At 41.2% G+C, this 57364-nt stretch carries 63 protein-coding genes, 1 tRNA gene and 2 pseudogenes; 14 read left to right on the top strand and 52 right to left on the bottom strand.

Annotation, left to right across the window (positions count from 1 at the left end):
• Positions 1 to 10: 10 nt before the first annotated feature.
• Both K333_RS0103210 and K333_RS11805 read left to right on the top strand, forming a co-directional pair.
• The gene (locus K333_RS0103210) at positions 11 to 742 is read left to right on the top strand and encodes a hypothetical protein (protein WP_161624549.1); all 732 of its coding nucleotides are present in this window, start codon (positions 11 to 13) and stop codon (positions 740 to 742) included.
• Between the two features lie 17 nt (positions 743 to 759).
• On the top strand, positions 760 to 1425 hold the full coding sequence (locus K333_RS11805; RefSeq protein WP_024989259.1) for a hypothetical protein: 666 nt from the start codon (positions 760 to 762) through the stop codon (positions 1423 to 1425).
• Positions 1426 to 1450: 25 nt separating this feature from the next.
• On the opposite strand, the gene K333_RS13385 is transcribed toward K333_RS11805, so the two are convergent.
• Positions 1451 to 1789: a hypothetical protein gene (locus tag K333_RS13385; RefSeq protein WP_211223365.1), complete on the bottom strand. Its 339-nt coding sequence runs from the start codon at positions 1787 to 1789 to the stop codon at positions 1451 to 1453.
• 6 nt (positions 1790 to 1795) lie between these two features.
• A pseudogene (locus K333_RS13655) lies at positions 1796 to 2074 on the bottom strand (LEM-3-like GIY-YIG domain-containing protein); the annotation flags it as partial.
• 538 nt (positions 2075 to 2612) lie between these two features.
• Here K333_RS13655 and K333_RS0103195 point away from each other — a divergent pair.
• Together K333_RS0103195 and K333_RS0103190 are read left to right on the top strand one after the other, a co-directional pair.
• On the top strand, positions 2613 to 2801 hold the full coding sequence (locus tag K333_RS0103195; protein ID WP_024989257.1) for an LEM-3-like GIY-YIG domain-containing protein: 189 nt from the start codon (positions 2613 to 2615) through the stop codon (positions 2799 to 2801).
• A gap of 278 nt (positions 2802 to 3079) precedes the next feature.
• The gene (locus K333_RS0103190; RefSeq protein ID WP_024989256.1) at positions 3080 to 3667 is read left to right on the top strand and encodes a hypothetical protein; all 588 of its coding nucleotides are present in this window, start codon (positions 3080 to 3082) and stop codon (positions 3665 to 3667) included.
• A gap of 116 nt (positions 3668 to 3783) precedes the next feature.
• Here the strand turns inward: K333_RS0103190 and K333_RS13650 are convergent, their stop codons facing one another.
• From K333_RS13650 to K333_RS13060, 6 genes are all read right to left on the bottom strand, one after another.
• On the bottom strand, positions 3784 to 4023 hold the full coding sequence (locus tag K333_RS13650) for a hypothetical protein (RefSeq protein ID WP_027452323.1): 240 nt from the start codon (positions 4021 to 4023) through the stop codon (positions 3784 to 3786).
• 103 nt (positions 4024 to 4126) lie between these two features.
• Positions 4127 to 4948: a metallophosphoesterase gene (locus tag K333_RS0103180; protein ID WP_024989254.1), complete on the bottom strand. Its 822-nt coding sequence runs from the start codon at positions 4946 to 4948 to the stop codon at positions 4127 to 4129.
• Positions 4948 to 5712, bottom strand: a complete 765-nt coding sequence (locus tag K333_RS0103175; protein WP_024989253.1) for a hypothetical protein — start codon at positions 5710 to 5712, stop codon at positions 4948 to 4950. Before K333_RS0103175 ends, K333_RS0103180 begins: the two co-directional genes overlap by 1 nt.
• Positions 5706 to 6668 carry a winged helix-turn-helix domain-containing protein gene (locus K333_RS11790; RefSeq protein WP_024989252.1) on the bottom strand — a complete coding sequence of 321 codons (963 nt, stop codon included), beginning with the start codon at positions 6666 to 6668 and terminating at the stop codon, positions 5706 to 5708. Before K333_RS11790 ends, K333_RS0103175 begins: the two co-directional genes overlap by 7 nt.
• A gap of 311 nt (positions 6669 to 6979) precedes the next feature.
• Positions 6980 to 7132 carry a hypothetical protein gene (locus K333_RS13065; RefSeq protein ID WP_154652973.1) on the bottom strand — a complete coding sequence of 51 codons (153 nt, stop codon included), beginning with the start codon at positions 7130 to 7132 and terminating at the stop codon, positions 6980 to 6982.
• 78 nt (positions 7133 to 7210) lie between these two features.
• On the bottom strand, positions 7211 to 7351 hold the full coding sequence (locus K333_RS13060; RefSeq protein WP_154652972.1) for a hypothetical protein: 141 nt from the start codon (positions 7349 to 7351) through the stop codon (positions 7211 to 7213).
• A gap of 65 nt (positions 7352 to 7416) precedes the next feature.
• Between K333_RS13060 and K333_RS0103160 the strand changes: the two genes are divergently transcribed.
• On the top strand, positions 7417 to 7782 hold the full coding sequence (locus K333_RS0103160) for a single-stranded DNA-binding protein (RefSeq protein ID WP_024989251.1): 366 nt from the start codon (positions 7417 to 7419) through the stop codon (positions 7780 to 7782).
• A 127-nt stretch (positions 7783 to 7909) separates the two neighbouring features.
• On the opposite strand, the gene K333_RS0103155 is transcribed toward K333_RS0103160, so the two are convergent.
• From K333_RS0103155 to K333_RS0103035, 25 genes and pseudogenes are all read right to left on the bottom strand, one after another.
• A complete protein-coding gene (locus K333_RS0103155; protein ID WP_024989250.1) occupies positions 7910 to 8329 on the bottom strand; it encodes an FtsZ/tubulin family protein in 420 nt (139 codons plus the stop codon).
• Positions 8326 to 8988 carry a hypothetical protein gene (locus K333_RS0103150; protein WP_024989249.1) on the bottom strand — a complete coding sequence of 221 codons (663 nt, stop codon included), beginning with the start codon at positions 8986 to 8988 and terminating at the stop codon, positions 8326 to 8328. The genes K333_RS0103155 and K333_RS0103150 overlap by 4 nt, the downstream gene beginning before the upstream one ends.
• Positions 8989 to 9743: 755 nt before the next feature.
• Positions 9744 to 10049 carry a hypothetical protein gene (locus K333_RS0103135; RefSeq protein ID WP_024989246.1) on the bottom strand — a complete coding sequence of 102 codons (306 nt, stop codon included), beginning with the start codon at positions 10047 to 10049 and terminating at the stop codon, positions 9744 to 9746.
• A complete protein-coding gene (locus tag K333_RS0103130) occupies positions 10033 to 11031 on the bottom strand; it encodes a hypothetical protein (RefSeq protein ID WP_024989245.1) in 999 nt (332 codons plus the stop codon). The genes K333_RS0103135 and K333_RS0103130 overlap by 17 nt, the downstream gene beginning before the upstream one ends.
• 11 nt (positions 11032 to 11042) lie before the next feature.
• Positions 11043 to 11810: a hypothetical protein gene (locus K333_RS0103125; RefSeq protein ID WP_051525025.1), complete on the bottom strand. Its 768-nt coding sequence runs from the start codon at positions 11808 to 11810 to the stop codon at positions 11043 to 11045.
• Positions 11811 to 11910: 100 nt separating this feature from the next.
• Complete coding sequence (locus K333_RS13425; protein ID WP_306306313.1) at positions 11911 to 13047, bottom strand: DnaB-like helicase C-terminal domain-containing protein; 1137 nt, start codon at positions 13045 to 13047, stop codon at positions 11911 to 11913.
• A gap of 225 nt (positions 13048 to 13272) precedes the next feature.
• On the bottom strand, positions 13273 to 13812 hold the full coding sequence (locus tag K333_RS0103115) for a hypothetical protein (RefSeq protein WP_154652970.1): 540 nt from the start codon (positions 13810 to 13812) through the stop codon (positions 13273 to 13275).
• Positions 13813 to 13937: 125 nt separating this feature from the next.
• The gene (locus K333_RS0103110) at positions 13938 to 15077 is read right to left on the bottom strand and encodes a hypothetical protein (RefSeq protein WP_027452320.1); all 1140 of its coding nucleotides are present in this window, start codon (positions 15075 to 15077) and stop codon (positions 13938 to 13940) included.
• Between the two features lie 38 nt (positions 15078 to 15115).
• Complete coding sequence (locus K333_RS0103105) at positions 15116 to 16387, bottom strand: PD-(D/E)XK nuclease family protein (protein ID WP_024989241.1); 1272 nt, start codon at positions 16385 to 16387, stop codon at positions 15116 to 15118.
• Between the two features lie 23 nt (positions 16388 to 16410).
• Positions 16411 to 16641, bottom strand: coding sequence for a hypothetical protein (locus K333_RS0103100; RefSeq protein WP_024989240.1), 231 nt, complete (start codon positions 16639 to 16641; stop codon positions 16411 to 16413).
• Between the two features lie 24 nt (positions 16642 to 16665).
• Entirely contained in the window at positions 16666 to 17577 is a 912-nt protein-coding gene (locus K333_RS0103095) for a helix-turn-helix transcriptional regulator (protein WP_024989239.1), read from the bottom strand.
• Positions 17578 to 17722: 145 nt separating this feature from the next.
• On the bottom strand, positions 17723 to 17848 hold the full coding sequence (locus tag K333_RS13530) for a hypothetical protein (protein WP_262498675.1): 126 nt from the start codon (positions 17846 to 17848) through the stop codon (positions 17723 to 17725).
• Positions 17800 to 18297: a YdeI/OmpD-associated family protein gene (locus K333_RS11780; RefSeq protein ID WP_238314252.1), complete on the bottom strand. Its 498-nt coding sequence runs from the start codon at positions 18295 to 18297 to the stop codon at positions 17800 to 17802. Before K333_RS11780 ends, K333_RS13530 begins: the two co-directional genes overlap by 49 nt.
• A 1-nt stretch (position 18298) precedes the next feature.
• The gene (locus tag K333_RS0103085; protein WP_024989238.1) at positions 18299 to 18715 is read right to left on the bottom strand and encodes an iron chaperone; all 417 of its coding nucleotides are present in this window, start codon (positions 18713 to 18715) and stop codon (positions 18299 to 18301) included.
• 4 nt (positions 18716 to 18719) lie between these two features.
• The gene (locus tag K333_RS12855) at positions 18720 to 18803 is read right to left on the bottom strand and encodes a DUF2200 family protein (RefSeq protein WP_316928817.1); all 84 of its coding nucleotides are present in this window, start codon (positions 18801 to 18803) and stop codon (positions 18720 to 18722) included.
• An 11-nt stretch (positions 18804 to 18814) separates the two neighbouring features.
• Positions 18815 to 19315: a hypothetical protein gene (locus K333_RS0103080; protein ID WP_024989237.1), complete on the bottom strand. Its 501-nt coding sequence runs from the start codon at positions 19313 to 19315 to the stop codon at positions 18815 to 18817.
• An 11-nt stretch (positions 19316 to 19326) separates the two neighbouring features.
• Positions 19327 to 20498: pseudogene (locus K333_RS11775) on the bottom strand (site-specific integrase).
• A gap of 232 nt (positions 20499 to 20730) precedes the next feature.
• Positions 20731 to 22089: a tRNA uridine-5-carboxymethylaminomethyl(34) synthesis GTPase MnmE gene (mnmE, locus tag K333_RS0103070; RefSeq protein ID WP_036885894.1), complete on the bottom strand. Its 1359-nt coding sequence runs from the start codon at positions 22087 to 22089 to the stop codon at positions 20731 to 20733.
• 1 nt (position 22090) lies between these two features.
• Positions 22091 to 22963 carry a nucleoside phosphorylase gene (locus tag K333_RS0103065; protein ID WP_024989235.1) on the bottom strand — a complete coding sequence of 291 codons (873 nt, stop codon included), beginning with the start codon at positions 22961 to 22963 and terminating at the stop codon, positions 22091 to 22093.
• 107 nt (positions 22964 to 23070) lie between these two features.
• Positions 23071 to 23439, bottom strand: a complete 369-nt coding sequence (locus K333_RS0103060) for a DMT family protein (protein ID WP_024989234.1) — start codon at positions 23437 to 23439, stop codon at positions 23071 to 23073.
• A gap of 1 nt (position 23440) precedes the next feature.
• Positions 23441 to 25786, bottom strand: coding sequence for a bifunctional dihydroorotate dehydrogenase B NAD binding subunit/NADPH-dependent glutamate synthase (locus K333_RS0103055; protein ID WP_027452319.1), 2346 nt, complete (start codon positions 25784 to 25786; stop codon positions 23441 to 23443).
• A gap of 142 nt (positions 25787 to 25928) precedes the next feature.
• Positions 25929 to 27221 carry a serine--tRNA ligase gene (gene serS / locus K333_RS0103050; protein WP_027452318.1) on the bottom strand — a complete coding sequence of 431 codons (1293 nt, stop codon included), beginning with the start codon at positions 27219 to 27221 and terminating at the stop codon, positions 25929 to 25931.
• 218 nt (positions 27222 to 27439) lie between these two features.
• On the bottom strand, positions 27440 to 27730 hold the full coding sequence (gene rpmA / locus K333_RS0103045) for a 50S ribosomal protein L27 (protein ID WP_024989233.1): 291 nt from the start codon (positions 27728 to 27730) through the stop codon (positions 27440 to 27442).
• 14 nt (positions 27731 to 27744) lie between these two features.
• Complete coding sequence (gene rplU / locus K333_RS0103040; RefSeq protein WP_024989232.1) at positions 27745 to 28062, bottom strand: 50S ribosomal protein L21; 318 nt, start codon at positions 28060 to 28062, stop codon at positions 27745 to 27747.
• Between the two features lie 448 nt (positions 28063 to 28510).
• Positions 28511 to 29716, bottom strand: a complete 1206-nt coding sequence (locus K333_RS0103035; RefSeq protein ID WP_036885892.1) for a uracil-xanthine permease family protein — start codon at positions 29714 to 29716, stop codon at positions 28511 to 28513.
• Here K333_RS0103035 and K333_RS13645 point away from each other — a divergent pair.
• Positions 29655 to 30185: a DUF2752 domain-containing protein gene (locus tag K333_RS13645; RefSeq protein ID WP_081657189.1), complete on the top strand. Its 531-nt coding sequence runs from the start codon at positions 29655 to 29657 to the stop codon at positions 30183 to 30185. The genes K333_RS0103035 and K333_RS13645 overlap by 62 nt on opposite strands.
• Positions 30186 to 30209: 24 nt before the next feature.
• Complete coding sequence (locus K333_RS0103025) at positions 30210 to 31694, top strand: glycoside hydrolase family 10 protein (protein WP_024989230.1); 1485 nt, start codon at positions 30210 to 30212, stop codon at positions 31692 to 31694.
• 118 nt (positions 31695 to 31812) lie between these two features.
• Here K333_RS0103025 and K333_RS0103020 read toward each other — a convergent pair whose 3' ends face one another.
• The 6 genes from K333_RS0103020 to K333_RS0102995 form a co-directional block, all read right to left on the bottom strand.
• Positions 31813 to 32313 (bottom strand): hypothetical protein, encoded by a 501-nt coding sequence (locus K333_RS0103020; protein WP_024989229.1) that lies wholly within the window; start codon positions 32311 to 32313, stop codon positions 31813 to 31815.
• Positions 32314 to 32338: 25 nt separating this feature from the next.
• Complete coding sequence (locus K333_RS0103015) at positions 32339 to 33823, bottom strand: ATP-binding cassette domain-containing protein (protein WP_024989228.1); 1485 nt, start codon at positions 33821 to 33823, stop codon at positions 32339 to 32341.
• 10 nt (positions 33824 to 33833) lie between these two features.
• Positions 33834 to 34421, bottom strand: a complete 588-nt coding sequence (gene ruvC / locus K333_RS0103010) for a crossover junction endodeoxyribonuclease RuvC (RefSeq protein ID WP_081657188.1) — start codon at positions 34419 to 34421, stop codon at positions 33834 to 33836.
• Complete coding sequence (locus K333_RS0103005; RefSeq protein ID WP_024989226.1) at positions 34422 to 35066, bottom strand: MBL fold metallo-hydrolase; 645 nt, start codon at positions 35064 to 35066, stop codon at positions 34422 to 34424.
• Positions 35067 to 35107: 41 nt separating this feature from the next.
• A complete protein-coding gene (gene rsmG, locus K333_RS0103000) occupies positions 35108 to 35743 on the bottom strand; it encodes a 16S rRNA (guanine(527)-N(7))-methyltransferase RsmG (protein WP_024989225.1) in 636 nt (211 codons plus the stop codon).
• Between the two features lie 538 nt (positions 35744 to 36281).
• Entirely contained in the window at positions 36282 to 36746 is a 465-nt protein-coding gene (locus K333_RS0102995; RefSeq protein WP_024989224.1) for a hypothetical protein, read from the bottom strand.
• A 701-nt stretch (positions 36747 to 37447) separates the two neighbouring features.
• Here K333_RS0102995 and K333_RS0102990 point away from each other — a divergent pair.
• Positions 37448 to 40588: a DUF3427 domain-containing protein gene (locus K333_RS0102990; RefSeq protein WP_024989223.1), complete on the top strand. Its 3141-nt coding sequence runs from the start codon at positions 37448 to 37450 to the stop codon at positions 40586 to 40588.
• An 11-nt stretch (positions 40589 to 40599) separates the two neighbouring features.
• Positions 40600 to 40992, top strand: coding sequence for a (deoxy)nucleoside triphosphate pyrophosphohydrolase (locus K333_RS0102985; protein ID WP_024989222.1), 393 nt, complete (start codon positions 40600 to 40602; stop codon positions 40990 to 40992).
• A 5-nt stretch (positions 40993 to 40997) separates the two neighbouring features.
• Here the strand turns inward: K333_RS0102985 and K333_RS0102980 are convergent, their stop codons facing one another.
• The 7 genes from K333_RS0102980 to K333_RS0102950 all read right to left on the bottom strand — a co-directional run bounded on the left by K333_RS0102980 (position 40998) and on the right by K333_RS0102950 (position 44686).
• Positions 40998 to 41489: a 3'-5' exonuclease gene (locus K333_RS0102980; protein WP_024989221.1), complete on the bottom strand. Its 492-nt coding sequence runs from the start codon at positions 41487 to 41489 to the stop codon at positions 40998 to 41000.
• Position 41490: 1 nt separating this feature from the next.
• Positions 41491 to 41865 (bottom strand): MmcQ/YjbR family DNA-binding protein, encoded by a 375-nt coding sequence (locus K333_RS0102975; protein ID WP_027452314.1) that lies wholly within the window; start codon positions 41863 to 41865, stop codon positions 41491 to 41493.
• Between the two features lie 9 nt (positions 41866 to 41874).
• A complete protein-coding gene (locus K333_RS0102970) occupies positions 41875 to 42096 on the bottom strand; it encodes a hypothetical protein (protein ID WP_024989220.1) in 222 nt (73 codons plus the stop codon).
• Between the two features lie 60 nt (positions 42097 to 42156).
• Positions 42157 to 42234 (bottom strand) — tRNA-Arg (locus K333_RS0102965).
• An 82-nt stretch (positions 42235 to 42316) separates the two neighbouring features.
• On the bottom strand, positions 42317 to 42445 hold the full coding sequence (locus K333_RS0102960) for a hypothetical protein (protein WP_027452313.1): 129 nt from the start codon (positions 42443 to 42445) through the stop codon (positions 42317 to 42319).
• Positions 42446 to 42452: 7 nt separating this feature from the next.
• Complete coding sequence (locus tag K333_RS0102955) at positions 42453 to 43871, bottom strand: DUF4270 domain-containing protein (protein ID WP_024989219.1); 1419 nt, start codon at positions 43869 to 43871, stop codon at positions 42453 to 42455.
• Between the two features lie 2 nt (positions 43872 to 43873).
• Positions 43874 to 44686 (bottom strand): glycogen/starch synthase, encoded by an 813-nt coding sequence (locus tag K333_RS0102950; protein ID WP_024989218.1) that lies wholly within the window; start codon positions 44684 to 44686, stop codon positions 43874 to 43876.
• A 195-nt stretch (positions 44687 to 44881) separates the two neighbouring features.
• Between K333_RS0102950 and panC the strand changes: the two genes are divergently transcribed.
• Complete coding sequence (gene panC / locus K333_RS0102945; RefSeq protein WP_024989217.1) at positions 44882 to 45739, top strand: pantoate--beta-alanine ligase; 858 nt, start codon at positions 44882 to 44884, stop codon at positions 45737 to 45739.
• Positions 45739 to 46083, top strand: coding sequence for an aspartate 1-decarboxylase (panD, locus tag K333_RS0102940; RefSeq protein ID WP_024989216.1), 345 nt, complete (start codon positions 45739 to 45741; stop codon positions 46081 to 46083). The genes panC and panD overlap by 1 nt, the downstream gene beginning before the upstream one ends.
• Positions 46084 to 46220: 137 nt before the next feature.
• Here the strand turns inward: panD and K333_RS0102935 are convergent, their stop codons facing one another.
• The 5 genes from K333_RS0102935 to K333_RS0102915 form a co-directional block, all read right to left on the bottom strand.
• A complete protein-coding gene (locus K333_RS0102935; RefSeq protein WP_024989215.1) occupies positions 46221 to 46646 on the bottom strand; it encodes an acetyl-CoA carboxylase biotin carboxyl carrier protein in 426 nt (141 codons plus the stop codon).
• Between the two features lie 43 nt (positions 46647 to 46689).
• Positions 46690 to 46839, bottom strand: a complete 150-nt coding sequence (locus K333_RS13335) for a hypothetical protein (protein ID WP_169714161.1) — start codon at positions 46837 to 46839, stop codon at positions 46690 to 46692.
• Between the two features lie 48 nt (positions 46840 to 46887).
• On the bottom strand, positions 46888 to 48453 hold the full coding sequence (locus K333_RS0102925; RefSeq protein WP_024989214.1) for an acyl-CoA carboxylase subunit beta: 1566 nt from the start codon (positions 48451 to 48453) through the stop codon (positions 46888 to 46890).
• A gap of 107 nt (positions 48454 to 48560) precedes the next feature.
• Positions 48561 to 50954, bottom strand: a complete 2394-nt coding sequence (locus K333_RS0102920) for a TonB-dependent receptor (protein WP_024989213.1) — start codon at positions 50952 to 50954, stop codon at positions 48561 to 48563.
• A gap of 53 nt (positions 50955 to 51007) precedes the next feature.
• Positions 51008 to 53221: a RelA/SpoT family protein gene (locus K333_RS0102915; protein ID WP_024989212.1), complete on the bottom strand. Its 2214-nt coding sequence runs from the start codon at positions 53219 to 53221 to the stop codon at positions 51008 to 51010.
• A gap of 149 nt (positions 53222 to 53370) precedes the next feature.
• Here K333_RS0102915 and K333_RS0102905 point away from each other — a divergent pair, with 149 nt between their 5' ends.
• Positions 53371 to 54888: a DUF4301 family protein gene (locus tag K333_RS0102905; protein ID WP_024989211.1), complete on the top strand. Its 1518-nt coding sequence runs from the start codon at positions 53371 to 53373 to the stop codon at positions 54886 to 54888.
• Positions 54889 to 54897: 9 nt separating this feature from the next.
• Complete coding sequence (locus K333_RS0102900; RefSeq protein ID WP_024989210.1) at positions 54898 to 55200, top strand: DUF4491 family protein; 303 nt, start codon at positions 54898 to 54900, stop codon at positions 55198 to 55200.
• Between the two features lie 25 nt (positions 55201 to 55225).
• Here the strand turns inward: K333_RS0102900 and K333_RS0102895 are convergent, their stop codons facing one another.
• Positions 55226 to 56239, bottom strand: a complete 1014-nt coding sequence (locus K333_RS0102895) for a Rid family hydrolase (protein ID WP_027452312.1) — start codon at positions 56237 to 56239, stop codon at positions 55226 to 55228.
• 221 nt (positions 56240 to 56460) lie between these two features.
• Between K333_RS0102895 and K333_RS0102890 the strand changes: the two genes are divergently transcribed.
• Positions 56461 to 57000, top strand: a complete 540-nt coding sequence (locus K333_RS0102890) for a DUF4890 domain-containing protein (RefSeq protein ID WP_024989209.1) — start codon at positions 56461 to 56463, stop codon at positions 56998 to 57000.
• Positions 57001 to 57364 lie beyond the last annotated feature (364 nt).

Here is a 57364-nt window from a genome sequence, read left to right as displayed (position 1 = left end):
TGTGCAAGTTTTGGGACAGGATGTTGTTCCACGTCAGGCTCCTATAGATAATATGTCATCTTTTGAGGATTCGATAAATAATGACAAAGGTGACAATTCTGAATTCACAAAGATTCCAATTATTATTGATTCTACTGAAGGATGGGAGTGGATTGACAAGGAGGAAAGTGAGGATGTATTTGAAGCATACCCATTACGAATGTCCTACAACAAATATAAGTCACATCCACAATATCGTGTAATTGGTGAAGAAGTTTATAATGAAAAAGGGCAACTGGTTAGAGTTGTTGACATATTTGATTTTAATCGACGTCCAATATCCCAAAGAGTAACAGACGAGCTTTTGCGGCAAACATATATTAATGATTATAAGACTAACAAGTACAACTTCAAAAAGGAAAATCAAATTGCGCAGAATTACGTTAAGAAAGAGTTGAAACTCATAACGTCATCCCGTTTTTATTGGAGTAAGGAAGGAGTAGGGTATCTTCAGCAACTAGAATTGGATCATGCTGATGATTTTGATATTCTTTTAAAAATCGAACGATTGAATGACACTTCTTTCAAATTGATATATGGAGATGTTAAGGGTAATTCGGTGAGCACATGGAAGGTAGCCTATTTACCAAATGGACAATATAAATCAAAAATTATAGCTACTCGTTTGCCCTTAGAGAAAATAAAAGTTCGAATAAGGGTGTATGAACTCAAGAATGGAAAGTTGACAATACACGAAGATTAACAATTAGCTTCCTTTATATGAATAACACAGAGCAACTCCGACAGCTAATGACTCTCGATGCCAACATGAATACATCTGACATCGAAGAGCGTTTTGAAAAAATAGCAAAGATGCTGTTTGAAAGTTTTGCTATCCAAAAGGGTGAGAAGAAGTATCTTTTTAAGGAGATTGAATTTTACTTCTACAACAAGAATCATCGTGATATTATCACTCATCCACGAGTGTCCAAACCATTATATTGGTACGTTAATGATTTCGGAGGAATAGACCTTAACTTTTCAAGTAGTATTGAGTCTACAAACAAATTTGATGATAAAGGGAAGATAGTTCAGAAGTTTGTGCTAGATGATAGTGCATACTTTGGCGGTATTCTTATTCGTCAGTTGATAGAAAAGAAAAGTGGCAAAGTTCTGAAAGGTCCATTAGCTTGTGCTGAGTTATTCAGAAGTTACGATGCTACGGGGAGTAATATGAAAGATGACTTACCGATACTAGTGGAATGTGATAATGGGAATGCAGAAAACATAATTACAAAATCTCGTGTTAATATTCTGAGATCAAATCAAATTGCAGAAAAGAAAGTAGACAATATTCTTTATGCGTATTCAAAATACCCAGAAAAGGAGAAACTGTACAAAGATTTTTGTGATTTTATAGAGAAACCTTATGGTTATTTGCGATAAACATCTTCACGATGATATTGCCCAATCATGATCTAATATACCTCACGGCTCCTCCACTTCCAAAAGGATAATCTGAAATATCTTTGTTTAAGTATGGCGAATCTTCTATGAGTTTACCTTCAAAGACACAACGTTCTTTATCAAACGTCGTACCATCTTCTGCAACAGTTGTCCAATGCCAGGAATTGACCTCTATGACGCTACGGACAACTCCTTTATAAACACCCAGCACATACTTAACCTCGTGAGGTGCATTTTTACTAATCTTCCAATACTTTCGGGTAGCTTCATAAATGTCAAGCCTGCGATATACCCCATTCGCTTTTGCCTGATTGAAACTTCTATTTAGACTAACTAATAGCAATGTCTCACCATGATTTATGTTTATTTTCGAACAATTGTATATGGCATTTATCTCATCAACGTCTTTAATACCTTCATTCCATTGATGATGACCTGCAACAATATTTGTCAATTGATTTATCTTGTTAAACTTGCTGTAGGTTAATAAATCGATGAGCGTAGATTCCACAATATATGCAACATCTTCTGTTAAGTTATGTCGTAAGATATAGAGGTTGACTTGTTTTCCTTCTTGCAGAATACTCCGGATTTTATCAAGTTTAAGAGAGGGGTTGCTTGGTTTAATTGGATAAGGTACGGTTTAGTTTATTCCCATATTAAATATCCATAACCTAAACTAAACCTTTTATCTTTCGACTACGAAACCAGCATTACTTTACAAGGGACAAACTCGAATACAACGGAAGACTGACGGGGGACAAAAACGTATTCGTCTTACATAGAACAATAAAATGTTATCAAGTGCCGTTACTATAAAAAGGGTTAGAAATGACAATGAGCATCACTAAAAGACATACCAGATTCATTCCTTGCTCGCTTCTCAGCGATTGCAAGAATGTGCAAAAATCTGCGTTAAAAAGTGTAAACGTGCAAAGAACTGGAAAATCAATTTTGCAGATGTTTGCATTTTCTTTTTTTGAAGGCAGTCATATTTGCAGATTTTTGCCTATTTTGCGTCCCCCCACCGTCCCTCGGAGTCACTTTAGACACCCTAAAACAAAGGCGTTTGTGCTGATTATCAACCACTTATATTTGCAGATAGTAACTTCTGCGTCGGAAAGTAGATTCTGCGTGGGAAAGTAAGTTACTAAAAACGAGATATTATGAGCGTTATCAATACCTTCGACCAACGGACCATTGAAGCTCTCGCATATTATGTTTACGCTTTAGTTGATCCAAGAGACAATAAGATTTTCTATATCGGCAAAGGAAAAGGAAACAGAGTATTTCAGCACGCAAAAGATGCTCTGAACGAAGAAGACGAAAACCTTACTTTTGGACGGCAAAGATAATTATATCCTCAGATTCCTTCGTGCGCGTATGCGTATATATAATAAGGACTGCCGTTTCTGCTTTCGTGAGTCGATGAAATTAGGTTGCAAAGGTAACTGTTGTTCCTTCATCTACCCAAGGTGATCCATCGGTATGACTCCAAATCTCCACACCATACGGGTTGTATTTGGAGCCATAACCTTGTGCTGATGGTCACAACACCTTGTGAAGCAACATAATTTTTAATCACTCCCGAAAGTAGAGAAATCTACAGTAGGGAAATAAAAACTTCAAGATTATGGCAAATCAAGCAACAACCACCTACAAGGTGACAGGTACACGCAAGGCTGTAAACGACCTGTGGAGCACACTCCAAAAGATGGAGGTAAACAGTAAGAACATCTGGCTTTACCAGTTGACAGAGCACTACGGCGTCGACTACGAAACAAAGCAAATTTGTGTTCGTGGTCACATCTATTGGGCAGAGTATGAGGAAGACCCAGCCAATGACTACTATCTGCTATCCTTTGAAACAGAAACAGCATGGGATGCTTGCAACGAGTTATTCGAGGAGATTAACCATCTGCTATGGGATGAACTCTCTATCTCATACAGAGTCTGTGAATGTGGCTGTGAGGTCTATTATGTGCATGATGAGTGTGACTTCTTCCCTGAAGAGGTAGCAGTCAGTTCAAGCGGAGAACCATTCGAGGATGCTTGTGATGACATCTACACCACCCTCAAAGATGCTATCAATGATTGGTGTGAGAAGATGAACGTCAAGCAAGGTGAGCGAACTGATGAGGAAATGATGAACTTCATCAACGAGTATGAGTATGACGATGATGATACCTACTTCTACATCCGTCAATTTACATTTGAATAACTAACCTGCGGTGGTATGCGGTCGCTACCGATGGCATACCATCGCACAACATCCCAACCATTATGTACACAGATGAAGATAACAATTCCGATTTGATAGGAGCATTTTGTGAACTCCTATTTCCATGGAAAGGTCACAGCAATGGCATCATCGTTGATGACTACGGTAATGAATGGCTCGTTCAGCTGACCAACGGCAAAGAAGTCCCAGTTTATAAAGACGAAGTTTTTATTGTATAGATTTAAGAGAGTCCATCTGTCGCATTTGACATTTGGGTTCTCTTTCTTTTGGTCGGCAAAAAAACACTTGTAATATGTATGATTGCTTATTCTTGGAGTTGAATATAAATTCGGCAATAAAAAGCGATTATTGCCGAATTTATATAACCGTACAAAACAACTACACTTCTATCTGATAGTAATCTCTTTGTACAGGATGGTGTTGTAAGCCTTTCTTTAGTCAAGGAGTGAGTTCTGCAAGTTCCATGATGTCTAACATCTTGAACAAGACTCCATCAATAGATGAATGCCAGCTTTGATGAAAGTGACCGTAATACCAATGTGTAAGTGTCTTGGGCACTGCTCTCAATTTGGTATAGATTGCATCCATTGTCTCACGTTCATTCTGCACATCATCTAACAGACCGTCATCATAGATTGCCCATTGCAATAATCCATCTTTGTTCTGTAGTTCACAGAAAGATGGGGCTGTATGCGTCACGACTGTATCTATCTTATACAAATTGGTTATTTCAGACAGTACATCATTGTTGAAAACAGGTGCTTCATCCTGCCAATAATAGTTAGGTGAAAGAAATTCGTTGTCAGAAGAGTTATGGCTGTACCTATGTGCCTTTCTTTGATTGTGTTCCCACGAATCTATTCTTGTCTGACGGTCAACAGATATTGCTCCACCGACACAGAGTATGGTGTGACCATTGGCTTTTACTACAGAGTAGTCAGGAATGCAAGTAAACCTTTTATGCCGGAATGTCTTTCCGTCAAAGTATTCTGGATTGTCATGATTGCCACGGATGAAAAGAAACCAGTTGTTGGATTCGTTTACTCGCTTGGCATTGCGCTTAACAATATTCTCATAGTACCCTTTTCTCTCAAAGCCAAAGCCACAATCACCAGCCACGATGACCAGAGTATCTTTCATCTGATATTGGACACAAACTTTATTCACGAGGAGATTGAAGTCCCCGTGGATGTCGCCACAGATGACAATGCTGCGGCAGTCTGAAAAAACGTATATGTTGTGATGCGTTTCAGTTCTCATTATAGGAACGCCGTGTTGAAGAGGGCAAGAAGACGCTGGGCATCCAAACCTCTTAGTCCTGCATTCTTGAAGAAGTCTGGATTAGGCAATTCTCCTATCCTTTGATAGAAATCACTCATGTCATTCTTCAATTTATCGGGCAGCGAGAATCGAGAGTCTTGTGGCAGCATGGCTATTAGCCTGAACACGTCTTTCTTGTGCTTCTCGATGTCACGGCTGTCAACTTGCTCACCTTCTGCTTTTCTGTCCAGCATTTCCGTGTATGCCTTGGCTTTAAGGCAAATGAGAGCTTCTGGACTTGCTACATGAATGTCGTCGATGTTCCTGCTATGCTCAATTGTAAAATCGTAGTAGTCATCATCCATCAAGATGGCTGACAGACTGGACAGGTCTTCTCCTACACTTATGGGTTCTATGTGCGCATCGGATGGCAGGTTAAGGATTCCTGTACTGCGGGCGAACAGTTCAATTTGCTTTGGATATGTCTTGTCTTCAGGATTTGTAAAGCGATAGTATTCATGCTTGAACTCGTTTTCTCCCTTGCTTCGACCAGCATAATTTGCGGATTTGATAAAATCCCACAAACGGGCTCCGAAATCTGGAGTGAGAGCTTCTACTACAAGAATAAGGTCAAGATCCTTTGTCGCACGAGGATTCATGTCCAGTTCTTCTTCTAGCAGATTGCAAGCTGCACCGCCTATCAGCACATACTTATCCTTATAATCATTGAAATATTCCTTCCAACGTTCAATTCCTGTTACCATTTCATTTCTTTAATTAAAGTGTCACACTCCATTTGTATTCTTTCGTCTTCGCTGTCCTTCATGCACAGATAGAGCGATAGCCTGTCTGCCCATTCATTCTCAGACAGCAGGGCAGGAGAGTATTTCCATACTTCCACCTTTATGTCGCCATATTCCTTATTCATCATGGCGGCATTCTCCTTGGCTGTAGCTTTGGCTATCGCAATGACAGGAGTAGCCGGTTCCGCAAGCATGGTGTAATGTCCCATCGCAGTCTCTCCAGCCATCAAACTACCTTCTGGTTTTTTGTCTGTGAAAAGAATGCGCTCTATAGGCGATGTCATCAACGGAAGAGATTTCTTCCAAATTTCTTCCTTGCTCATCGTTATGTGAACATGTTTCTGTTTGCCTCCTGTAAGGGCAATGATACCATTGGTCACAAGCCATCGAAGAGCGACGTTAATAGTCGGGTATGCCAAGCCTGTAAGTTCCGCTATCTCCGAAGCAGTAAGACCGTCGATTGTTCTTGTTTCAAGGTGATAGAGCACCAGCATCTGGGCTACAGGTGGCATCTTCTCAGATATTTCCTTTACCGTGTTCTTCATCTCACGCAATACAATTAGCATACTTGGGATGAAAATGATTTTCCCTGGTACAATGAAATCGACCTTAGCCTGGGTGAGCCGAGCTATCTGATAAGATGCTACTGATTCTAAAGCAAAGATAACAGGATGTTGAAATGCCTCTATCATCTTAGCTTGATGTTTGGCTAACTGCATTGGAGTAATGCCGTCAAGTCCTGTTGGTATCGCAATAGTGACTTGCGTTTCCATGAACTCAAGATCATAATAGCTATAACTTGTAGCAATCGCTATGGGCAACCTTTTATCCTCGCCTTTGGCGTGAGTTAGCTGCCTTGTCTTATAGCCTGTCAAGTCTTCCAGATAATCTGTTATAGTCGCTATATTATATTTCATTTTGCAAATTATATTATGCGAGAAATTTTGTGCAAATATACATATAATATCTCAATCCGCCAAACATTTACCTCAAAAAGTGCATAATGAGGCTTTCTAAGTCTAATATTTTGCATTTTTCAATGGATTTCGTCACTTTATCATTGCCAAAACTTCATAGATTGGCTTACTTGACCTTCTTCTTTGAGTTCATTCTTTTCCTCTTTCCTCTCCTGCAGGAGTTCTCATGCAGCTGTCTTACAGACCGCGTTGCTGAACATCCTAATCGCTTTCCTCTATCTTCTGTTGTAACCTTCCACAGCATTGCCTCTTTAGCATGTCAATGTGCGTCCTTCGTTTACCATACTTCCTGGTGAATATGAATGATACGCTACATCTTCGCTTTGTCCTTCTCCGTCTGATAACCATGACGTGCCACCAATGAGCAGTTGACTGTCGACCATCCTCCTTATAGTATCTGTCACTGAATTGTTCTTATTCCGACTTCTTCATTTATGCCTTTTCCGGGCGAAGCGAGTACAATTACTTTTTCCGTCGCAAAGTTAGTGCAAGCCGTATTCTGCAAGTACCATGTGCCTTATTCCCTGATTTTTTTTCAAAAACTTTTTGCCGTCTGTGCCAGCCAATAAAAACTTTTCCTGGCCCAAGGGTGAAAAAAAATCGGTAATTCCTTGCATTCCCATACTTCCCTTGCCAACTCTTAAAGCAACGTAAAAAATAAATGTTTCACTTCTAAAAATTCAAAAAAATGAAAAAGATCGAGAACACTTTCACAGTATTAGGTTTCGTAGGTAAGGACGCTCAAGTCCGTGAGTTCGAAAACGCAAGCGTAGCACGCTTCTCTGTAGCAGTCTGCCGTGGCGAGAAGGACAAGGAAGGTAAGACACAGTATACCTCAGCCTTCATCTCTATCGAGGCATGGCGTAAGAACGAGAACAAGGATTCTTTTGATCGTATCAAGAAGGGCGTCATGCTCACATGTGAGGGCTACTTCAAGTCTGAGGAATGGACAGAGGAGGACGGCACAGTCCGCAACCGCGTCATCATAGTGGCTAACAAGTTCTACGAAACTCCAGAAAAGGAGCTGGAAGAGAAAAAGGAGAAAGGCAAATAAGCCTTCCTCCTCATCTTGAAAGCGGTCTTCGGACCGTTTTTTCCTAATAACTTCTTGTTGCACTTATATTGTACGTATAGTTATAGCGGTGAATCCAATTGAAAATTTCCCTAAACTTATTATATTACTAGTTACTACATACAATAATAACCAACAATTTATCTTCAAGTTTTTCATCTGTCGCCATACCCCAGATGCATTCTGTATCGCTTGTGAAATAACCACTAATTAGTGATACTATCTGGTTCATCTCATCCATTTGCAAAGGATTCTTGGAGGATGTAGCCATATACAGTATTACTTTATTGTAATCTTTATGGCAGATATTGCTGTAGCTGTTCATTTCACGAATGATACTATCAATCCTCGTTTCACTAAAATGTGGAAATGAAATGATTCTTCTTTTAAGTATTGCATTAGCATGATAGAGATAGTCAAGATCATTTTTGTCTATCTTAATTTGCATGCCATTCTGTGTAAGTTGGGCAATAAGCTCTTCTAATTCTTCACCTTGACTAATATTCGATTTAATGTTGTTATCTATCATGATAATATTTGTTTTGAGATAAACAATACAACTTCTTTTGTTGATGATTCTCTGAAATTCCAAAAGACATTACCCTCGTCTGGTAACTCGTCAATATATGTCTTGATAGGATATAATGCTTCCCCAAACGTATCTGGATTATAATGCTCAACAGTAAATGTCAGCAGATAGTTAGCATGATTTGGATTAATATTCTTTCTCAATTCTGTAGTTGCTTCACTAATTTTCTCGTTATAAGCGCAAGAATGAATTGAAAGTTCATTTCTGCCTTTAATCATCGTAAAAAAGTCATTAAAATCAAAACAGACTAACCCATGAATTTCTACATTGTGACGAATCAAAGACAAAAAGCTTTTGAATTCATTGTAAAATTCATCCTTGTTAGTGAATGACAGAACAGAATCAATGTCTGCCATTTCTGGAACTTGCAGCTCTGAGTCTATCAGAATTGCAATAGCTCGCTTGGCTTTCTTATGATTGGCAAGTACATTCTTAATATTCTGAATACCATTTTTTGATGATACCAGTACCATATTCATCAATACATAAGAACTATTCCCTAAAGAATAGATGTGTTCGGAACGTAGTTGGCTAATAACCAATTCACTTACTTGATCAGCCGCAATCAACCTTACAGATTCTAATACTATTTCTTCCATATCATTTAACCTTCACAAACATTGTTCTAATCGCAAGAAGTACCATCATTCCAGAAATAAGTAAACTAATTGTCTCTCCAGGAATCCATCTATTTCTTGGATCATCATTGAATATACCATAAAAATTAATGCTATCGCAATACCCAATTACATTCGTAGATAAGTGGATATTGACATATCTTTCAACCAAAGTAGGAATTCCCTCATAGTTGATATGCCAGCAACCCAAGTGAAATATTCCGCAAGCAATCAGGATTAGAGAGAAGGGGACGAATCCGTTTCTGAAAAATCTATGATGCCAAAGTTTTGAAGAGTAAAACCACGAGTAACCAAGTAAATGGATCAGATTTTCGTATTTTTTTGTTATGTTGTATTTGTTCTCCATAATTATATAATTAGGATAAAGGGAGATACATAATCTCCATTGTAGAAAATAACAATTTAACCAATTCTTTCACAAATGAAATATGATCCATTCATCTTGTGAGGATCAATATTAATCCCATATTTGCTCGTGAATAAACTTGCAAGCAATGGCTGCTCGCGAGTTAATCCAAGGGGTGGAGTAGTAGAAGTTGTACTTGTTTCTACAAACATTCCTTTTTCAAGTCGCTGACGTTTGTCTGTACATGGGGCATTACCGTTGTTCTTGACTAAAATTTTCCAAAGTGCCATAATTGAATATCTAATAAATTAAAATAATATTGCAAAGGTAATGTTCAAAAGTGCCGGTTGTGGGCATACCTTTGGATAATTTAATCCCACAGATATAAAAAATTATCGTGAAATAGATCTAAACCTTCCTGAAATGCCTCTTGTTCTTCGGGTGCTATTGTCCCATGAGCATACAGTTCAAAAGCATATATCATTTTGTCAAGGGCTTTATTCCATTTCTCCATAGAAGAGAAATTTCCGGAATATCCATGTTTGTCATATGACCTGAAGGCACGAAGTCTTGTAGCGATTAACTGCGCTATCAAATGACCAGTTTGCCATATTTCTTCTTCAGGATAGTCATGCTTATGACTCCAATTCTTATTTGATTTATTTTGTCGTTTCATCCTTGTTTAAATTATTTGTCATATTATAAGCTGCATATGATATTATGGCCTGGTTACCTAAAGAAGGATCTATAGCAAAAAAAACATGATATTGTTTGCAGCCACACACTGTTGAAACTAAATAATGCAACATCGATTTCTCCTTTGGAGTTAATACTTTTTGCCCTGTTGTCACAAGCAGTATCAAGTGCTCCATATTTGGAATCATCTTGTAGTCTTTGATTAGTCTACATAGATATTCCACACCTGATTCTTTCATAGCAAATGACTGAATTACTTCTGTGCAGAACTTCTCAGAGTAAAATAATTGGTATAGATGGTCGATACTGAGATCTTCTAGCCATGGAATTATCTTTGCAATGTATTCAGCGATAACAGATAACCTTCTGTAATATAAATCCATGAATTCTTCCCTGAATCTTTTCTTTCTCTTCGACCTGTTGGCCTTGGATTTAGATAGATATTCTTTAGCTTCTTTGGACAGTTCTTGATGCTTACATATCGACAACTCTTTCAGTGTGGGAACTTTTCCACCATGCTTAGCAATGATTTCTGCATAGAAGTCGAATTTCTCTTTGTAATTCTTAAAGTCAGATGGCTTGCAAAACATATCATCGAAGCACTGTTCGTGAGTCTGCGGTGTGAATCCATAAAAGGATGAGTGCCATAGACAGCATGCAGCAATCTCAGGTAAGGTTGCAGTGACATCTTTGTCAATGACAATCTCTTTAGTTAGAGAGTGATCCCAAAGATCACCTTCCATTGGCCATGCTTCTATGTGCTTGTCGCCTTCATAATCTGAGTAATATCCAATCTTACAGACATTCCCATTTGCATCATTAGATACTTTTGGTTCCAACTTGATTAGCATGTCGTAATGCAATTTATACCATCCCAATGCATTATTCACCTTATAATGCTCTATGAGATATGGCTCCATTTCCTTGAATGTTACTTTTTTGAGTAGTTCTTTGTATGTCATAATGTTTAATTTTAATCTGTAAAATCATATTTATCCCAATCAAGGTCATCGTCTTCATCAACACTTGTACTATATGACGTATTGCTACAAATCTCAATGTTGAAATCTCTGACCCAAAGTAAATCATATATTGAAAACTGAAGATGGCTCCAAAGATTATGAAACGCATATATCAAGTGCATGTCATTTGTCTGGGAACTATCCAGACCTTCATTCCAATTATCTTCTTCTCCCAGATAGAGTAGCTGATTTGCAAAATCTTTGCTATTCTCTCTATCACGAGAACATAGGTGGAAACTACTCGCCACACCAGAATCGTAAGTTGACATGAAATCATCTAGCGCACCATTTAGCACTTGCCACATTTTCTTTGATCGTATCGTTTGTACGGGATGCGTTCTTGGATAGGTATACCCCAGAAAACATTTCCCTTCAACCTCGATTTCATCAGTGTATGAACTGCTTTTAGTCTTGTTATATATTTCGATAGATCTTTCTCGCATGATTATCAAATGTTCTTTCATTGACATGTTGAAATCAGTAAGCAATGACTTGTTATAGTCATTCATAGCAAATTTCTTGTCAAGAAAAGATTTTCGCAGGCATAGAAGTCGCTGAATCGCAAATGCATTTCTTTCACGAAGTTCCCACTTATTATTGATCTGATAGTAGAGATTAAGTATCTCAATCTCAATAGCTTTTATCTCAGGAGATTCAAATAAACACCTTACTTCAGACTCAAACTGTTTCTTTTGCTCTTTTAATGGAATTGTATTCATAACCATATCATTTTGATGCAAAAATATAAAAGAGGTATGCCAACTGTGGGCATACCTCTCTGAAACTTAACACACATACTGAAATGTGTGACTCTATTTCTTACTTGTTGATAAATGTCTTGGTACATGTATCTTTCTTATAATTATAATAGAATTTTTTGAAGACCTTGTTTCCTTGATGTTTCACAATACTTATCACATTCTGGTCCTTCAGATTAAAGTTATGCTCGTCCATGAACACATGATAATATTCTGGATTGCCAATAAACATCAGCGTATCTATATCCTTGTAAAAGTCCTCATTTTGCGGCCATAATGGAATATAGACTTCCTGTGCAACAGCAATGATTGAAATTTCCAATTCATTTGCCAATTGTTTAAGCTCGGTGATTATATACTTCAGTTCCTCAATCCTCTTTTTGTTGCGAATGCCAGATTCTACGTTTAGCAACTGAACGTAATCAATGTAGACTAACCTTGTATTATTTTCGATTACTGCCTTCTTAACTGCACAGATTATTTCTTCAATACTGATATTAGCCTTGTCATTAATAATAAAAGGGTATTTCTTAACTCTCTTTTTGGCATTCTTAAATTTCTTGATATCATTATCAAGTTCTGATTCATCATAGTCAATACCGTTATTTTCATTTATTTGAGGATCGCCATATAAACGACTAATAATATAAGGGTACTTATCAAAATCTATATCACTTTTCATAAAAGCCATTTTGTTTATAGCATGTTCTCCTTCCATTTCCGGAAGAAAGTAAACAGAAGGAATATGTTCAGTTGATATATTGAGAGCACTTCGCAATGAGAAAATCGTTTTTCCTTGTGCAGGTTTTCCCATGAGCATTGCTAATTCTCCTTTGTGCCAACCGTGTAGCAAATAATCAAGTCCATGATTACCTGTAATTAGTGCATCTATATCAATGAAATCGAAAGACTTGTAATTGTTGTCGAGGATTTTGTCAAGAGCAGTGTAAATCTCATCTTCGGTCTCATAAGGAATGGTTCTAAAATATCTATTCCCATTTATCATTGCTGATAAGGAAGATGAATGCTTGTTATAAAAAACAAACACAGGAATATTATGAGCTTCTGCATATGCCAATTCGTAACTAACACCAAGAGAAGCATTAGAGCATTCTGCTATGACCATATCACATGACTGTAGCCAGTTAACATCACGTTCATAGATATGTGAGTCGATTATCCGAGTCTGCTGCTTCATGCTAATTGCAGTTTTGCCGATATGTTTGGTCAGCACTTTATCTTTCGGCTGATATAATCAATCATCCTTTGATACAGTTCTGCATCAGCTCTGCCACCACGAATGGAGCCTGCGAAATAAACTTTGTTGTTCATACTGCTTTACTTTTGTAATTTGGTGCAAAAGTAAAATGGAGCTATGCCAACTGTGGGCATAACTCCATAAAAGTTTTATTTCTCCATCAATTTACCATGACCTAAGCCAGAATTCATTAAAAATATCGCTCTCTGTGTCTTCTGTTGCTTCAGGTAGCAAATCATAGAATGAAAAGATATTGAAGCCAAACGATTCCGCAATTTTGTATGATTCGAATTTTGGATCATCGCGATCAATACATGTGATTAATGCATAATGTTTCTGCCAGATATCATTATCATGTTCTTGATCTACATAATGGCGATCAAATTTCTTTCTATATACTTCTAATTGGTTACGTGATACTCCGTCATCATCATAGGAATTATGAAGCATCGTATAATATTTGTTTTCTATCAAAATAGCATGATGCTCTGTTTCTCCATTGCACTGAAGAGCTACTTCTACCCAAAGATCAATATTCCAGTATTCTTTCCATACCTTTACTTCTGATACTATTACGTCATCTGACATTGGTATTTCTAAAAGCAAGCCTAACATATACCTACAATAATGTCTCAGCAGAGGTTTGTTGTCGATATCACATTCATTGGCAGCTCTTCTCAGCGTCCATGATAATACATAATCCATAACTATCTCAACTTTGCCGTCTGTTTCGCTTGAATCACGCATCAATCTTGGTAGCGATTTATCTTTAGTGTCCATATTTCAACTTTATTTATTATACAACCAATATTCAAATTCAAGTATTACTATTACATTGAGGAAAGATGTGAGACTATATCACTTAGAAGTGACTTTGTCTCTCTAATAAATAAATCTGTATCTTTAAGTCTATTTGTCATTTTCAAATATCCAATCCAACCTACCTTATCTTTACTCGTAATATAAGGACTGAATTTATCTATGGATTGTAGTGATGCCACCAATGAATCAAAATTATCACCTTTACACTGGTTTTTCTCCAAATAAGTAATTCCTATACTTTTTTCGTCTGCTTGGTTTATCAACGCAAGTTTTAAGATGTTTCTTCCTTCAGAATCCTTAATAAAGAATCTCACCCAGTCATTTTGGTATTCAGCTTTCTCAAGATGTAATTGATACTCGCAGAAATTATTTAGGCAAGCGTAAATATACTGCCATCTTAATAGACTTTCGAGTTTGATATTGTCACGATCATATCTTTTCTTTTTAAAATCATTGACCGCAGTTTTCATTTTCTTTTCAAAATTGCTTATATCGATGTTTTCTCGATCAATAGAGAATGCTAACCCTAGAGCTTTTCCTACTAATTCCATCTCCTCTGAAGACCAGAAACTGCTAGTGTGATTGATACCATAAACAGGGATATCTCCGATAACTCCATAATCTAACTTTACCAAATCTGATAATAGTGGCTTCGTATTTTCGACAATGAGATCAGTACAGTTCTTACCCCCTAAACAGATGATGTGCTTTGGATGAATTTTTTCAATCAGTTTCTTAGTATATTGGATAGATTCCAACTGTGCTGATTTGATTTCTTTTCCGACTAAGTCATTCTCATCATGGGTTGAGAAAAATGTAGCGTTGGTAAAAACGAATTGGCTCTCATTATCCAGCATAGAGCCTAGACCCGCAAAATCAAGAATAGAGCGTAAATTCGTTAGAATACGCCATTTCTGGATTGTTTCATGCTTACCTTTATAAGTATTGCCTAAAAGTAAATCTTCACTTTTCTCGAATCTATCTTTAAGAAACGTACCACCATGACCAGGATTAATACCTATTACCATCAATTCTACAGGCTTGTCATCTGTGATGTCGGTCAATTTAGACTGAGTGTAAAAATCCATATTCAGCTTAGAAGCAAGTGGCAAGTAGAAATTATAGGTTTCCTCTGCCCATTCTTTCAATTCTTCTTGAATCTTGTATATAAATCGTTTTTTTTATATTATTTTTCTAATAATTTTAAATCCTGTGCTGCCTGAATGAATGAGAGGAAACGTTCGTCGCCATGGAGGGTGTGGCCTGTTGTCCACTCAATAATATCAGCATGTGGAACACCTGCTTTATCAAGGATTTTAGCTACGACTTCTCGCTGCTCTTCTGTCTTGGCTGAACATCCCCAATAAGGTTCTATTTCGCGATCGTCATGGATATCATACCAACAGCCCAATTCTGCTCCTTGAATTAATAATCTAAAGCCGATATTGCTTACTTCAATATTATAAGACTTATGAAGATCAGCATATTGTAGAATGCGATGTCTCCAATCCTGCATCAACTCAAAGGAAAGCTGCTTCTGTAATTCGCGCATCCCAGACTTCAATTCATCCAATTCGTTTATTTTTGCTAAAACTGTTTTCCACTGCTCGCCTTTATTCTGAATTTCAATATCCTGCTCATTCTTTAGCAGTTTATCGCGCAAAAAATCTACTATTTCCATTGCTAGTTTTTGATTAAATCTATTATTAAATATACCATTCAAGAAGTCATAAAATTGCATGATTGCAGATTTCAAAGGCAATTCTTTTTTTGGAATAAGCGATAGACAATCTTGCTTCAACCATTCCAACAATTCCTTATCTACTACAGTAGTACGCGAAGAGAACTTCTGCATTAAATCTTTCTCACAAGTTGTACACTGAGGACACGATTGCCCGCAATCACATAAACAGCTACAAGCGTCATTGGTTTTGCAAGCCCGATCCTGATTGTTGCTATTCCAATCTTCTGGCAAGCGGAAAACCGACATTGGTAGATACTGAAGAAAATCGTGGTTTTTAGGCAAAATGACTATGAAAATCTGGTTGTCACGAAAACGATTATTCTTGCGAAGCGTTGCAATATAGCGTGCCAATTGATTGCGCTGGAACACAGCACCCTTTAATTTATTTTCAATAATAATCGCATATTTACCTGGTTCATGAATGCAAACATCAATATGTTCCTTTTCAGTTGTAACGACCGGAGCTTTTACCCAGTTCATGTCGAAACCACAGGGCTGTAGAAATCTACGAATAAATGATGTGCACAACGGGTTTCTCTGTTCTGGAGCATATTTAAATATGTGAGCTAAAATTAAGCTTGTGAAAGGTTCATTCACCCCTGCTAAGTCCAAAAGGTTAAATGCATAAGGTGTTTTATTTTCTGACTCTGAAATACGCTTATACAACTGTTCCGAGAGAACAAGTAGATGATTCATTTTTACAGTCTGTTCCATAAGTCTTTAGATATGTAAAGCCATCATTCTGCCGAATAGATTGTTTCATCCTTGAAAATATATCTACCAGGAAGTAGATCTTCAAAAGCCATGTTGTCAGATGTTGTATAGACATCATCCAAGTGGCCAATATAGCCTTCGGGAACTTCGAATACAACTCCGTTATCCTCAAAGGAATGAAGTTGAAGCACGGAATTCTTTGTCTTTACATCAGAAGGTAAATTCTGATTCTCAAATTGAACTTCAATAATCATAATGCTGTATCTTTAATTATTTTTTCATTTATTCTTCTCCCAGATACCTTTGCCAATACGAGCTATTTCATCGCGGAGCCACTGGGGCTCGAGCACTTCAAGGGAATCGCCTTGACATAGAAGCTCTTGTTGGAAATCGATAGAAGGTCGTACTTGGAGTTCAAAAATGCTGTAGGAATTGGTATGTTCCAACTCTTTTTGAGCACCTGATGGAAGTAAAGGAAGATCGCGAAGATAATGTGCCTGACGTGCATCCACTTTCAATAGTACACGCTGAATGGGGTAGTTTTCATCTGTGATAATACCAAAACATCCGTTAAAATATTCTTCTGGTGAAAAATCGACAGGATATTCAAAGGTGTGAGAGGATAAACGGAAATTCTTGATGCGATCAAGGCAGAATATGGTAATGAAGCCTGTTGACCATGCCTTACCAACCATATACCAACGTTGTCTGAACAACTTTACACAGAGTGGCATTACATAGTGCTGACGTGAATCTCCTCGCCAATAGTTATAATAGGTTATATGAATCAAACAATCTTTCTTCATGGCATCTATTATCGAATCCAAGTACTTCATACCAGAAGGAATATCCTCGAGAATAATCCTATTCTTGATGGACTTACTTCCAATAAGAGAATTGGTCACAGAGTAGGTGCTAAGTAGCCAGTTCTCAATACTGTCGTTATGTAAATCACTGGTATTGCTGATATAATATCTATATAGCCCACCTTTTTCACACTCAATCAATAGACCGAATGTATCGAAAATGTTGTCGCGCCATTTATGAAATGTGCGTTTAAGCATTTCCTCACCGCCACTTAGATCTACGTTGTCCATCCATTTGCGGTTAAGATCCTCAAAAGTAATCTTACCTGCTCTGTTGATGGTCTCAACGATCCATACAAGTTTGTTTGTCTGATTCAATGCCATATTCGTAAGTTTTAAACTTTATTTGTGGCAAAGTTATACAAAAGGTATGTCATTCACGGGCATAACCTTGATTTTTTTTTGTTTTTTAGTCGATATCATTATAAAACTAGTTTTTTGTGGCAATTTTATAGAAATAATTAGAGCATTAATAATCGAGCAGACGACCATAGTCGTTCCACTCTCCATACATCTTACCATTCTTTGTTTCCTCAATGAGATGCCTCAATCCTCGCTCATACATTTCAGGATAACGACCTTTGTAGAAAGCCACATTGTAAGCACGAATGCGTTGATAAAGATAGGGAAGGAACGAAACTTAGTCCATACACAAGCTTGTTTCAAAGCCAGCTCTACATCTGGATCGAATTTGAAACTTCTTGCGCCCATTGGTGGAAGTACCTTGCGACCAGCATCAGTCATAAGCCCGAGTTTTTCAAGTCTGCGAACACGTTCTTTATTTAGTTCAGTCCAAGGGCTGTTTTTTCTGCGAGGAGAGAAACGTTGATAGCTGATGCTATCTATCTTTCCAGCAGTACTGTCAATCCATCCATAGCACAGAGTTTCTTCTACAGCATCAAGATACCACAGATGATCATCGCCTGTAGGTTTACCTCGTTCTGCATGAATCCAGCCTTCTGTTTCAACGCTTGAATTTTCAGCTAACCAATGTCTGAACTCCTGTCTACACTTGATGTTAAGTATGTTCTTCTGATCTGACATTTTACTCGATATTAGATTTAGCCCAACCAGCTATTTGCTTGATCAGGTCTTTAGGAACCTCTGCGGTATATGGTATCTGAATGCTACCTTTGGCATACTTGAAACCATATTCATCCAATATATTGCTGAGATGTGCTACGACTGCTTCACCAGGATAAAGACCTATGTGATTCTTGGACGCTGCAAAGTGAATGATGTTCTTTTTCTCACGATAAGTAGGCATCTGCCAGGCAATCTTTTCAGTAGCCTCCGACAAAACCTCTCGAATGGCATTACGAACCTGTTCAAGCTGAGGACGAATGTCTTCACCTTGTTCATCTATATATTCATCTATTGTTTCTGGGCCTTTACCTTTACCACAGAAGTGATGTTGATTGTCATTGCGGAATGTACGTCCGCATTTTGGGCATTTCCACATATTGTTATTTGTTACCGATAATCTTTTCAAGTGTTTTGCCTTTTGCAAGGTCATCCACCAGTTTATCCAGAATGCGAAGATCTCTCATTCGTGGATCTTCTATTTCCTCGATTTTGATACCGCAGATTCTACCTTTGTTGTTTTTTCAGCCAACTGGTATTTTTCATCAAGAAAGCCAGCTTTCACTGCCCGTTGTAGAAGTTCTGCTCCTCTTACATTTGCAAGCGGATCTACGAGATTCTCATAAGGTCCAGCCTTATATAATTTATTAAATAAGGTAGAACACTCATAGATTTTATCGATAGATTCAGAGAAACGAGTCAAGACGGCTATAGTATATGGCTTATACTTCTTACTTCGTTCATTCAAAGTCCTTTTAAGATAATCTGTAGGAAACATCGATTCGATAAAATTAATAAGACCTCTGTAATCGTGGCCTTTCATATAATCAATAATCTCTGGAACCCATTTCTGAACCCCATCAAAATCAAAATTCGTGGGTAGACTATCTACTTGCTCATCGACATCTAGATAATATACGACTTGGCGATGAAGCTTGTCTATCTCGGCAAGACTCAGTGCTACTTCTTGTCTATTCATATCATTCCTCCTTATTTTGTCTTATTATCAAGTGATGGGAACAATCCAATAGCTTCCTGTTTCTTCTTATCAAGAACTCGAGCATAAATTTGAGTAGTCTGAAGTTCTCTATGACCAAGCATCTTTGAAACAGTATAGATATCTGCACCAAAGTTGAGCATCAAAACAGCGAATGTATGGCGTGCACAGTGAAAAGTAAGATCTTTCGTAATTCCTGCAGCCAATAGCCATCGACGGAGTTCTAACAAAGTCTATGAACTATATTTGAATCCTGAGAAGACTTTTTCGTCTGCCTTCCCGCGTACTCCGAGATACATCTCTGCTTGTTTTGGAATGTCAAGATATTCCTGTCCACCAGTCTTTTTCTGTTTCCATACAATACGAGTAAAGCCACCGAACTGTTGGACTTCACTCCAAACTAGGTTCTGGAGATCAATTTTCCGGATGCCAGTGAAACATGAAAATAGAAAGGCATTCTTTAGATACGGATATTTACAAGGTGTATCGTTAAGTTTTACCACCTCATCCCAATCAAGATGTTCTCTTACAACCTCATCTTGTTTAAATCCCTTAATGCCTCTTAAAGGATTGACAGCGATGATATGCTCTTCAAATGCTTGATTGATACAAGCTTTAAGCTTGTTGAAATAAGAATGCTTCGAGTTAAGTGATAAGCTTTGGAACAGGTTGGTTCCACCTTTCTCTATACGCTTATGCTTATCTTTTTCTACTGTTTCAAGGAACTTTTTGAAACCTTTGATCCACTCCGTAGTGATCTCATCGAATGTTGTTGATTCATCGCAATAAGCTTCCAGATAACGTAAGCAACTACGCCAATTGCCCCAATTGCCCTGGCTGTCATCACGAAAACGTTCCTCACACATCTTACGATAATAAGGAAGAAAATAGGTGTTGCCTTTGTAAGCCTGCAAAACCTCGTAAGACCCTTTGGTGAGTTCTATTATACGCTCAGACTTAATAGCTTTAGCTTGAGCCATTGTACGACGGTTCTGTTCCTTAACTGAAGTCTTGTTGCCTGTAAAAGATAAAGTTTCAGGAACTCACGAGTTCTTTTACCATTGTGTCGGATATCCAAATACAAACTGGATGATCCATCTGAAAGGACTCTTTCTCTTAGTGTAACGGACTCCTTTCTGCCGTTCGATTCTGTAGTGTTTGCCATAATTGGAAAGTTTGAAACATTTTACTTTTGTCACTTGAGTGACCAAATTCGGTCACTTGTGGTTCCTCGAGTGACCACGTAGTGACAAAAGTACCTGTTTTCATCCTCAAACTTAGATAAATTTGGCAGTTTATTCAGAATCGACGTGAATAGACAAACATCTGCAGTTAAAGGCCTTATTTGTCTATTCTTGTCTTTTCTTTGTTTTTGTTAATGCTTGTTTATTAGCATTTTACTTTCCCACGCAGAAATGTTTAAAAATATTATTCAGCGTTTCTTGTGGCGTAATCTGTCCTCCCGTGATTTCTGCCAATTGCTCTAGACAGATGCGAAGATCCTCAGCCAAAAGGTCGCCACTAAGATCCATATCCATTCCTTCGATAACACGCTCTATAGTCTCTTTTGCATGAACGAGGGCTTCGTAGTGACGGGCAGAGGTTACGATGATGCTATTCTCGTTGATTTCCGGAATGTCGGCAACAGTATAGAGTTCATGCTCCAGACTATCAAGATGCTCTCCTTGTTTTGCTGATATCTGGATGTATGCTGCATGAGGTATCGTGATGTCGTAAGGAGTTGATACCTTGTCTATCTTGTTTTGGATGATGATAAGTTGTTTGTCTTTACAACGTTCTGCGATGTCGCTTTGCTCGTCAGATGTTGGCTGTGCATCTATGAGCCAAAGGATGATACTCGCTTCCTCGAGCTTTTGATAAGTGCGCTCGATGCCTAACCGTTCGATCGTATCATCGGTATGACGTATACCTGCTGTATCGATAAAACGGAAGGTGATACCTTGGATGATGGTGGTGTCTTCGATAACATCGCGGGTTGTTCCATCGATGTCGCTTACGATGGCTTTCTCTTCGTGAAGAAGGCGATTGAGTAGGGTACTTTTACCAACATTGGTCTTGCCGATGATAGCTACGGCTATGCCTTGTTTCAAGGCGTTTCCCGTTTCGAAACTGTGGGCAAGGGTAGTGATACGATTGTCTATCTTCTCGGCCAGTTGGCGCAAATCGCTACGGTCGGCAAACTCGAGTTCTTCGTGGTCGCTGAAGTCTAACTCAAGTTCTAGAAGAGAAGTCATCTTTAGTAGCTGGTCGCGTAAAGTGCTGAGTTCGCTGCTAAAATGTCCTTTGAGCTGACTGAGTGCGAGCTTGTGGGTAGCGCGATTGCTGGCTGCGATAAGATCTGCAACGGCCTCGGCTTGACTCAGATCCATTTTCCCGTTGAGATAAGCTCGTTGGGTATATTCGCCAGGAAGGGCTTGACGGGCACCAGCTTCGATGAGCGCATGAACGGCTTGGTTGAGAATGTAGCGACTGCCGTGGCATGATATCTCTACAGAATCTTCACCTGTATAGCTATGAGGTGCTCGGAAAATGCTGACAAGGACATCATCAATTTCTTCGCCTGACAGATTGCGTAGAATTCCATATTTGATGCTGTTGGCTGGAGCATCGGTAATATTTCTACTGAAGAGAAGTGAAGTGATGGAGATGGCGTCTGGACCACTTAGTCTAATAATGCCAATGGCGCCTCCCGCAGGAGTCGCCAAGGCACAAATCGTATCGTTTTGTATTTGCATTTTAGATTCGCTCAAGTACTTTTGTTATCAAACTGTCGATGTTGTTCTTGTAGTTAGCATTGGCTTTCTTAGCTCTGCGGTTGGCGATAACCATGCAGCAAGTGAGGGCCTTATGTCCCATAAGTTTGCTAAGTCCGGCAAGCGCAGAACTCTCCATCTCGAAGTTGGTGATTCTCAAGCCTTTATATTCAAAACTTTCAATCTTTTCGTTAAGGTTAGGGTCAGCCAAAGGAAGACGCAACTCTCGACCTTGTGGACCATAGAATCCGCCACAAGCGATGGTCACACCATGTACCATATCGGTTTGTGCGATGCGTTCCAAAAGTTCAGGATCGTTATCGATGCAATATGGATTTCCCATGTGAAGATTCCAGCCTATGTGATCTTTGAAGTGTTTCTCGAAGTCGAGGTCACTAGCTTTGTCACGATTTGCGTAGAAGTTGAGCAGGCCATCGAAACCTATACTCTTCACGCTGGCAATAAATGTGCCTGTAGGGGTGTTTGGCTGAAGACCGCCACATGTTCCTATGCGCACAATATTGAGTTGATGGAAATCTGGTTTCAATTCACGAGTCTTTAAGTCGATATTCTTGAGTGCATCAAGTTCGTTGACAACGATATCGATATTATCGCATCCGATACCTGTACTTACCACGGTGATACGCTTGTCTTTGAAAGTTCCTGTAATGGTATGGAACTCTCGGCTTTCTACTTCGCATTCTATATTATTAAAATGTGATGCTACAAGGGATACTCTGCCTGGGTCACCTACAAGGATTATTTTGTCGGCCAATTGGTCTGGGCGTATATGTAGATGGAAACAACTGCCATCTGTATTTATTATTAGTTCTGATTCTTCAAAATGTTTGCTCATTTTCTTCTCTTTTTTGGTTAGTATTCTTGTTTTCGCTTATATATTCTACATACAAATATACAAAGAAATAAATTGTGTCGCAAAAAGTTTTTAGACTATTTAACTACTTATTTCAAGAAAACCAGATATACTGCTGCTATAAGACAGAGAAAAGCAAGTGCGTGATTCCAATGTAAGGATTCGCCTTGGAACATGACTCCTGCTATAACTGTGAAAACAACGAGTGAGATACATTCTTGTATTACTTTGAGCTGTACTAATGAGAAGGGACCTCCGTTGTCATGGAAACCAATGCGGTTGGCTGGTACCTGACAGCAATACTCCAAGAAGGCGATACACCATGAGAATAGGATAACACCTATTAGGGGCCAATGTGTGCTGACCCCTGTCTGCTGTAGTTTAAGATGCCCGTACCAGGCTAATGTCATAAAGATGTTGCTCATGACGAGCAGGATAATTGTGTAAATTCCGTTCATTTTATTCAATTAATTTTCGTGCCATGCTGGCTGCTGCTCGACGACCGTCGCCCATAGCGAGGATTACGGTGGCACCTCCGCGCACAATGTCGCCTCCGGCATACAGATTCTTGATGTTACTCTGCATATTGTCGTCTACGACTATCGTGTTCTTCCTACCTAGTTTGATACCTTCTATTGATTTAGGTACTAGTGGGTTAGGACTTACTCCTACGGCTACGATAACTTGGTCGCAACTAAGGGTCTGGGTGTTTCCCGTAGGCTCTGGACGTCTGCGTCCGCTGGCGTCAGGTTCGCCTAATGCCATTTCTTCGAGCACAACTGCTGACACACAGCCGTTTTCATCGGCCAGATATTCTTTTGGATTATGTAATGTCAAGAAATGTATACCTTCTTCTTTTGCATGCTTTACTTCTTCGAGGCGTGCTGGCATCTCGGCTTCGCTTCGTCTGTAGACAAGTGTTACGTCGGCTCCTAGTCGCTTGGCTGTACGGCAAGAGTCCATAGCTGTATTGCCACCACCTACGACGAGTACTTTCTTACCAATATTGATTGGCGTATCGGTCTTGGGGTTGGCGGCATCCATGAGGTTGACACGTGTAAGATACTCGTTACTGCTCATGATATTAATGTAGTTTTCTCCGGGAATACCCATGAAGTTGGGTAGTCCTGCACCTGAACCTACGAAGAATCCGCGGAATCCCTGACGCTCTAAATCCTTGATTTTGATGGTTTTGCCTACTATGCAGTCGGTTTGAAAGTGTACTCCCATCTTACGAAGGTTGTCGATTTCAACATCTACGATCTTGTTAGGAAGTCGGAATTCTGGTATTCCGTATTTCAATACTCCACCTATTTCGTGAAGGGCTTCGAATACATATACCTCAAATCCACGTTTTACCATATCGCCTGCAAAACTTAATCCGGATGGACCTGAGCCTATGACTGCTACCTTGATGCCATTGGATGGAGCAATCTTAGGTAGCGCGGTCTTTCCGTTTTCTCGCTCATAGTCGGCCGCGAAGCGCTCCAGATAGCCTATGGCCACGGCAGGCTTGTTCATCTTGAGATGGATGCATTGGCTCTCACATTGTTTTTCCTGTGGACATACGCGTCCGCAAACTGCCGGAAGAGCAGAGGTGTTCTTGAGAACCTTGGCTGCTGCAAGAAACTGCCCGCGCTCAATATTCTTGATGAATGATGGGATGTTGATGTTTACGGGACATCCCTCAACGCATGTTGGATGAGCGCAGTCGAGACAACGATGTGCTTCGGTTACAGCCATCTCTTTGGTGAGTCCCTTGTTGACTTCCTCTAATCGGGTGGTTGCTCGATAGGTTGCGTCTAATTCAGGCATCTGTACACGTGGAATTGCCATTCGCTCCTTTGGTTTCATCAAACTTCGTAAGTTGTTGCGCCATTCGGAGTTACGGTCTGTGAGAACTTCGATGGAATCTGCGTCTGAATCGTTGTCCGTTACAACATCTTCTACACCTGTTCGTGACTGTATATCAGTTGTAGAACAGATATGGTCGGAGTAGTGATTCATCTCTTCGCGCTCTACATTTTTGAAAGTTCCCATACGTTTGAACATCTCGTCCCAATCTACAAGGTCTCCGTCAAATTCAGGACCGTCGATGCATACGAATTTGGTCTTTCCACCAATAGTAAGTCGACAGGCTCCACACATTCCTGTACCATCAACCATGATAGTATTGAGTGATACTTCGTTAGGAATTCCGTATTTGTGGGCAAGTATTGAGGTGAACTTCATCATTACTGGTGGTCCGATAGCCAATACTTTGTCGACATGTTCACGTTGGATTACTTTTTCCACACCTTGCGTAACGACACCTTTTTCGCCAAGACTTCCGTCATCGGTCATGATGATGACTTCGTCGGAGTATTCGCGTACATCATCTATCATGATTACAAGTTCCTTGGTTCTTCCGGCAAGTACTGAGATGATCTTGTTTCCCGCCTTTTTAAGGGCTGTGAGAATAGGGAGGATAGCAGCTATACCGATACCGCCACCAGCACAGATTACTGTACCGTAATTTTCGATATGCGAAGCATTTCCCAGAGGACCTACAATGTCGAGTACAGAGTCGCCGACATTGAGTTTGCAGAATTTCGTAGAAGAAAGACCTACTTCCTGTATCACAAGTGTGATAGTTCCTTTTTTGTCATCAGACTTGGCTATGGTGTAGGGTACACGTTCGCTGTTCTTGTCAACACGTACGATAATGAAATTACCCGGTCGACAGCTATGGGCGATGAGAGGAGCTTCTACTTCCATGCAGAATACTTTCTCGGAAAATTGTTCTTTACTAAGGATCTTGTTCATGATATTAGTTCTTTATGGTGTTTTATGGAATACTATACTTGGAGTAGTGTTTGCGTCAAAAAGGGAAATACATTCTTGATGTATAAAAGGTAAGTTCAGAGATCCAAGGTTTGGAAATGGAATCTCTGAACTTTTATATGTTTTAGTCCATCTTGTCGTCGAGCATCTCGAAACCACAGTATGGTACGAGAACCTTTGGTACACGGATACCTTCTGGTGTCTGATTGTTCTCGAGGATTGTTGCGACAATACGTGGAAGTGCTAATGCAGAACCGTTGAGGGTGTGGCAAAGTTCAATCTTCTTGTCATCTGCATGGCGATAACGGCAATGGAGACGATTAGCCTGATAGCTCTCGAAGTTAGAAACAGAAGAAACCTCGAGCCAACGCTTCTGTGCTGCTGAATAGGTTTCGAAGTCAACGCAGATACTTGAAGTGAAACTCATGTCACCACCACAAAGGAGTAACAAATGATATGGCAACTCCAACTTCTTGAGCAGACCTTCTACGTGGTCGAGCATCTCATGCCATGATGTGTAAGAGTGTTCTGGAGTATCGATACGTACGATTTCAACCTTATCGAACTGGTGTAGACGGTTAAGTCCACGAACATCCTTGCCATAGCTACCTGCCTCGCGACGGAAACATGCAGAATATGCACAACGCTTGATAGGAAGGTCTTTCTCATCAAGAATCTCATCGCGGAAGATGTTGGTTACAGGAACTTCAGCGGTAGGGATGAGGAATAGATTGTCCAGATTAGCATGATACATCTGTCCTTCCTTATCAGGTAACTGACCTGTGCCATAACCAGAAGCTTCATTGACAACATATGGAGGTTGAATCTCTACATATCCAGACTTGCGAGCTTCATCGAGGAAGAAAGCCTCAAGTGCACGCTGGAAACGAGCCATCTTACCGATATAAACAGGGAATCCTGCACCTGTAATCTTAACACCAAGGTCGAAATCTACAAGATTGAATTTCTTGAGCAAATCCCAATGGCAAAGAGCATCGTCGCCAAGGTTTGGCAAATTGCTGATATCTTCCTTGATAACAACGTTGCTTGATGCGTCCTTACCTTCTGGAACGTCATCATTTGGAATGTTAGGAATATCGAGAAGTTGGTGGGTCATGTCTGCCTGAGCCTTGTCCATAATCTCTTCAAGGGCTTTGTCAGCAGCTTTTAACTGAGCAACTTCTTCTTTTATTTTGTTAGCTTCCTCTTTCTTACCTTCTTTCATCAGGCCACCAATTTGCTTGGAAAGCTGATTCTGTTGCTGCTTGTTTGCATCTAACTTTTGTTGAGCTTCTCGACGGATTTTGTCGAATTCCAGTACTTTCTCAATGGCTTCACGAGCGCCATCGAAATGCTTCTTCTCAAGACCTTTAATTACGCGTTCGGTCTCTTCACTAATGAGTTTAAGTGTAAGCATACTTAATATCTGATTTTAAATTTTACTATCTAAGACGCAAAATTAATAAAATTAATTGATATACGAGAAAGAAGAAGGAAAAAAACGAGAAAAAGAAGGGGCAATAATAAAAGGTAGACTAGAATGTTGAGGGAATGGAAATATATAAATAGCAGAAAGCCTATCCTTGGTGAGGATAGGCTTCTATGTTTGTTTGGAATAAGTTTTGATTTTATAATTTAAGCTTCAGCTTTCTTTGTTTTTTCAGCGTAAGCTTCTGGTGAAAGTACAGAAACAGTACTCTTGTCCTTGCGACCCTTGTGGAAGTATACAATACCATCTGTAAGAGCGTAAAGAGTATCGTCTTTACCCTGTGCTACATTCTCACCTGGGAAGTGCTTGTTACCGCGCTGACGAACGATGATGTTACCAGCTACGATTTTCTGACCACCCCAAATCTTAACGCCTAATCTCTGAGCTGCTGATTCACGGCCGTTCTTTGAACTACCTACACCTTTTTTATGTGCCATAATTACCTCCGATTTTAAGCGATTACTTGTTTAACTTCAACTTCTGTGAACTGTGAACGATGACCGTTCTTCTTGCGATAGTCCTTGCGGCGCTTCATCTTGAAGACGATAACCTTGTCACCCTTTACGAGTGGGTTCACAACTTCTACTACTACCTTTGCTCCATTTACAGTAGGGGCACCAACTGTGACATTACCCTCGTTGTCTACGAGAAGTACTTTGTCAAACTCAACAGTCTTACCAGCTTCTACATCTTTGAGGTGGTGTACGAAAAGCTTCTTACCTTCCTCAGCCTTGAACTGCTGACCGTTAATTTCTACAATTGCGTACATTTTAATTTATTAAACGGGTTTTTCCGCTAGGCGATTGGCGGTTGCCAATACTTATTCGAGCCCAAACGGACTAAATCGGCTGCAAATTTACAAAATATCTTTCACTTATTGTCTCTTTTATGCTATAAAATGTGTATTTTAAGATTAATTAGCTTTTTGGGGGGTGTATACAAAAAAAGCGATGGACTTCACAGTCGACCGCTCCAAATCTTCAATAGGTATTAGTTTTTTTTAAGGTAAAAAGATTGTTTTCAGGATAACAGTCACAAAGGTATATCTTTTTTTTTATTTACCAAATTTTTAATGTGCTTTTTTTTATCAATTCTTAATTGTGTACCCACACAATAGAGTTTTTTAACATTATTTAGTGAAATCGATTGCGTTAAAATATAATTAGGAATGCGTAAGCATCTCGAAAATTTGCTTATAGCTCACCGAAATTGCGTTTTTACCTTTTCTTCGGAAGGACCAAGTTTAGGATGATTCCGACGACGGCAGAAAGTCCGATACCCGATATCGCAAAGTTGCCCGATGAAAGTATGGCTCCACCCAGTCCCATGGTCAGCATGACCGAACTAATGATCACATTCCTTGTCTCACTTACATCTACCTTGTTGCGTACAAACGTCTGAATACCCACATTAGCGATAGTACCGAAGAGCAACAACATGATACCACCCAGTACAGCCTGAGGAATACTTTGTAGCAGAGCACTAAGTTTTCCGATCACAGAGAAGACGATAGCCGTAGCCGCAGAAATACGGATAATGCGAGGACTTGTGATCTTTGTAATCGACATAGCTCCCGTAACCTCGGAATATGTAGTCTCAGGAGGACCACCCAAGAATGCAGAAACGAGACAAGCAAGTCCGTCGCCTAACATCGTCCGATGAAGACCGGGATCTTTCACAAAGTCCTTCTCGGCAACGGCCCCTACGGTATATACATCTCCGATATGTTCGATGACAGGAGCTATCGCAACAGGAATCATATATAAGAAAGGAGCCCACTCGAAATGCTCTATCGTGTCGAGATGGAACGGTATCGAGAACCACGAAGCCTCAGCCACAACATGCAAGTCAACTTCTCCCATGGCGAGGGCAACGATAAATCCCACGACGACGCCTCCGATGATAGGGACGAGTTTGAGGAGCCCTTTTCCCAACGTAAGAATGAGAATGGCTGTGAGTAAAGATGCGAAAGCCAGTAGCCAATTTGTTTTGGCCATATCTACAGCACTTCCGGAGAGCGAAAGACCGATAAGGATGATGACAGGTCCGATGACGACAGGAGGAAAGAGTTTGTCGAGCAACTTGCGTTCTTGCCATTTCACGAGGATGCTCATGACAAAATATACCAAGGCCACACCCACGAGTCCTGCTATTGCACCTTGGAGTCCCCAATGTTTACTAGCTGAGATGATAGGAGCGATGAAGGCAAAGGATGAGCCTAAGAAGATGGGAACCTTACCACCCGTCACAAGATGGAATACAAACGTGCCGATACCAGCTGTAAATAAGGCTGTAGCAGGCGACAGACCAATAAGTAATGGTACTAGAACGGTAGCTCCAAAGGCTACGAAAAGAAACTGAATGCCTACAAGAGTACTCTTGAAAGGAGACAGTTCTGTAGTAGGGGAATTACTGATTTTCATAATTTCTTTAATGCTTTCTGTAGTTCTAGAATGCAAAGTTACGAATTATTTGTTGATTTTTAGTATCTTTGCAGGAGATATCCATATAAAGATGAAGAAAAAGTGGCTGATTGCAATAATCGTATTTCTGATATTAGCGGTTTATACTTATATAGATCCAGTAGAATGCGGATGGATGCCTCTATGTCCTTTCCGAAGGATTACGGGGTGGAACTGTCCGTTTTGTGGTAGCCAACGATTTCTCCACGACATTCTTTTGGGTCATCCGATACAAGCCATCGTCCATAACTATTATCTCGTGTTAGCTCTGCCATATCTCGTACTAGTAATGCTGAGGATTGTTATGCAGCCTAGCAAAAGGAGAAGACAACTGAGTAGAGTGGTGGAAAATCGGTTTGTCTTCGCTTTCTATCTAATAACGATGGTAGTATGGCTCTTTATTCGAAATATTTTGTATCTTTGCGCATGAAGTATATAAAAATCAAAGACTATGATGAAGAAGATAATCTTAGCCCTAATAATGATGCTTGCGGTATGGCAAGCTCAGGCTCAGGTGAAGCGAGAATTCCGCGGGGCCTGGATTCAGAATGTGAACGGACAATTCCAAGGACTGTCTCGCGACCAGATTCAGAGAACGTTGACCTATCAACTTGATGAATTGCAGAAAGATGGTGTTAATGCCATCATCTTTCAGGTGCGTACGGAGTGTGATGCCTTCTATCCGAGTAAACTGGAACCTTGGAGTAAATTCCTTACAGGTCAACAAGGTAAGGCTCCTGTACCTTATTGGGACCCACTACAATGGATGATTGAGGCATGTCACAAAAGAGGTATGGAGTTGCATGCCTGGATCAATCCTTTCCGCGCCAAGACCAAGACCACAAATGTGTTGGCCAACGATCATGTCGCTATAACTCATCCACAAAATGTCTTCGCTTACGATGGACTCTACATCTTGAATCCGGCATTACAAGAGAACCGAGATTATATCTGTCGGGTAATAAGTGATATTGTGAGCAGATACGACATCGATGGTCTACACATGGATGATTATTTCTATCCTTATCCGGCTCCCGGACAGGTTATCCCCGACGAGGCCCAGTTCCGTTGCGATCCTCATGGCTTTGGTAATATCGGGGATTGGCGTCGAGACAACGTAGATGTGTTCATCAAACAGGCTTCCGAGACGATACATCGACTGAAACCTTGGGTGAAGTTTGGTATTAGTCCTTTTGGTATCTATCGCAACAAGAGGAATGATCCTAACGGTTCTGATACCAAGGGCTTGCAGAATTATGACGATTTGTATGCCGACGTGCTCAAATGGGTAAACAACGGATGGATTGATTATTGTGTCCCTCAGTTGTATTGGCAGATCGGGCATCCTACGGCTGATTATGCTACGTTGATAAATTGGTGGAATAGGCATGCGGCTAATCGTCCGCTCTATATCGGAGAGGATGTGGAGCGTACCGTAAAATATGCTGACCCGAAGAATCCGCAAAGTCATCAACTTCCGGCCAAGCATCGTCTGCATAAGCAGATGAGAAATGTCAAGGGTAGCGTGTTGTGGTATGCAAAGGTTGCCGTAGACAATCCGGGCAACTATGGTACGGTTCTCCGAGAGGATTATTGGAGATATCCGGCTCTTACTCCGGAGATGCCGTTTCTCGATAATAAGGCTCCTAAGGCTCCTAAAAAGGTGAAGATGGTATGGACGATCGATGGGCCTATGCTGTTCTGGAAGGCTCCTAAGGCGAAGAAGTGGGGCGAAGAGGCTAACAAATATGTGGTTTATCGATTCGTAAAGGGGGAGAGGGTGAACCTCGAAGATCCTTCGAAGATCGTGAAAGTTACTTACGACATACCTGTTAAACTGCCGTATGTGGATGGGAAGACTCAATATACGTATGTGGTGACGGCTCTCGATCGCGTAGGAAATGAGAGTAAAGGAACGAAGAAAAAGTTGAAGCTATAATGAAACGACCGAAAGTAAAAATTACGGTTGTAGACCGAAAAGGGCCGCGCCATTCTTAAAAAAGACCCTCATCATCCAATAGCGGGTGATGAGGATCTTGCTTTTATGGAAGTCTGGATTAGAACTGGCTCCAGTCGATATTTCTCATGATAGAGAGCGCCTTCTTCCAGTCGCAGTCGAGCGCGAAGCGAACAGGAAAGTCATTTCTATCTACATAAGACCTTACGAGTTCTGCATCCTTATCGTTGAAGAGTGGACAATCCAAGGTGGCCTTAATGAAATAAGAGTTTACGATAGCCTTATCCTTACAGTCCTTCATGCGGCTCTGATAAGCGGTAATATATTGGTTCATCGCCAAGCTCTGCTCATTCAGCAACTTGATGCGGTCATTATACAACTTCAGGTCGTTAGGGTTAGAGAGGATATCTCCGGCCACACGCGAACGCATATAAGTAAGTTCATCCACTTTGAAAGCCGCGATTCTGCGTGTCTCCAAACTCTGTGTAGAGTCTTTGCAGATTGCAGTATTCGTCTTCATCAATTCTTTGAGTACATCTTGTGCTTGTGCAGGCATACTCAGTAAAAATGCTGCTAAGGCAGCCAACATGATTTTCTTCATATTTCTCTAATTTAATATTCTATTATTATGCGTGTCGGAGCAAATAAATGCTGTGGTCGATACACGCGGGTAATTCTTCTTTATAATGTGTGACCATGATCAAGGTCTTGTTGTCACGCTTACAGAAGGTCTCTATCACATCCTTCACCAGTCGACGGTTCGTGTTGTCGAGACCATGGAGTGGTTCGTCGAGAATCAACAGCTCTGGGTCTTTGACGAAGGCACGAGCCAAAAGGATTAATCTCTGTTCGCCACTCGACAGTTTTAGGAAGGTACGATTCTCCAATTCGTCCAGTCCGAAGATATGCATCCAAAACCTGCATTTCTCCAAATCGTCACCCGTAGGTTTCACGTAGAGTCCTACGCTATCCTTGAGTCCGCTTGCGACGATACGGATGGCTGAAATGTCTCGTTGATAGGCTCGATGCAATTCCGGCGACACATAGCCGATATGCTTCTTGATGTCCCAGATACTCTCGCCACTACCACGACTGTTGCCAAAGAGCGCAATATCACAGGCATAACTCTGTGGGTTGTCGGCACATACCAGACTGAGCAAGGTAGACTTGCCTGCGCCATTCTGTCCGCTAAGTGCCCATCTTTCTCCATTCAGTACCGTCCAGTCGAGTTCCTTGAGGATTGTACGCTTGCCATATCGTATGCTCACTTTGTTCATCTTCACCACCTCATGGGTGTGATATTCCTCCGTCTTGTAAGGCAAGTTGAGGATAGCTTGGGTGCGCTCCTCGTCGAGAACGTGGGCGGGTACAGGTTGCAAAGCTTCGAGATACTCCTCGCGCGTAACCTTCGGCATCACCACCATATTCTTCATTTCCACGATATGTGTGATGAAGTCTGGTATGTCATCCGTTTTGGAGAGTACCAAGATAATCTGCAAAGCCCGTTCTGCCGAGAGAACGCGGAGCAGCTCCTTGAGCTGGTCACGCGTCTCCGCATCCAGTCCGATGAAAGGATTGTCCATGATCAGCACGCGTGGGTCGGCAAAGAGCGTACTAGCCAACTTGAACTTGCGTAGTTCTCCACTAGAGAGTAGGATGATATATTTATCCAGCAGATGCTCCATGTGGAAGAGCTCATAGATATGTTTCTGCAACTGTCGACGCTCCGGAGTATCCTTGCCAGCGAGGGCAAAAGCCTCCTCGAGTTTAGCCCCAACAGTAGGCGTATTCTCATCGATTTCCTGTTGGTTCCACCTCTGTTGCAGATAGTAAGTACGGTCATTATCGCCACCATACGAATCTCGGAACGTGATATATCGTATATTGTCGCTCACCATCTCATTACAGCTAGGCGAGAAATCATATTCCGGGTCACGCATGAGCAAAGGATGGCGCCCCACGATCATGTCGACGAACATCGACTTACCACAGCCGTTGCGTCCCACGATAGCTATATGTTCACCATCACAAAGTTCAAAGTTCACAGGCTCCGCCATGCGCCATTGTGGCATACGAGCCACGCCATTTTCAATCTTGATAATTCTCTGCATCTCTCTTATATCATTTGATCCGTTCTTTGTTTCTGTTCACAAAATCTTTCCACGAACCATAATGTTTGGCGCCCGTCTCCGGTCTTCCCATCTGCAAGAAATGACAATAGGCTGCGCCGAGTGCGTCGGTAGCATCCATAAACTTAGGCATATCGTCATCGTTGATGTTGAGCAGTCTTTGGAGCATGTTGGCCACCTGTTCCTTAGAAGCCTGACCTTGTCCTGTGATAGCCATCTTGATCTTTAATGGCGCATATTCATGTATCGGTACATCATGATGGATGGCGGCCGCTATGGCCACACCTTGGGCGCGACCGAGTTTGAGCATCGACTGTACATTCTTGCCGAAGAAGGGAGCTTCGATGGCCATTTCGTCGGGCAGATATTCATCGATGATACCTGTGACGCGCTCGAAGATTTTACCCAACCGGAGGTATGGGTCGCTCTCTCTGCGCATATCGATTACTCCCATGACGACAAGGTTGGCTTTATTGCCCACAACTCGGAGTACGCCATATCCCATGACGTTCGTACCAGGGTCGATACCTAATATGATCTTTTCGGGTATATCTTTTCGCATATTGTCTGAAGTTGCCATCTATCGATCCATATAAGGATTGGTAGCAAGCTCGTTGCCCATCGTCGTCTGCTGTCCATGTCCTGGGAAGATGCGAGTCTCATCGGGCAGTTGACCGAGTTGGCGGAGACTCTGGATAATGAGGAATTGGTTGCCGCCGATGAAGTCGGTACGACCGATTGAACCACGAAATAGCGTATCGCCGGAGAACAAGATGTTTTCTTCCTTGCAATAGTAGCACACGCCGCCGGCACTATGGCCCGGAGTTGTGATGACCCTAAATTCATGGTTTCCGAATTTCACGCTATCGCCATCATCGAGATAGTTGGCCGCAGCAGGATATTCGTTGTTGATGTCGAGGTTGAAGAGCATTTTGGCTTGACCCTTGAGGTCTTTCATCAACTCCTCGTCACGATTGTTGTATTCCGGACGGAGTTGGAACTCGTGATAGATGGTGTCGTTGCCGAAGTTGTGGTCTACGTGACCATGCGTAGCAAGTAAATGTTTTGAAGTCAATTCATTCTGGCGAATATAGTCGACGATAGCCTGTCGTTCCTCCTCATAGTAAGCGCCACAATCGATGATGACACACTCCTTGGTCTCATCACTTACCACGTAGCAATTTTCAGAGATCATATTCACCTGAAATCTTTCGATATGTATCATAATATTCTTATAATCTTAAAGTTACATATGTCCCGATAAATCTATCGTTTGGTCGAAGGAACATAGATAAGTTTCTTGTCCTCCTTGAACCAAGGTTCATCGAACCATGTGCTCAGGTCGGTAACTTCTACGATATTCTCGTAAGGTTTGAGTTCTGCCTTTAAGTCGCCGCCTTTCAAGCATAACAGTCCGTTAGGCAAAGCATTCTGTTGCTTCCTGGCGAAGTTCTTGCGGATGATTTTCATGAGGTCGGGCAGAGGCATTACGGCACGACTCACCACAAAATCATATTCACCTTTTTCCTCTTCGCCACGAAGATGTACGGCATCGACGTTCTTTAGTCCAATAGCTTGGGCCACCTCCGTAGCCACGCGAATCTTCTTGCCTGTGCCGTCGATTAATCGGAACTGGGCTTCTGGAAAGAGAATGGCAAGAGGAATACCCGGGAAACCGCCACCTGTACCGAAGTCGAGGATACGAGAGCCTGGGACAAAGTTGATGGCTTTGGCAATAGCCAGAGAATGGAGGATATGGTGTTCGTACAGATTATCAATATCCTTGCGCGAGATGACGTTGATCTTCGCATTCCAGTCACGATACAAAGCATCGAGAGCATCAAACTGTCGTTTCTGTTCGTCGCTTAGGTGTGTGAAATATTTCTCTATTATTTGTGCCATGTTATCTCTTAATATACTTTTTACTCAATTTTCGGCAAAGATATGAAAAATAGCTGAATTATCAGTCCATTTATGGAGAATTAACGAATTTCTCACTTTATTATAAGACTGGCACGCCTTTCGGGGTGCATACGTATATGTAATATTTGCAATCCCATCGTTTTACCCCCGAGGGTACGCTCCGCGACCCCCGGTTATCATAGAGGCAACCCCTCCGGGGTGTGAGGTATGCGCCCGATATGTGTGATGCGTGTCGAGGGGATATGTTGTGTATATCGAGGGGGGAGGTATATGTCTGATATACTTGCGCATATTCCCCCGGAGCTATGGTACTAGTATACCCTAGAGATTCGCATCTGTTCCGCTTGTGTGTATTCCCCGGAGCTATGGTATGAGTATTCCCCTAGAGGATTCGCATCTATTATGCTTGCAAGTATTCCCCGGAGGGGATATCTCTGTGATAACCGGGGGTCGCGATAGCGTACCCTCGGATGAGGGATGATAGCATACTAGCAAGCACCCCGGAGGGGTACACGAGCTATGCTCTTCTGAGTTGTTCCATCGCTTCATGAGCCATTCTATGTGTCTCAGGCAACTGGGGAAACCTGTGATAGCTCACAATCTTGACCGTCGCGGATTCATGTCTTCTTCTTGCTGAAATACATTGTAGGATAAGGTCGGAGTTGGCCGACTCACTTGTTGGCTGTCTGTCCCAATTCTGTTGGATATATGCTACATTGGTCAGAAAGATGATTGTAGAGTGGACTGGAAGAACCTCCATGGCGTGTTGCATCACAGTTAACATCATGCGGAATTCTGTGGTATGGTCATCTGCAACGACATGGGTATTTATCTCCTTTCCGTTCTGCTCTATGATGTATGCGCCAGCGCTACAACGTTCTTCATGTGCATAATCACACGATGCACCAACCCAGACGTAATAGTTATCTGACTGCATCTTGAACTTCGGCTTTTCTGTTATTTTCCTGAATTTTTCTCTCATATCGTGTGCTTTGGAGTCCTTCTTCTTGGGGCTTTTTTAGGGCTTTTCTTTTTTTACACTTCTTTGGGGATGATGTTGCAAAGATACGTTGAATTTTTGAAACTACCAAATATTTTGTCGATTATTTTCTATAAAGTTTATATAGATTAAATATTTTCTTATCTTATGCTATCTGACTATGCTTGCATGTATCCATCTCGGATATGGCACGCCCTTCGGGGTGCACTCACAGCCAGCCGCATACTCCGAGGGTACGCTCCGCGACCCCCGGTTATCTCAGCGATATCCCCTCCGGGGAATATGTGCGAGCGGAATAGATGCGAACCTCTAGGGGGAATATGTGCAAGTATATATATCCCTTCGATATACACAACATATTTCCTCGACACATGCACGATATATCTAGCGCACATATCATACCTCGGAGGGGGGTATGCTGCTACGCGTCCCTCAATCGGCATTTACAATAAATGTTTTCTATATTTTTAGAAAGAGTTTTTGCATAACAGGATAAAAATATGTACATTTGCATATCGGTTGAATTAACTTATGCTAAGCCCCTTTGCCTAATATGAATGTTTTAAACATAAAAAGTCACTATTATTATGCGTTTTTCTAAGAAATATAACTTTGCATCTATATTATGTTGACTATTGTAATGGGAAAAAATAATGTTGGGTGAAGAAAGAAAAAATGGTGAAATGGAACTAACAAACGGCATATATGAAAATCTGATATATAAGGCTCTGCTAAAGAAACTATTGCAACTGCCTGAGAATAGACATGCTCTGAAAATACCAATGGATTCTGCTGAAGCACCTAAACTGTTGACCAATTATATTGCTGGTATCATTCAGCAAATGTTGGGTGACGATAAAATCTTTGAGGGTATTGAAGAAAAGATAGGTTTCGTTAATCAGGTTATTAGGTTTATAGAAACAGATTGGAATCCTAATTGGGACGATGACTTGCTTGTGCAAGGGGATAAACTACTGAGTGGTATCATAGATGGAACTGGTAAGACGCCTCAACAGATTAAAGCTCTGAACGATTTCCGACCAAAGTCTGGTTTCCTGTCGAGTAACTTGTTTACTGGATCTAACTCAGACTTGAATATGCAGAGTGAGATTAATCTAGATATTATGTCGGCTGACGAGATATACTGGATCGTGGCTTTTATCCGGTTCTCCGGGGTTAGAATCTTTAATGATGCTTTGAGAAAGTTTCTGGAAAAGCCAAATGCAAAGTTGCACATCATCACAACATCATATATGGGTGCCTCGGAACCTAAGGCTGTGGAATGGCTCAAAAATCTAAATCCAGACAAGGTCGAGATCAAAGTGAATTATGATTGTTCGTTGGATAGGTTGCATGCTAAATCATATATCTTTGTCAGAAATAGTGGTTTGAGCACAGCCTATATCGGTAGCTCGAATATTTCGAGGAGTGCTCTTACACAAGGGCTGGAGTGGAATATCCGCGTGACTAATCAGGAGAATCCTCAGATTATCAAAACAGCTATTGCCACCTTTGAAACGTATTGGAATAGACAGGATTTTGAAGACTTTGATGAGGAAAAATTCCGTAAGAGTATATACGAAGCTAATCATCATGATACTTTAAAACGGAAGGATTATCCTGTATTCACCATACGACCAGAGCAAAAAGATATTCTTGATAAACTAACTGTGGAGCGTAATGTGCATAATAGTTATCGTAATCTAGTGGTGGCGGCAACGGGTACGGGTAAAACTGTTATAGCAGCTTTCGACTATAGACGCTTCTGTGAACAGCATCCTGGGCATACTCGGTTGTTGTTTATCGCTCATCGTGAGGAGATATTGGAACAGAGTCGACGTACTTTTGCTTCTGTGTTGAATGATCATGACTTTGGAGAGTTGTGGGTTGGACGATATGTGCCTACTAAGATGGGTAACCTCGATCATCTGTTTATTAGTATTCAGACTTTTAATAGTAACAGGAAACTCTTCGAATCGTTTGGTAGCGACTATTATGATATGATCATTATCGATGAATGTCACCATAGTCAGGCGTCAAGTTATCGAATTCTGTTTAGTATGTTTGCTCCCCAACTATTGGTAGGATTGACGGCTACTCCGGAGCGTGCCGATGGTCTTTCGCTCTTGCCGGATTTTAACAACCGAATTGCTGCAGAAATGCGATTGCCTGAGGCCATCAACAGAATGTTGCTGGTCCCATTCCAGTATTTCTGTATAGGAGACCAGTTTACGAGCTTGTCTCATATCGCATGGAAAAATGGGGGATATGATGAGGATGAACTCTATAAAAAGTTGAATACTGCCGACCGCTTGCATCTTATCACCCAGACGATACCTCGATATTTGTCGGATGAGAACCGTTGTCGTGCTCTTTGTTTCTGCATTCGTAAGGAGCATGCTCGCGATATGGCTGTGGGACTTTGCAAAGCTGGATATCGGGCTGATTATCTGACTGGTGACGATAATGAGGAACGAAGAAAACGGGTTCTTGATAATTTCCGTGAGCGCAAAATCAATTATCTCTGTGTGGTTGACTTATTAAATGAGGGTGTGGACATTCCGGAGATCGATACTGTGTTGTTCCTTCGACCAACAAAGAGTTTGACAATTTTTCTGCAGCAATTAGGACGTGGACTCCGCTTGTCTCCAGATAAAGATTGCTTGACGGTTTTGGATTATGTCTCTCAAGCTAATCGTAATTATAGTTATGAGAGTAGAATTCGTGCTCTTGTGGGACGTACTTCTCGTAACATCCTTGATGAGGTAAGTGAGGGGTTTTCGTTGTTACCTCGTGGATGTTCTATCATGATGGATAAACTCTCGCGACAATATGTGCTGGAGAATCTCAAGGGGGCTATCTTCAATCTGAAACGTCTTCAACTTGAGGTGCAGAATTATCGTCTAAACTTTACAGATAGTCTTGAACTGGGTAACTTTCTTGCGCATTTTAATCTTGATATTCGGGTGTTATATAAGGTTTCTTGTTGGAGTAAACTGAAACGTAGGGCTGGTATCATCAGTTATCCGGAGGATAAGAATACGGAGATATATGAGGCTAACATGAAGAGAATGATCCATTGGAACGATTTGAATCTCATCCATTTTGTACAGAAGTTGATTGCTGATGATTTTGAGTATGATCATACGGCAACAAACGAGAAATATGCTCTGATGCTATATTATGGTTTGTATCGTGAAGGCATCTTGAAGACTGGATATGTGAACGTGGATGCTGCCTTGAAGGTGTTCGGTCGTTATCCATATTTTGTGCAGGAATTACGGGAGATGATGGATTATCTGGATAGTAACTTGAATGTATCGACAGAGCGTATACCGGAATTGGGTGATTGTCCGTTGGCATTATTCGGATGTTATACGCGTGAGGAACAACTCATCTTGTATGGAAAAATCAAGGCTGATAAGTCTATGATTCCTCAAGCGGGTCTGTATAATATCAAGGAGAAAAATACGGAGTTGTTATGGGTGACGCTCAACAAGAGTGATAAGGATTTCTCGCCTAGTACTCAGTATAATGACTATGCCATTAATGAGAAACTTTTTCATTGGCAGAGTCAAAATACTGCCAGTCATGATAATGCGGGATGCAGGTATGTTACTCAGAAGCAGACGGGAAAGAAATTTCTCCTCTTTGTGAGAGAAAATAAGAAGGATGCGTTTGGTTTTACCACTCCTTATTATTGTCTAGGGTTAGTAGACTATGTGAAGAGTGTGGGTGATCGTCCTATGAACATCACATGGCGATTGCATCATGATATTCCTGGATTTATATTAAACAAAGCCATGAAACTGGCTGTAGGATAATTTGGTATAGTATGAGGACGATAGAAGTTGTGGCTGCTGTCATTTGCCGCGAAAACAAGGTCTTTGCCACTCAACGTGGATATGGTGAATTCAAAGATTGGTGGGAGTTTCCTGGAGGAAAAATAGAAATCGGGGAGACGTCGGAGGAAGCCTTGAAACGTGAAATTCGTGAGGAACTTCATACTGAAATTTCTGTGGATAAATTTCTGACGACGGTAGAATATGATTATCCTAAATTTCATCTTGTCATGTATTGTTATATATGTCATGTCATCAAGGGGGAACTGGAATTGGTAGAGGCTGAAGATGCAAGATGGTTGGGCGAGGAGAATTTAGATGTCGTCAACTGGTTACCAGCTGATATGATGGTGGTGAAGGAGATAACAAGATTAAGGCTCTGCTAAAGAAACTATAATATCTCTCTTGCTATCCATGCGCAAGCTTCGGCATCGGCAAGGGCATGATGATGGTTTTCAAGATGATAGCCACAAAGTTCGGAGATGGTGTGCAACTGGTGGTTAGGCGCATCCGGAAAAGCTTTTCGCGACCCTATGCATGTGCAATAGAATTCATAGTCGGGATAGTCCATCTTATAAAATTGGAAGACGGCCTTCAAGCAACTTTCGTCGAAGGATTTGTTGTGAGCGACAAGGGGTAGTCCGGCAATCTTTGGCTCTATCTGTTTCCATACTTCCGGAAAGATGGGGGCATTCTCGGTATCTTTACTGGTGAGACCATGTACCTTACTACACCAATAGTTATACTTATTCGGTTCGGGGTGTATCAAAGAATAGAAACGGTCTACGATCTCGCCGTTTCTTACGATGATGATACCTACACTACAGACGCTACTTCGTTTACTATTTGCTGTCTCGAAATCTATTGCTGCAAAGTCTTTCATATTAGCCTTGTATATATTTCTGTCTGATTGCTTTGGGAAGTTTTGACGCTATGAGTAGATACGACTCCCTAATCCATTCTTTTACTTGCGACTCTTCCAGTTGCGTATAATATATGTCGCTCCAATGTTTCTTGTTCCAATGCCATGCCGGTCGTACAGCAGAAAACTGTTCCCGAAGTTCTTCATTTCTTTCGGGTGTCAATTTCAGAGCGAGTCTTGGGATAGAGTCTTCCACACCTTGTCCTTCGCCTCCCAACCATAGACAGACAAAGATTTTGCCTTCCAATCGGAAATTGATGATGTCGTCGCCGAAGGCTTGATCTTCGGTCACGCCATAGAGGGATAGGGCATAGGTTCGTACCTGTTCGATGTTCATAATCTTTATCTATTCTAAAAGTCCTAACTCCTTTTTTATGCTCTTTATCTCGTTCTCCGTTTCAGTTAAAACGTTATCGGCGAATTCTGTAAAAGCATCACGGATTTCCGGACAATTATTTTCTAAAGCCCAGTTCTTTGTTTCTTCTACATATTTAAGACTCTCCTTATCGCCTTTTCCAAGACATTCGTGGAGTTTCTTTAACTTCTCTTCTATAATACTTCCTTCCATAATTTGAGATCTTCATTTGAAAGAGAATATAAAAAAAGGGATATCTAAACGATATCCCTTTGGTGATTCCGTTGGGATTCGAACCCAAGACCCACAGCTTAGAAGGCTGTTGCTCTAATCCAACTGAGCTACGGAACCAAAACCGAGTGCAAAAGTAGTGTTTTTTATGCACATGACCAAATTTTGGGACAATTATTTTATAGATAATGTTAAAAAAAGCCTAAAGACTTTCGTCCTCAGGCTTCTTGATATTTGATTTTAACTTGGGTAGATGCTTCTTCTTGCGTAACCAGTTGGCTTTGCGCTTCTCGTATTCCTCCCTATGGGTTTCTAAGAAATTATCTGCCATAACTTTTCTACTTCTTAAATCTACTGTAGATTACGCTAACTTCTATTGGGGTATTTGGGCCACCGACAAGACGGGTGCTGGATAATCCCATGTTGTTGGATACGCTATTTAATGTGACCGTTCCATTCGATGATTTCGTTGTCTTCAACGTTATAGGAACAAGTACGGCCTTGTTGTAGTTGGAACTTTTACCCTTGTTGGCATACATGTCATTCACCATATTGCTAATATTATTAAAGATATAGCTATTGGTGGTTGAGTTATATGCCGCATAATATGAGGTCTTGTTGTTCGGTAAATCGTGATTCTCAAAGAAACTGTTTATGCTGTCCTTAGGAATTAGCAATAGATTGGAAGGAACGGGAAGAGTGTACTTGTCGACCTCCTTGTTGTTGATTCTCTGCATCTCTATCTTCACAGTATTCAACGTGTAATCGGTATGCGATTGCTTGATGTCGTCTACCGGTAGGGTGATCTCAGTAAAAATACCTGCAGGACTCTTCACATAGGTACATGAATTATCGTCGACCATAAGTTTCACAGACTTTGCGTCATTACTGATGTGATTGGTCTGCAATACTTCATCGGTACCCGTAACATATGCGTCTTTCACCATCTTTGTGGTATCCGACATAAAGAGTTGGCGCATATTGATCCAACTGGTCGTGATGTCGACCATCGTTCCAAGTCCTCCTGTGGTCTGCACATAGAAACCTGCGAATACATGATGTAGGAATTTATATGGTGTGGCATAATACTCCGGATGGTCGTAGTACATTTGGGCGAGATAGGCGCCAAGGTCTTCATAGGTCTTTCCGTCTTTTGCTGTATATGGCTTGTCGAGACGGAGGGTGATGCTATGGATCGATCCGTTCGAAGTACGGACGGAATCGCTCAGACTGTTGTCTTTGACGCTCCAACTTGTTTCCTGTGTATAGCCGTTCTTTCGGATGTATCCACTCTTTATGGGATCGAAGTTGGAATAATATTTATGACCCTCGGGTAGGGGCTTGCCAAGTTCGTAGACTTTCAACTTCATGGAATTTGTAGAGTCACCATAGAATTTGGTGAAGAACAGGTTCAAGGTTGTAAGGTATGGTTTGGCTCTACCACTTTTTGTTTTGGTCACCACAGTATCCTCCGGGAGGAATCCAGGATCTGCCAAGGTGCTGAACTCCAACATATAGTCGCCCGTAACGCAAGCTTTCGTCTCCGGATCGCGCACTTTACCTATATATCCGTTACTGGAATGTGCTAATACGGAATCTATGGCTATCGAACGGCTGAGGGCTTTGAAAGACGCATTTGTAATGTATAAAGCATCTTTGTTGTCGATAAGCGAATTTCCAAAAGTATCTGTCGTATCATCACATGATGTGATGGCTAGCGTAGCAAGAGCTACCGCAGCAAGAGTTTTTAAATTCATAGTTATTCGTTAGGACAAATCTGGTTGATGAACTCCTTGTAGCTGTCGAAATTATCTTCTCCAGGATAGTTCATAATAGGAAGATTCTTTTCTTGAGCATGCTTCAAAAGGTCTGCGTTTACTTCTTTTCCTGCCTCGATAATGCCATCGCTATAGTCGATAGCCAATTTGCCCAATTCCTTGAAATCGAATTTTTCCTTGTATGGCTCCAGCAAATCAATAGTAGCATCTCGGAACTCTACGAATTGTTTGAAGTTGTCGCCTAAATCGTTTTTCAACTGATCGTTGAAAAGGGATGTGATGATCTTGGAGTTGGCAAAAGATGGCTCGTCCTTGTATGCGGTCTTAATATAGAAAGGAACGACGGCACTCATCCAGCCTTGACAGACGATAACATCTGGAACCCATCGTAATTTCTTTACGGTCTCGAGGACGCCACGAGCAAAGAATATAGCTCGCTCTCCGTTATCGGGATATTCCTCGCCACTTTCATCGGCAGACATCTGACGGTTGGTGAAATAGTCGTCGTTGTCTATGAAATATACCTGCATACGCGCAGCCTGAATAGAAGCGACTTTAATAATAAGTGGATGGTCGGTATCATTAATAATCAGATTCATACCGGAGAGTCGGATAACTTCGTGCAATTGTCCACGACGCTCATTGATGTTTCCCCATTTAGGCATGAACGTACGAATCTCAAAACCACCTTCTTGTATCTTCTGAGGCAGCATGCGACCCAGAATTGACATTTCGGTCTCAGGAACATAAGGTGTGATTTCCTGATTGATAAATAATACTCTTGTTTTTGCCATTTTCAAAACTTATTATTTCTGGCAAAGGTACAAAAAAAAGTCTAATTTTCAGCATAAATTCAACAAAAAGCGGTAAAATAGCCGTTGAATTCGCATATTTTTAAAATTATTCTTCCTTATTTAAGAAAAAAGTTGTTATTTTGCAGTCCGAATAGAAGGAGAGTACTCTTCTTTTCAAAATCGAATTAAAGAAAGATGAAAGTAATTACTAAGATTGTTGACCTTCAAAATGAGCTTTTCGCGGCTCGTAAGGAAGGTAAGGAAATTGGCCTCGTGCCTACTATGGGAGCTCTTCACGAAGGGCATGCTTCACTCGTTAAGCGTAGCGTTAAGGAGAATGATATTACTGTGGTTTCTGTTTTCCTGAATCCTACTCAATTTAATGACCAAGGTGACTTGGATCGTTATCCTCGTACGCTTGAGGCTGATTGCAAGTTGCTCGAAGATTGCGGGGCTTCTTATTGCTTCGCTCCGTCTGTAGATGAGATGTATCCGACTCCTGATGAGCGTCATTTTGAATTTCCTCCGGTAAGTACAGTCATGGAAGGCGCTAAACGTCCTGGACATTTTAATGGTGTATGCCAGGTGGTAAGTCGCTTGTTCTATATCGTTCGCCCTAATCGTGCTTATTTTGGCGAAAAGGATTGGCAGCAGATTGCTGTCGTCAAGCAATTGGTGAAGTTTATCGGTATGTCGGATAGCTTGCAGATTGTGGAGTGCCCGATTATTCGCGACGAGGATGGTTTGGCTAAGAGTAGTCGTAATTCGCTCTTGAGTAAGGATGAGCGTGCAATCGCTCCTGCTATCTTCAAGGCTTTGAAGGAGAGCGTAGAGTATGCGAAGAATCATAATGTAAAGGAGACCCACGATAAGGTGGTAGCGGATATTAATGCCGTCGAGGGTCTTGAGGTGGAATATTTTGAAATCGTAGATGGCAATACGCTTCAGGATGTGACCAACTGGGAGGATTCTCCTTATGTCGTAGGTTGTATTACCGTTTATTGTGGCAAGACTCCTATTCGTTTGATTGATCATATAAAATATAAAGAGTAATGCAGATTGAGGTTTTAAAAAGTAAATTGCATTGTGCTACCGTTACAGAGGCTAATTTGAACTATATGGGTAGTATCACGATAGATGAGGATCTGTTGGATGCTGCTAATATGATTGCTGGCGAGAAGGTGCAGATCGTAGACAATAATAATGGGGAGCGCTTCGAAACTTATATTATTAAAGGTGAGCGTGGCTCTGGTTGTATTTGTCTGAATGGTGCTGCTGCCCGTAAGGTGGTAGTAGGGGATACGGTAATTATTATTAGTTATGCTCTGATGGATTTCGAGGAGGCTAAAACTTTCAAGCCTACTATCGTTTTCCCAAAGGAGGGAAATAAATTGTAATCTTACTTTTCTCCTATAAGGGGAGATAAATAAGGGTAATCTTGTTCCCCGATAAGGGAATTACATAAAAGATAATTTAAAACGAATAAAGCCTTCTCAAAATAGAGAAGGCTTTATTATTTGTATAGAATGGATGATTATTCTATTACTACAAGAGGATCTTCCTCGAGTACAGCCTGACCAACCTTTACGCAGATTGCGGTAACTTTACCGTCTTTTTCTGCCTCGATGTTGTTGGCCATCTTCATAGCTTCAAGAACAAGAACGGTATCGCCGGCCTTAACTTCCTGACCTACCTCAACGTTGATACCAGTAATAGTACCTGGAAGTGGGGCCTTAACGGCGTTGTTGGCATTTACGTTAGCTGCTGGAGTAGCCTCTGTGGCCTCCTCTGCAACAGGTTTGCCTAAAACTGGTTTCTCTTTCTTTGGTTCCTCTTTCTTTTCGAGCTGAACCTGATAGTCGTCACCATTTACCTGAACGGCAGCAACATTATTTTCATCAATATCGCCGATGGTTACTTTGTATTCCTTACCATCGATAGTATATTTAAATTCTTTCATGAATTCTATTTCTAAATAATTAAAAACTCCAACGACCTATTCTTTATGGTTTAGGTGTTACTCCAAATGGTTTGGCATTCCACAAAGTGTGGCGATGCTGAATAGTAATAATGCCTGGTTCTGGATCGTGAACATTATTGCCCTCGAACTCGTATAGAGCCATAGCAATTGCAGCATATACGTTTTTATCCATTTTCTTTATATTTAATTATAGAAAGCTCCTGTCGGAGCCTTCTTAATTTTACATAGGCATGCAACCATGCTTCTTGGCTGGCAGGTTCTGACGCTTTGTAGCAAGCTGGGCCAAACCGCGGCAGATGCGGAAACGGGTGTTTCTTGGTTCGATGACATCGTCGATATAACCGAACTGGGCTGCCTGGTATGGATTAGCGAATGTATCGGTATATTCATCCTCTTTTTCTGCGAGGAATGCCTTGACATCACCACCTTCTTCCTTCACTTTCTTAGCTTCCTTACCACAGAGGATTGCTACGGCACCACTTGCTCCCATTACGGCAATCTCTGCTGATGGCCATGCGAAGTTAAGGTCTGAACGTAATTGCTTGCAACCCATAACGATATGACTACCACCATAGCTCTTGCGGAGTGTGATTGTGATCTTTGGAACTGTTGCTTCGCCATAAGCGTAAAGCAACTGGGCTCCATGCTGGATAACGGCATTATATTCCTGACCTGTACCTGGCAAGAAACCTGGTACGTCAACTAAAGATACGATTGGAATATTGAATGCGTCGCAGAAACGTACGAAACGTGCGCCCTTACGACTGGCGTTTACATCAAGTACACCTGCATAAGCGGCAGGCTGATTGGCTACGATACCTACGCTCTGACCGTTGAAACGAGCAAAACCTGTGATGATGTTCTTGGCAAACTTAGGCTGTACCTCGAAGAACTCTCCATTATCGGTAACGGCTGATATCACCTTATACATATCGTAAGCTTGGTTTGGATCCTCTGGGATAATCTCGTTGAGGATATCTTCCTTGCGGTCGATAGGGTCGTTGCATTCTACGCGTGGAGCTTCCTCCATATTATTTGATGGAATATAAGAAAGGAGAGTCTTGATAAGTTCCATAGCCTCTTCCTCGGTCTTTGCTGTGAAGTGGGTCACACCACTCTTAGAGGCGTGAACGCTTGCTCCACCCAGATGCTCGGCATCAATATCCTCACCGGTAACGGTCTTTACAACCTTAGGACCTGTAAGGAACATGTAAGATGTACCTTCGGTCATCAAGATGAAGTCGGTAAGTGCTGGACTATATACCGCACCACCGGCACAAGGGCCCATGATAGCAGAAATCTGTGGGATAACACCAGAAGCGAGGATGTTACGCTCGAAGATCTCACCATAACCAGCAAGAGCTGAGATTCCTTCCTGAATACGAGCACCACCAGAGTCGTTCATGCAAATAACAGGAGCGCCCATCTTCATGGCCATATCCATAACTTTGCAAATCTTCTGAGCCATAGTCTCAGAAAGAGAACCGCCATTTACTGTGAAGTCTTGTGCGTATACGTAAACAAGACGACCATCAATAGTAGCAGAACCAGCTACAACGCCATCTCCGAGAAATTGCTTTTTCTCCATGCCGAAGTTGTGACAACGATGAAGTTTGAACATATCATACTCTTCGAAACTGCCTTCGTCTACCAACATTTCAATACGCTCGCGGGCTGTGTATTTGCCACGTGCATGCTGTTTCTCGATGGCTTTCTCGCCACCTCCAAGACGGGCTTGTTCGCGCTTGGCGATCAGCTCTTTAATCTTTTCTACTTGTTTGCTCATAATATATAATATTATTCTTTATTTTCTAAATCCGTGCAAAGATAATCAATTTATTTTAGAATAAAGAACAATTTTAGACAAAGTAACATTAAAATAGGTTCCGGCTATTAGAATTCTATCAGAATCTTTGTGTTTATTTGTCGACCTGTGAGGTAGTTTGGTACGGCATATTGTTGACTCGTTACGTCGGTCACCCAATAGTAGCTGTTCACATTATTAATATCGAACAGATTGAAGCAATCGATTCCGAACCATACCTTCTTGAAGATATTCTTCGTATGATGGTCATGGTTGTCGAGTAGGAGATAGGTCATGCCGATATCGGCTCTGCGATAGGCAGGAGCTCGGAAACTATTGTGCTCGATTTCGCGATGGGGTGCCGAGAATGGTAATCCGTCGATATAGGCGAGTTTCAGATTCATGCGCCATCGGGTAGTCCCAGGGAAATAGTCGGTAAAGTTTAGGTTGATTCCAAAACGTTGGTCGGTAGGCAAGGGAATGCTTTGCCCATGCAAATTCATACGGGTGTTCATAAAGGATAGACTAATCCAACTGTCTGCTCCGGGTACAAATTCGCCGTAGAGTTTCATGTCGATTCCTGCTGCATGTCCTTGGGCTTCGTTATTACCATAATATACCACCTTCACATTATTTACAGAATATGGTATCAGATTGCTCAAGGCTTTGTAGTAAGCTTCTGCGCTCAACTTGAAATGGCGATTGTTCAACATGAACCGATAGTCATATCCTACGATGAAATGTATACTTTGTTGACTCTTGATCTTATTGTTGAGTCTGGCATAGGTCGAACCATTGATATGTAATGTGTCGCGAAGTTCCTTAAAGAAAGGAGCCTGATAATAGATGCCGGCAGCCAGTCGGATTGTCGTGTTTTCGCTATAGGCTGGTATGATACCTAAACTGACGCGAGGGCTGACGATGGTTTCACGATTGAAGTTCCAATGGCTCATCCTTATACCATAATTCAAGGTAAAATGGGTATGTTCGCCGATACTTGAGAATCGCCAAGTATCTTGGATATAAAATTCTGAACGGTTGGCGTCCAACGTGTTGTTGGCCCTCAAGGCATAGTACATACTCAAGTCGTTTCCTGTATGTGGAATACTATAGCCAGAAGAGTCGCGCATTTCATATTCATTTGCGGTCTCCTCGATATGTTCGCGTTTTAGCGTGAGGGCTGTCTCTATCTCGTGTTTGCCGGTCTTGTGCCACATCGTAAGTTTACCGCTCAGCACACGAGCCTTCAGATAATTGCGCGTATGTTCAAAATAAGTACCCACGCCAAGATTTTCTGAGGTTTCGGTCTGGTCGAGCCAATATTGTCCTTGTATATCATACTTCTCTTGTTCGCTCGTATAGAAAGCACTTCCTGTGAAGTTTACACGTGTGTTTATTCCGAGATATCGGGTGATGCTCATGCTACCGAAATATGTAAGGAATCGGTCTTTCTCTTGTCCGTCGAAGTATACGCGGAAGTTCTTTACATTCTGTTGAGTACCAAAGGCGGTTTCGCGATCTTTGGGTACAAATTGATAATGATTATCCGAGATGTTTCCGATGAGATCAAACTTCCATCTTGCATTCGGTTTGTAACTCAGAAAGGTTTGATAGTCCAAAAAATTCGGTCGATATTCTCCCTTTTCATCGAGTGTCCCTAATAGATATTGGTTGGTCTTATATCTTATGCTGTTGAGCCACGATATGTTCTTACTACCTATACCGATATATCCATCGGCTCCTAACAAGGAAGCAGCTATAGAACCTTCGAGATGCCTTTGGGTTCCGTTCGGATCCATAAGATTCTTATAGGTGATGTCGAGGGCCGAGCTCATCTTGTCACCATATTTGGCCGAATAGCCACCTGTAGAGAATCCGATTTTGTCTACCATATAAGGGTTGATGACCGATAAGCCTTCCTGTTGTCCACTTCTTACAAGGAATGGACGGAATATCTCTATATGATTGATATATACGGAATTTTCATCGAAGCTTCCTCCTCTTACATTATATTGTGAGGACAGTTCATTATGCGTGCTCACACCAGCTTGTTGCTGTACGAGTTCTTCCACGCCATTTCCCGTTACCGAGGGAGCGTTCTTCATATCTTTGATTTTCAGGTTTTGCGTTTGGTCACTTTGTATGCGTTCACCTTGTACCTGTACTTCGTCGAGCGTGTTCTCGCTATATAATATCACCCTTAGCGTTTGTTTTCCTCGTGGGTTCCTCAACGTTCTAACTTTCGTTCGGTATCCGACCATTGAAAATCTAACATTCACAGAATCAGCAGATTGTAGAGTGAGTTTAAATTCACCCTTTAGCGAGGTCATCGTCATCTTACCTTGACTTACTACAGCCACAGTAACCAGTTCTATAGGCTTCTGTTCTGCATCGGTTACGCGACCTTGGAGCACAAAGGATTGTGCCATGGCTTTCATGGTCAGGATAGCTAGGAGGATCGTATAAAATAATTTCTGCTTCATCTTACGATAATTAACGTAGACAAAGCAGAAATATTATAATATAAAGATGTAAATTATAATCTTGTAACTTGTTTTACACCTTTGATGGTACGTAATTTCTTGATGAGTTGTTGTGATTTGCTGGCATCATCGATCAGCACAACGACATTTCCCGAGAACAATCCGTCGTGACTATCGATATTAATCGATCTCATCGTCAGAGTCTCTTCTTTAGCGATAACATTCGTGATGTTGCTCACGATACCAATATCATCGTTGCCGATAATTCTCAACGTGATCGCATATTTGCTGACACCCTTACCACTCCAACGAGCTTTCACAATACGATAACCAAAACGCTTACGCAATTCAGGAGCATTAGGACAGTCTTTTCTGTGAATTTTGATACCGCCACTTACCGTAACGAAACCAAACACAGGATCGCCATAGATAGGGTGACAACATTGAGCCAATTGAAAATCGATACCCTTCAGGTTTTGGTCGATGACGAGCACATCATCATTTCCTTTCAATATCTCCTCGTCTGGATTCTCAAATTGGAAAGTCTCAGCACTTTTAGCTTCTTTCGGAGCATCCAACTTCAATTCTCGGTCGCGCTCCTCCACATACTTTTCTATTACCTCGTTTGGGTCCAACTTCTCGTCGGAAATATCCTTATAGAAGTCGCTTACCTCTTTATATCCCAACCTCTTGATGAGACGGAACATGATACTTTCCTCGGCTTCGATCTTCTTGTTCTTGAATCTCCTTTCGAGCAATTCCTTGGCATATAAACCCTCCTTAGCTTGAGTTTCCTTGATGGCAAGTCGGATCTTTGATTTCGCCTTACTTGTTGTCACGTAATTCAACCAGTCGCGCTTTGGCGTCTGGTTACTTTGGGTCATGATCTCTACTTGGTCGCCCGAATGTAACGTTTCGCGCATATTGCATACCTTGCCATTGATTTTTCCGCCGACACAAGTATTACCGATATTCGAGTGGATGCGATAGGCGAGGTCGAGGATTGTGGCGCCTTTCGGCATCTTTAGCAGGTCTCCCTTTGGCGTAAACACATATACCTCGTCTTCGTACAAATCCATCTTGAACTGGTCCATCAATTGCAAGTCGTCGTTGTTCTCCAGAGCGCTTCGGATATTAGCCAACCAATCGTCGATACCGCCCTCACTTTTGATACCTTTATATCGCCAATGGGCAGCCAGACCATGCTCGGCCACCTCGTCCATTCTCTCGGTACGAATCTGTACCTCTACCCATTTGTTCTGAGGTCCAAGTACGGTAATGTGCAAACTCTCATAACCATTTGATTTAGGTACACTTAGCCAATCTCGTAAACGTTTAGGATTAGGCTGATACATATCTGTGATTATCGAGTAAACCTGCCAACATTGCATTTTCTCCTTCTCTACAGGTGAGTCGAGGATGATGCGGATGGCGAAAAGATCGTAGATGCCTTCGAAACCGCATTTCTGCTTTTTCATCTTCTGCCATATCGAATGGATACTCTTGGTACGTCCTTTCATATGGAACTTGAGTCCTGCATTTTCGAGTTTCGTCTGAATAGGTTCGATGAAAGACTTGATATAAGCGTCACGTGCCGCTTTGGTAGCGTTCAACTTATCCTTGATCATATAATAGGCATCGTGCTCCAGATATTTCAACGACAGATCCTCAAGTTCACTTTTCAGTTTGTATAGACCCAGTTTATGAGCCAAGGGAGCATACAGATAACTGGCCTCCTCGCTTACTTGATGTTTAGCCTCAACAGCCTCTGTATCACGTATTTGTCGCATGACGTTCACGCGGTCGGCTATCATGATGAGGATGACGCGCATATCCTCAGAGAAAGAGATCAGCAAGTTTCTGAAGTTCTCACTCTCGATGATAGGGTTGCGCTTGTATAGATCGTGGATTCTGCAAAGTCCTCGGATGATATGAGCGACACTCTCTCCGAATTTTTCGTTGATTTCATCGAGTGTAGTAAAATCGCTCACGACACTCTGATAGAGTAGGATAGCGAGTACACCATCACGCTTGAGTCCGATCTCGTCTACCGCAATCTCTGCAGTTTGTAAAGCATGTAATACCGGATTCAGGTTGAATACGTCACGCTGGATCTGATGATTATCGATACCCTTCTGAATGTGCTCTCTGATTTTCTCCTCATCATCAGATTTCAGAGAATCTCCGATGGTCGTCTTTAACTTTTCGAGGATAGCAAGACATTCCTCACGTTCCTCAGCAGTAAACTCGAATTTATCATTGTTCATATCGCAGTCCTTATTTGTTTCTGGCAAAGATATAAAAAAAACTCCACTTAAATTTCTCAATCTCATGAAAACTAACTATCTTTGTGGCATATTTACCATATTTTAGGTAGAAAATACACATAATAACCATAAACCGAAAAATAAATATCATGCTAAATCAACAAGATTTGAATCAAATTGCTAACCGCGGAATCTCTGAACAGCAAATTGAGCGTCAATTGAAGCAGATCAAAGATGGATTTCCATTCTTGAAACTGGATGGAGCTGCGGAAGTAGGCAAAGGGATATTGGCTTTGGGGGCTGAAGAGGCTCAAAACTATATCCGTACATGGAATGCATACAAGACCGAGGGACATCAGGTAGTAAAGTTTGTACCAGCCTCGGGAGCTGCCAGTCGTATGTTCAAGAATATGTTTGCGTTCTTGAATGCTGATTACGACACACCCCAAACAGATTTCGAGAAGACTTTCTTCGATCATATTAAGGACTTTGCCTTTTATGAGGCTCTTGATGAAAAATGTAGCAAGAACGAGGGCAAGTCTGTTAGCAACTTGATATCTTCAGGAAACTATAAAGCCGTTGTAGCTAACATGCTTGAGGCCAAGGGCTTGAATTATGGACAACTACCTAAAGGTTTGTTACTTTTCCATCATTACGAGAATGGATCGCGTACTCCTATGGAGGAGCATCTCGTAGAGGCTGCTCTTTATGCCAACAGCAATGGAGACGCTTATGTCCACTTTACGGTTTCTCATGACCATTTGGAACTCTTCAAGGCTAAGGTGGCCGAGAAGCAGGCCTATTATGAGAAGAAATACGATGTACATTATCATATTAGTTTCTCTGAGCAAAAACCTTCTACCGATACGATAGCAGCCAATCCGGATAATACGCCTTTCCGCAACGAAGATGGTTCGTTGTTGTTCCGTCCAGGAGGTCATGGCGCTCTTATCGAGAACCTCAACGAGATCGATGGCGATGTCATCTTCATCAAGAATATAGATAATGTGGTATCTGATCGTCTGAAAAAAGATACCATTACTTGGAAACAGGTTATTGCCGGAGTTCTCGTTACCCTTCAACAAAAAAATTTCGAGTATCTTCGTATCTTAGATAGTGGAAAATATAATCATGCCAAACTTGAAGAGATCATCCGATTCCTCCAGCGTGATTTATATTGTCGTAAGGGCGATATCAAAAATCTTGAGGATGCCGACCTTGTCATCTATCTCAAGCGCAAACTCAACCGTCCGATGCGTGTATGTGGCGTCGTAAAGAATGTTGGAGAACCAGGAGGTGGTCCGTTCCTTACCTATAATCAGGATGGTACAATAAGTTTGCAGATTCTCGAGTCTTCGCAGATAGACCAGAACAACAAGGAATCTTTGCAGATGTTTACCAATGGTACTCATTTCAATCCTGTCGACCTTGTATGCGCCACCCGCGATTATCAAGGACATCCTTTCAACCTACCGGATTTCGTAGACCATACCACAGGTTTCATCAGCAGCAAGAGTAAGAACGGACGCGACTTGAAGGCTCTTGAGTTACCGGGTCTTTGGAATGGAGCTATGAGCGATTGGAATACCATCTTCGTAGAAGTTCCTTTGAGCACCTTTAATCCGGTAAAGACTGTAAATGACCTCCTCAGAGATGTTCATCAATAATCTTGAATTATGCAGATATATTTCACAGGCATCATCATAGCCATAAGTACCTTTTTGATTATCGGATTGTTCCATCCGATAGTCATTAAGGTAGAGTATCACACAGGCACCAGATATTGGTGGTTTTTCCTTCTCACAGGTATCATCAGTCTCGTGGCAGCATTACTTATCGCTAATGTGATTATCTCCTCACTTTTGGGTGTACTTGGTGCCACCTTATTGTGGAGTATCGGCGAACTCTTCGAGCAACGGAAACGAGTGCTCAGAGGGTGGTTCCCGATGAATCCAAAACGAAAAAAGGAGTACGAATAATACCGTACTCCTTTTTCTATATTCTTTATTTCTCAGCAATACATTCCATCTCTATCAACCATTGAGGTCGGCATACAGGTGCGAACAGCACGATATGCGGAATGTCGGGATAATGCTCAGACATATATTTCTCTACCACCTCCTTATCGGAGATATCCCTCAGATAGATGATAAAATATCGCGTATCTTCGATACAAGCCTCTCCATCCTTCAACAGAGCATCGATATTTTCAAGCAGACGTTCCATCTGTTTTCTTACGTCACCTAAATATAATACATCACCATGCTTGTCGATACTGGCTGTTCCCGAAATGAAATACCTGCTCTTATCACCAATCTTCAATCGGGTTCCTCGTTCAAAGGCCACACCATATTCATGTGTAGGATTCAGATGCTCCAAGGCCTCCAAAAACTTCTGATTCTCTAACGTAATGTCGGGAACTGATAGAAAGTCGATGGCTACACAAGCATTTCTTGTCTCAGACCTTCCGCCAATACCCGTACTTGCGATGAAATGTGTGTTTATCGTCAAACCTTGTTGACGGAAGAAGTCGTTCCGGGCCTTTACCACGCCTTCGTAGTTCACGTCGATATTGGCCACATATATCCACGTCCTTACCAGATGTTGACGGATGTCCAGATTTCGCTTTTCAGCAAGTTTCATATATTTATCAAAGAGGATAAGCGTCTGCAGATAACTACTTTTGCCGACAGCCTCCTTATCATCAAGGCGAAGACTATCGAAGATGTCATGACAAGTCTCGTCAGAAGTCTTCAACAGGATAGATATCTTGCTACCATCAAGAGGAGGTTGTTCCACGATGGTATGCGCACAAGAAGATATATATTGATACACACAACTATTAAGCAACAGTTGATATTGGTTTTGAATATCGCTCAAGAATATCTTGCAATAAGAAAGTTGACGATTGTTTTTTTTCTCCAGTTCTATATATTTGATCAATGTTCTCCCAAGTATCTTGAGTCGTTGGTCAAAAGATCCCTCATTTGGTGCTGATATGATATTATATTTATTCATCGTTAATTTATTTTCGGCAAAGGTACGAATTTTATAGTAAAAATAGATAAGAGGCTTTCCTTTTCATGAAAAATACCTAATTATGGGGATAGGAGGACGAAAAACAAAATATCGTAATCAGAATAAAAAAAAATTAACCGCTTAAACCTTCGATAAGATGCCACATCAAAGAAGCAAACAGACTTAAATGTTTCAAAACAAAAGAACTAAATTAGACGATTATGAAGAAAATGGTTTTGGCTCTGGTAGCCGTAATTAGTATGTCTACTGCCGTAATGGCGCAGAACGAAGAAAAGAAAGTTTTTCGTTCCATAGACAAGAAAGAGATGATCCAGCATCATACAGATGCTATGGTAAAGAGGTATCAGCTCAGCGAAAAACAGGCTAAGCTCTTACTTGAACTCAACAAGAAATATGCTGATAAACTCCCTATGAAGGGGATGCCACACTATCGTCTTCATGTACAAGGCCTCCGTCAGATGCTTCGTGATTCAATCGTCAATATGCCCCGTCCTGATTTTGACAAGATGAAGAAAATAGCACAACCTAATCGAGATAAGGTGATGGAAAAACGTCAGAAGATGATGGGGAAACGCCAAGAGATGATAGAAAAGCATCAGAAGATGATGGAAACAAAACAGGCTTACGAGGAAGAACTGAAGAGTATCCTTGGCGCAGACAAATATGAGCAATATCAGCAGGATATAAAGGAGCACATGAAGCGTGCCGACCGCAAATATCCGATAAACAAGTCAGAATGATCTTTTTCTTATAAATTAATATAAGGTATTGAACTTTCGCATGTAAGAAATCACATGCATATATTAACGTAAATTTGGAATAAAAAAGGCTTCAAAGTTTGTTTAACTCATTGAAAATGAGTAATTTTATAGTGACCAAACAATAAAATTCAAACTTAGAAGCCGTGAGCAAAGATACAACTATTCTATCAGATTTGAGAAGTTTCTTCTCTGAAAATGAAAATAATCGTGCAATTAACAGCATAATGAGAGTGATGGAACATATAAACATACGCTCTAGCCAGATTGGTGTAGAGAAGCGTGCGAATTGCAAGTTTACATCCTTGCAGGTACTCAATCTGCTTATGCTCTTTCCGTTCTTTGT

The sequence above is a fragment of the Segatella albensis DSM 11370 = JCM 12258 genome (assembly GCF_000426565.1).
Classification (GTDB): domain Bacteria; phylum Bacteroidota; class Bacteroidia; order Bacteroidales; family Bacteroidaceae; genus Prevotella; species Prevotella albensis.
This window is presented reverse-complemented; position numbering and strand designations above follow the sequence as displayed.

Bases quoted from the DNA above. Each gene is read 5' to 3' on its own strand.
- K333_RS11805 (WP_024989259.1), top strand. From the start codon at position 760: ATGAATAACACAGAGCAACTCCGACAGCTAATGACTCTCGATGCCAAC.
- K333_RS0103195 (WP_024989257.1), top strand. From the start codon at position 2,613: ATGAGCGTTATCAATACCTTCGACCAACGGACCATTGAAGCTCTCGCA.
- K333_RS0103190 (WP_024989256.1), top strand. From the start codon at position 3,080: ATGGCAAATCAAGCAACAACCACCTACAAGGTGACAGGTACACGCAAG.
- K333_RS0103180 (WP_024989254.1), bottom strand. From the start codon at position 4,948: ATGAGAACTGAAACGCATCACAACATATACGTTTTTTCAGACTGCCGC.
- K333_RS0103175 (WP_024989253.1), bottom strand. From the start codon at position 5,712: ATGGTAACAGGAATTGAACGTTGGAAGGAATATTTCAATGATTATAAG.
- K333_RS11790 (WP_024989252.1), bottom strand. From the start codon at position 6,668: ATGAAATATAATATAGCGACTATAACAGATTATCTGGAAGACTTGACA.
- K333_RS13060 (WP_154652972.1), bottom strand. From the start codon at position 7,351: ATGGGAATGCAAGGAATTACCGATTTTTTTTCACCCTTGGGCCAGGAA.
- K333_RS0103160 (WP_024989251.1), top strand. From the start codon at position 7,417: ATGAAAAAGATCGAGAACACTTTCACAGTATTAGGTTTCGTAGGTAAG.
- K333_RS0103155 (WP_024989250.1), bottom strand. From the start codon at position 8,329: ATGATAGATAACAACATTAAATCGAATATTAGTCAAGGTGAAGAATTA.
- K333_RS0103150 (WP_024989249.1), bottom strand. From the start codon at position 8,988: ATGGAAGAAATAGTATTAGAATCTGTAAGGTTGATTGCGGCTGATCAA.
- K333_RS0103135 (WP_024989246.1), bottom strand. From the start codon at position 10,049: ATGAAACGACAAAATAAATCAAATAAGAATTGGAGTCATAAGCATGAC.
- K333_RS0103130 (WP_024989245.1), bottom strand. From the start codon at position 11,031: ATGACATACAAAGAACTACTCAAAAAAGTAACATTCAAGGAAATGGAG.
- K333_RS0103125 (WP_051525025.1), bottom strand. From the start codon at position 11,810: ATGAATACAATTCCATTAAAAGAGCAAAAGAAACAGTTTGAGTCTGAA.
- K333_RS13425 (WP_306306313.1), bottom strand. From the start codon at position 13,047: ATGAAGCAGCAGACTCGGATAATCGACTCACATATCTATGAACGTGAT.
- K333_RS0103115 (WP_154652970.1), bottom strand. From the start codon at position 13,812: ATGGATTATGTATTATCATGGACGCTGAGAAGAGCTGCCAATGAATGT.
- K333_RS0103105 (WP_024989241.1), bottom strand. From the start codon at position 16,387: ATGGAACAGACTGTAAAAATGAATCATCTACTTGTTCTCTCGGAACAG.
- K333_RS0103100 (WP_024989240.1), bottom strand. From the start codon at position 16,641: ATGATTATTGAAGTTCAATTTGAGAATCAGAATTTACCTTCTGATGTA.
- K333_RS0103095 (WP_024989239.1), bottom strand. From the start codon at position 17,577: ATGGCATTGAATCAGACAAACAAACTTGTATGGATCGTTGAGACCATC.
- K333_RS11780 (WP_238314252.1), bottom strand. From the start codon at position 18,297: ATGTCAGATCAGAAGAACATACTTAACATCAAGTGTAGACAGGAGTTC.
- K333_RS0103085 (WP_024989238.1), bottom strand. From the start codon at position 18,715: ATGTGGAAATGCCCAAAATGCGGACGTACATTCCGCAATGACAATCAA.
- K333_RS12855 (WP_316928817.1), bottom strand. From the start codon at position 18,803: ATGAGAGATCTTCGCATTCTGGATAAACTGGTGGATGACCTTGCAAAA.
- K333_RS0103080 (WP_024989237.1), bottom strand. From the start codon at position 19,315: ATGAATAGACAAGAAGTAGCACTGAGTCTTGCCGAGATAGACAAGCTT.
- mnmE (WP_036885894.1), bottom strand. From the start codon at position 22,089: ATGCAAATACAAAACGATACGATTTGTGCCTTGGCGACTCCTGCGGGA.
- K333_RS0103065 (WP_024989235.1), bottom strand. From the start codon at position 22,963: ATGAGCAAACATTTTGAAGAATCAGAACTAATAATAAATACAGATGGC.
- K333_RS0103060 (WP_024989234.1), bottom strand. From the start codon at position 23,439: ATGAACGGAATTTACACAATTATCCTGCTCGTCATGAGCAACATCTTT.
- K333_RS0103055 (WP_027452319.1), bottom strand. From the start codon at position 25,786: ATGAACAAGATCCTTAGTAAAGAACAATTTTCCGAGAAAGTATTCTGC.
- serS (WP_027452318.1), bottom strand. From the start codon at position 27,221: ATGCTTACACTTAAACTCATTAGTGAAGAGACCGAACGCGTAATTAAA.
- rpmA (WP_024989233.1), bottom strand. From the start codon at position 27,730: ATGGCACATAAAAAAGGTGTAGGTAGTTCAAAGAACGGCCGTGAATCA.
- rplU (WP_024989232.1), bottom strand. From the start codon at position 28,062: ATGTACGCAATTGTAGAAATTAACGGTCAGCAGTTCAAGGCTGAGGAA.
- K333_RS13645 (WP_081657189.1), top strand. From the start codon at position 29,655: ATGCCTACAAGAGTACTCTTGAAAGGAGACAGTTCTGTAGTAGGGGAA.
- K333_RS0103035 (WP_036885892.1), bottom strand. From the start codon at position 29,716: ATGAAAATCAGTAATTCCCCTACTACAGAACTGTCTCCTTTCAAGAGT.
- K333_RS0103025 (WP_024989230.1), top strand. From the start codon at position 30,210: ATGAAGAAGATAATCTTAGCCCTAATAATGATGCTTGCGGTATGGCAA.
- K333_RS0103020 (WP_024989229.1), bottom strand. From the start codon at position 32,313: ATGAAGAAAATCATGTTGGCTGCCTTAGCAGCATTTTTACTGAGTATG.
- K333_RS0103015 (WP_024989228.1), bottom strand. From the start codon at position 33,823: ATGCAGAGAATTATCAAGATTGAAAATGGCGTGGCTCGTATGCCACAA.
- ruvC (WP_081657188.1), bottom strand. From the start codon at position 34,421: ATGGCAACTTCAGACAATATGCGAAAAGATATACCCGAAAAGATCATA.
- K333_RS0103005 (WP_024989226.1), bottom strand. From the start codon at position 35,066: ATGATACATATCGAAAGATTTCAGGTGAATATGATCTCTGAAAATTGC.
- rsmG (WP_024989225.1), bottom strand. From the start codon at position 35,743: ATGGCACAAATAATAGAGAAATATTTCACACACCTAAGCGACGAACAG.
- K333_RS0102995 (WP_024989224.1), bottom strand. From the start codon at position 36,746: ATGAGAGAAAAATTCAGGAAAATAACAGAAAAGCCGAAGTTCAAGATG.
- K333_RS0102990 (WP_024989223.1), top strand. From the start codon at position 37,448: ATGGAACTAACAAACGGCATATATGAAAATCTGATATATAAGGCTCTG.
- K333_RS0102985 (WP_024989222.1), top strand. From the start codon at position 40,600: ATGAGGACGATAGAAGTTGTGGCTGCTGTCATTTGCCGCGAAAACAAG.
- K333_RS0102980 (WP_024989221.1), bottom strand. From the start codon at position 41,489: ATGAAAGACTTTGCAGCAATAGATTTCGAGACAGCAAATAGTAAACGA.
- K333_RS0102975 (WP_027452314.1), bottom strand. From the start codon at position 41,865: ATGAACATCGAACAGGTACGAACCTATGCCCTATCCCTCTATGGCGTG.
- K333_RS0102970 (WP_024989220.1), bottom strand. From the start codon at position 42,096: ATGGAAGGAAGTATTATAGAAGAGAAGTTAAAGAAACTCCACGAATGT.
- K333_RS0102960 (WP_027452313.1), bottom strand. From the start codon at position 42,445: ATGGCAGATAATTTCTTAGAAACCCATAGGGAGGAATACGAGAAGCGC.
- K333_RS0102955 (WP_024989219.1), bottom strand. From the start codon at position 43,871: ATGAATTTAAAAACTCTTGCTGCGGTAGCTCTTGCTACGCTAGCCATC.
- K333_RS0102950 (WP_024989218.1), bottom strand. From the start codon at position 44,686: ATGGCAAAAACAAGAGTATTATTTATCAATCAGGAAATCACACCTTAT.
- panC (WP_024989217.1), top strand. From the start codon at position 44,882: ATGAAAGTAATTACTAAGATTGTTGACCTTCAAAATGAGCTTTTCGCG.
- panD (WP_024989216.1), top strand. From the start codon at position 45,739: ATGCAGATTGAGGTTTTAAAAAGTAAATTGCATTGTGCTACCGTTACA.
- K333_RS0102935 (WP_024989215.1), bottom strand. From the start codon at position 46,646: ATGAAAGAATTTAAATATACTATCGATGGTAAGGAATACAAAGTAACC.
- K333_RS13335 (WP_169714161.1), bottom strand. From the start codon at position 46,839: ATGGATAAAAACGTATATGCTGCAATTGCTATGGCTCTATACGAGTTC.
- K333_RS0102925 (WP_024989214.1), bottom strand. From the start codon at position 48,453: ATGAGCAAACAAGTAGAAAAGATTAAAGAGCTGATCGCCAAGCGCGAA.
- K333_RS0102920 (WP_024989213.1), bottom strand. From the start codon at position 50,954: ATGAAGCAGAAATTATTTTATACGATCCTCCTAGCTATCCTGACCATG.
- K333_RS0102915 (WP_024989212.1), bottom strand. From the start codon at position 53,221: ATGAACAATGATAAATTCGAGTTTACTGCTGAGGAACGTGAGGAATGT.
- K333_RS0102905 (WP_024989211.1), top strand. From the start codon at position 53,371: ATGCTAAATCAACAAGATTTGAATCAAATTGCTAACCGCGGAATCTCT.
- K333_RS0102900 (WP_024989210.1), top strand. From the start codon at position 54,898: ATGCAGATATATTTCACAGGCATCATCATAGCCATAAGTACCTTTTTG.
- K333_RS0102895 (WP_027452312.1), bottom strand. From the start codon at position 56,239: ATGAATAAATATAATATCATATCAGCACCAAATGAGGGATCTTTTGAC.
- K333_RS0102890 (WP_024989209.1), top strand. From the start codon at position 56,461: ATGAAGAAAATGGTTTTGGCTCTGGTAGCCGTAATTAGTATGTCTACT.